Genomic DNA, 55,958 nt, shown 5'->3' on the forward strand with positions numbered 1-55,958 from the left:
GCTTCGGCTTCGGCTTCGGCTTCGGCTTCGGCTTCGGCTTCGGCTTCGGCTTCGGCTTCGGCTTCGGCTTCGGCTTCGGCTTCGGCTTCGGCTTCGGAAAAGCCCTCTTCTACCGGCTCGGCCGCGTCAACAGTAGCTTGTTCCTCAGCAATTGTGGATTCGACCGCTTCGTCCGACTTGGGGTCTTCCACTGGCTTTTGATCGGTTTTCTTCTTACGAGCCACCGCAACATTCCCCTTATCGAATCCAAAATCATATGAATAACAGGCCACTCTAAGTTAATCGGTGGTATCGCTACCCTCAACCCGCATCGCATGTTTCACAAGTTTTTTAACCGCTTTTCGCATTTTCTTGGGGGTTGGCGCTTTGGCGACCCTTAGATGCGCATAGTCCAAAAAATAAAGGGGTTCCGCAGTCGCTTCGCTGATTGCGGCCAGCCACAGGGGCGCTGAACCAGCCCAGATATCGGCAAATTGTCGCGCCGTCCGGGGCGAAAATAACGGTGCGATGACCGGCTCTTTGCCATCGGTGGCGGCTACGGCCTCGGGTGTCAGCGGTAACAGGCGCTGCTGATAGACGGCATGTTCGCGCACGGTCAGTCCCGACTCGGTCAGGCGGGTGGCGACATTGCCCCGGCTGTGTTCTCCACGCAAATGCAAAAGCGGGCTGTCGGGCCGATGTTTCAGCAGATAGGCCACCAGTTCTTCGGCCGCTGCGCCAACCATCTGCGCGTTCCAACCAGCACTTTGGGCCGTGCTGGTGGTGGCAGGGCCGACGCAAAAGGCGGGCATGTTCCGAGACAAGCCCAAGGATACGGCAGCATTCACCCCATTGGCCGAGGTGAAAATCAGTCCCCGCACACCACTGGTGTCGACATTGATCGGCAAGGGGTTGATTTCGAGTAGCGGGGAATAGATGACCTTGACCCGGGATCTGGTGCGGGTCGGCAGCTGCGCGACAAACCGTTCTGAGGCGGCGCGCGGGCGGGTCATCAACAAATACAACGGTCGGCGCCTTCCGCCTTGGGATTGTTTGCATCCGCGCAGGGTGATACCCCGCTTGGCAGTCATGGTGTAACGGATCAGGCCAATGGTGCAAACACTTACCATCCTCGGGTTGGAAAGCAGCTGTGATGACACGGCCGCCGCCGTCGTGCGCCAAACCGATGGTGCAGAGGCCGAGGTTCTGTCTTCTATCGTGCATGGCCAGACCGAGTTGCACAGCGCTTTTGGCGGCGTAGTGCCCGAAATTGCCGCCCGCGCGCATGCCGAAAAACTGGATGTCTGCGTGGTGCAGGCGTTACAGTCCGCAGGGCTGACCCTGGCCGATATGGACGCCATCGCGGTCACCGCCGGGCCGGGTCTGATCGGCGGCGTCATGTCGGGCGTCATGTGTGCCAAGGGGCTGAGTGCAGCATCTGGCCTGCCATTGGTCGGGGTGAACCATCTGGCCGGGCATGCCCTGACACCGCGTCTGACGGATGGGATCGCTTTTCCTTATCTGATGCTGCTGGTCTCGGGGGGGCATTGTCAGTACCTGATTGCCCACGGACCGGAAAAATTCACCCGTCTGGGCGGCACCATCGACGATGCCCCCGGCGAAGCGTTCGACAAAACCGCCCGACTGCTGGGCTTGCCGCAACCCGGCGGCCCCTCGGTCGAGGTCGAAGCCCGGTCGGGCGATCCCAAGCGATTCCGCTTTCCACGCCCACTGTTGGACCGGCCAGGATGTGATCTATCGTTCTCGGGGCTCAAGACCGCGCTGATGCGGATGCGAGACCAGATCGTTGCCGAAAAGGGTGGGTTGACCCGACAGGACCGCGCAGATCTCTGCGCTGGGTTTCAGCAGGCCATTGTCGACACATTGGCCGAAAAAACGCGCCGGGCGATGGATCTGTATTTGGAGGAAAACCCTGCAGAGCCGGTGATCGCGGTTGCAGGTGGCGTAGCAGCAAATTCGGCCATTCGTGCCGCATTAGAGACTGTTTGCACAGAAAAAGACACGCAATTCACGGCCCCGCCGCTGAACCTATGCACCGATAACGCCGCCATGATTGCCTATGCCGGGATGGAGCGGTTTCGTACCGGTGCCCGGGATGGATTGGACCTGACCGCCCGGCCCCGCTGGCCGTTGGATCAGACCAGTCCCGCCATGCTGGGCAGCGGCAAGAAAGGAGCCAAGGCATGAGCGTCGCTGTCCTTGGATCTGGGGCATTTGGCACCGCTTTGGCGATTTCGCTGGCCGGGAATGGGTCGGTGACGCTGTGGTCGCGCAACACCGAGCAAGCCAACCAAATGCAAGACAGCCGCCAAAACGCAGCGCGCCTGCCAAAAGTGGCCCTGCCGAACGAAGTGTTGGTGACAGCCGACATGCAGGACGCCGTGACCGCTGATGTCTTGCTGCTGGCGGTGCCTATGCAGAAATTGCGTGCAGCTCTGACGGAACATGCCCCGGTTTTGGCCGGTAAGACGCTGGTTGCCTGCTGTAAGGGGATCGAACTGTCCTCGGGCCTTGGTCCAATCTCGGTGATCCGCCAGACCATCCCGGATGCGCGCCCGGCCCTGCTGACCGGGCCCAGCTTTGCCGATGACATCGCGCGTGGGCTGCCCACGGCGCTGACGCTGGCCTGCGCGGATGGTGATCTGAGTGAAACGCTGCAGACCGAACTGACCACTGCGAACCTGCGCCTTTATCGCACCACCGACGTGATCGGCGCGGAATTGGGCGGAGCCTTGAAAAACGTCATGGCCATCGGCTGCGGCGCTGCCATTGGGGCCGGGCTGGGCGACAGTGCCCGCGCTGCCCTGATGACCCGTGGCTTTGCCGAGATGCAGCGGTTCGCTTTGATGCGCGGCGCGCGTCCCGATACCTTGATGGGCCTGTCCGGATTGGGCGATCTGGTGCTGACCTGCTCATCCGAATTGTCCCGAAATTATCGTTTTGGCCTGTGTTTGGGTCAAAATCGCCCTTTCGACAGCCAAACAACGGTCGAAGGCGTCGCAACCGCGCGCGCCATGGCGGACATTGCCACGGCTGAGGGGCTGGACATGCCCATCAGCGCCACGGTGGCCGACCTGAGCCACGGCACCTATAGTGTGCCCCAAGCCATTCAAACTCTGCTTAACCGACCCCTCAAGGAGGAATAATATGCTCATTGCCCTGATCGCCAAGGACAAGGACGGCGCCCTGCAAACCCGGCTGGACAATCGCGCCAACCACCTGGCCTATATCGAGGAAACTGGCGTTGTTGCACAGGCAGGCCCCCTGCTGGACGGCGACGCGATGATCGGCTCGTTGATCATTCTTGAGGTCGAGGACATGGCTGCTGCGCAAACATGGGCAGACAACGATCCCTATGCCAAAGCAGGGCTGTTTCAATCCGTTGATCTGATCGTATGGAAGAAGGTCGTCGGCTGATGGCATATTGGCTGTTCAAATCCGAACCCTCAACCTGGAGCTGGGATCAGCAGGTTGCCAAAGGGGATGCGGGCGAAGAGTGGGACGGCGTGCGCAATTATCAGGCGCGCAATTTCATGCGTCAGATGGCAATCGGTGACCGCGGGTTTTTCTACCACTCGCAAAAGGACAAGGCGATTGTCGGCATTGTCGAGGTCTGCGCCGAGGCCCACCCCGACAGCACTACAGATGATGAACGCTGGGAATGTGTGGATATCAAGGCTGTACGCCCGTTCACCACAGCTGTCACTTTAGAGCAGATCAAGGCAGATGAACGTTTGGACGAGATGGTGCTGGTGAAAAACTCGCGCCTGTCCGTTCAACCTGTGACTGATGAGGAATGGGCAACCATCTGTGCGCTGGGGGCCACCCAACCGGATTGACGGAATCAACGTCTAAGGGTGCAAACCTTCTCAAACCACCAATAAAATGGTATATTTTTAGGGCTGCACCATGTGGGGGCAATGGCGGCCGCAGTTTCAGTGGTCGTCTGTCTTTTGGTGTTGCTCGATCTTTGGTTGATCAATTCGAAAGCAAGAACCCATGTCTGACGTTGAAGGCAGCGGTGGGAAGAACGAAGACATTGCTGCTGAGCTGAGTTCAAAATGCTGGGAAGCGCGCCTTGAGATTGCGCGAAAGCAGCGCGCCGCTGCGCTGGCCGATGTGCAGCAATCAAGTCACCTGGAAATGTCACCGGAAATCGATATTGAAGCGCCGCAGGAAGACAGCCCCGCAGAACCCGGTGAATTCAAACTTGAGCAGGTTGTGTTCAAAAGTTCTCAGTCGAAACACCCAATACAACCGCCCCGAAAACAGCGCGTCAATCGCATGTATCCGATCGTTTTTGGTGCAATGTTCTGTGGCGCTACCCTGCATTGGGCCGCAACAAGCGTTTTCGCAGGATGGCGAAACCCCGACGCAGTGGTTCAAACCAGCTTATCTATTGATACAACAGCAGAAATCGACACAAACGCAAATCCGGCGGCAGGCGATCCAAATGACGGTGATACGACCCTGTCCAGCTTGGGATCAGACACCGCAAAACCGGTTTCGCGGTTTGCCAAAGTGACGCACAAGACCTCCACTGCAACTACGGAGCCAGGTTCAGTAGGGGGCAACTCACATTTTCCAATGGACTATGCGCCTGCCTGGGGTGAGACTCTATTGCCACCAGTGATACAAGGCTCTTACGAACCGGTGGCTCCGCTAACAACCGTACCTGACCTCGTGATCGCCCGAGCCACCGCACCGAGATCGGTTCTCGTGATCCCCGAAAAGCATGACAGCCTGCCTAATCATGACCAGCCGGCTGAAACAGGGGTATCTCTTTTTGTACCCGTTGGCGTGTCGAACGAAACCAGCATCGCCGTGCTTGAGATTTTGACCTCGGACCAGACTGACGTGATTGCAACGGCGCGGGTAAATTATGCCGTGAAGGCGACTCAGGTCCGATTCTATCACCCCAAGGACGCGCAAATTGCGGAACTGACAGCAAGTTTGCTTGGCGGTATCTCTCGGGACTTTACGAAGTCCGGTCCAAAAACGCGACCGGGTCATATCGAGGTTTATCTGGCCGGTAAGGGGGGTGGAAGAAAACGCCAACCAAATCGAGGGCCAGATTCAGTGGAACGGTTTGTTGCCCGAATTATTGAAGAGTTCCAATAAAAATGCGGGAAGGTTCCGACGATGCAGAACCTTCCCTACCCCCGCGTGCTCCCTACTCACCACACGCGTCTGGAAATCTTTGGCTCTGACCGTACTGGTCACTCTTAGATATTAGTCGAGTTCTGGTGGTCAGCACAAACACCAAGTGCTTAAAATTGAAAACGCCCGCCAGTGGCCTGACGGGCATCAAGGGATCAGCCGTAGACCGACTCTTTGCCGAAATGCTTGGTCAGCATGTAATAGACAACGGCGCGGTATTTGTTACGCTCAGACATGCCATAGGTTTCAAGCGCAGTGTTGATTGCGCCCGTCAACTCTGGCCCGTCTGACAGGCCCAGCTTCTTGATCAGAAAGTTGTTCTTGACCGTGTCGATCTCACCTTCCTGCGTGGCAGCCACGGTCGCCGCGTCGGCGTCATAGATCGCCGGACCACATCCGATTGTGACCTTGGTCAGCAGGTCCATGTCAGGGTCCATTCCGCATTTGTTTTTCAGATCATCTGCGTATTTTGCGATCAGCTCGTCGCGTTTTCCCATGTCCCAATCTCCCTAAGTTACAATGAAACGGCACCCTTACCGTCTTCGTTAAGGTTAGCCGCGACGGATATTTTTCCGAAAGGAAAAAATTTGGGGATTTCTCCCCCTATTGCCGATTAAGGCGCAAATCGGCCCGGCTGGCCTAGCGGCAAAAGCCCCAACCCGGACCCTGCAGGTGGAAATGGTCGGCGTGCAAGCGATTGTAATCTGGCCCTAAAACAACCCGGAACCAGTCACAAGCACCACGTCCAATCCGATGCAAAAAAGCGGCCTCGGGTCCGGGCGTGTCCCAATCTGTCAGCAGGATCAGGGATCGGCCATCCCCAAGTTGCAGGCCGATTATATCAATCGCGTCCGCGGTGGCGTGGCTGCTCCAGCCGCAGTCCTGCCCCTGCGCAGTGCGCATCCGGCGGCAATTGTAGCTGCCCACGTGGCGTAAGGCGCGCACGTCGGTGCCCAGGATCTCGCGCGCGGCGGGCTGCACCACGTGATGTTCCCATAAGGCCAGCCGCAATGTTGTGGTGCAGTTGGTTTCGACCGCCTCGATCCGTGCGGTGGTCAAACCAGACAATAGGCCCCGACCGGCAATGCCACAGTTCCGATCCACCACCAGCTCGTCCATCGGCTCAAAAACCACTCCGGCTGCGGACAGGGCGGCCCGGCACTGTGCCTCATCCCCCAAGGCGCGGCGCAGCTGATACGCAGTGACCGGCGTAACCGGTGCTGTCACAGTCAAGTCCCGCAGCGGGTTCCAATGTGGCGGCACCGGAGTTTGCGGATGCGACAACACCCACCACCCACCGCCGCCCACGACGATCAGCAAGGCAACGAGTGTAAAAAACAAAGACGCCGCCAGATACAAAATCCGGCGGCGTCCTGTGCGTTTGGTCATACCCGTTCCGCAATCAATAGCGGTAATGCTCGGGCTTATAGGGGCCTTCGGGCTTCACGCCGATATAGGCCGCCTGTTCGTTGTCCATCTTGGTCAGTTTCACACCGATACGGTCCAGATGCAGACGGGCGACTTTCTCATCCAGATGTTTGGGCAGGATGTATACGTCGTTTTCATACTGATCACCCTTGGTGAACAGCTCGATCTGCGCCAGAACCTGGTTGGTGAACGAGGCCGACATCACGAATGAAGGATGCCCGGTGGCGTTGCCGAGGTTCAGCAGACGACCTTCGGACAGCAAAATGATGCGGTTGCCCGAGGGCAGCTCGATCATATCCACCTGTTCCTTGATGTTGGTCCATTTGTGGTTCTTCAGGCTGGCCACCTGAATTTCATTGTCGAAATGACCGATGTTGCCAACGATGGCCATGTCCTTCATCTCGCGCATATGCTCGATGCGGATCACGTCCTTGTTGCCGGTGGTGGTGATGAAGATATCAGCGCTGGCGACTTCGTCTTCCAGCAGGGTGACCTCGAACCCGTCCATTGCGGCCTGCAGGGCGCAGATCGGGTCAACCTCGGTCACTTTTACACGGGCACCCGCACCGCGCAGCGACGCGGCCGAGCCTTTGCCCACGTCACCATAACCACAAACGACAGCAACTTTACCGGCCATCATCGTGTCGGTGGCACGACGGATGCCGTCGACCAGCGATTCCTTACAACCGTATTTGTTGTCGAATTTCGACTTGGTGACACTGTCGTTCACGTTGATCGCCGGGAACGGCAGGTGGCCGTCCTTCACCAGCTGATACAGGCGGTTCACACCGGTGGTGGTTTCCTCGGACACGCCCTGGATCTGATCACGCATCTTGGTGAACCAGCCAGGGCTTGCCGCCATTCGCTTGGCGATCTGCGCCTTAATGACTTCTTCCTCTTCCGAGCCCGGAACGGGGATGATGTCTTCGCCGGCTTCGGCACGTGCGCCCAGCAGGATATACAGCGTTGCGTCGCCGCCATCATCCAGAATCATGTTCGGGCCGTCTTCGAACAGGAAGGATTTGTCCAGATAATCCCAATGCTCTTCCAACGTCTGGCCTTTGATCGCAAAGACCGGAATACCAGCCTCGGCAATGGCTGCCGCCGCGTGATCCTGGGTTGAGAAGATGTTGCACGACGCCCAGCGCACATCCGCGCCCAACGCCACCAATGTTTCGATCAGAACAGCCGTCTGGATGGTCATGTGCAGCGAGCCGACGATCCGCGCACCTTTAAGGGGCTTTGCGTCACCGTATTCCGCGCGCAGGGCCATCAGGCCCGGCATCTCGGTTTCGGCGATGTCCAGCTCTTTGCGGCCAAACCCGGCCAGCGCAATGTCTTTGACGATATAGTCCCCGGCCATCATATACTCCATTCCGGTAAGCAGGTCCGGGCTGCCCCCTAGCATCCCTTGGGGCAGGTAGCAACGCAGATGGCCGAAAACAGATTATTTGGCAGCAAAAATCAGCTGGGCTCACCCTTTAGTGTAATCTTCGGGATCGCTTCAAAAAAATCGGTGCCAACGGCGACAATACAACTAATGCCGTTCGCTTGGGTCACCAGAACCGTGTAGCTTCCGGTTTCCTTCGAGGTCCAAACCTCCATAACCGCCTGCGCACCACGCGTTTTCTGCAATCCACCAAAGACCAGCTCTTCTGAATAGCTGTCTTGCAGCTTGGCGATCACATGCTCGCGTTGCGCACAACCTTGGGCAAATGCAGGGGGGGCAGTGGCGGCCATTCCAAAGGCCAGGGTAATTCCAAACAGTCGCTTAAACATAGTAGCTCCCTTCGATACGAGTTACGTTCCGAGAGGGGCACACCAGGAGGAGCATGCACCCCCCTCAGCACAGATGTCGGTATCACCACGCGCCAATTCAAAGCACGTCTGGTCAAGAAAAAGTTGGCAGCTGGTGATCTCGACAGGTACATCATAACACAAAAACCCAAAACTTACGTGAGCGACTTCACAGGGCATGGCATAATGGCAACACAAGCACGAGCGTGGCAAAGAATGCTGTCGGGGCGCAGGCTGGATCTGCTGGATCCGACCCCCGTGGACATCGAAATCGAAGATATCGCCCACGGATTGGCCTTTGTGGCCCGTTGGAACGGCCAAACGGCGGGTGATTTCGCCTATTCCGTGGCCGAGCATTCCCTGCTGGTCGAAGAGCTTTTTGGCCGGATTGCGCCCAAAGCACCGGTGAAATGGCGCCTCGCGGCTTTGTTACATGATGCGCCGGAATATGTGATCGGAGATATGATCTCGCCGGTCAAATCCGCCGTTGGCCCCGATTACGGCGCTTTGGATGATCGTCTGGCGGCCGCGATCCACATTCGGTTCGGGTTGCCTGCTGCAGTGCCGAAAACGGTGAAACGGCAGATCAAGAAAGCCGACAAGATCAGCGCCTGGATGGAGGCAACGCAAATCGCGGGGTTTTCCGAAGCCGAGGCGACGAAGTTCTTTGGTCGTCCGGATAAGTCGGTGATGGAAGGATTGACGATTACGTTACGCCCGCCGGTTGAGGCACGCGAGGCGTATATGGCGCGGCATGAGAATCTGATCCAGAAGATTTAACAAAGGATGGCGTGTTCTCGGATCAATTGGTCCAATCAATAGGAAATGTACAAAAATCCGATCACAGACAGACCGATCAGAGTCAACCAGCCGATAAGTTGATATAGAAACCTCAATTTCTCCGCATTCATCTCACCGGTATCAAAGGGCTCCAGAGATGAACGGGTTTGCTTGGCCCCAATAAGTTTGGGGAAAAGTGCCGACAAAGCATGGGCGATGCCGAAGAAGGTCAAAAGAGAACAAGTTGCTAGTCCAAAGACACTCGCCGTTAAGCCGGTCATAGTCCATGGTCCATTCCAAGTTTGAAAAACAATGGATCCCACAACGATCAGAGCTCCGAGGGAACAGACGCCAAAAACCAAAGCGCCTAGACGTTGCACCCAAGTTTCAGGCGCGGTTTTCGCCAATAGCTGCAACACCATTCGAACTGAGTCTGTAGCCTACCTCGGACTGCGCTTCGCCAAAATTCGCTGCAACGTTCGGCGGTGCATGTTCAGGCGACGGGCGGTCTCGGAGACATTCCGGTCGCACAGCTCATACACCCGCTGGATATGCTCCCAGCGCACGCGGTCCGCGCTCATGGGGTTTTCCGGCGGTGGCGGCAGTTCGTCACCTTTGGCCAGCAGCGCATTGGTGATGTCGGTGGCATCGGCGGGTTTTGACAGGTAGTCGGTCGCGCCGATCTTGACGGCGGCCACGGCGGTGGCAATCGCGCCATATCCGGTCAGAACCACAACCCGGCTGTCGGGGCGTTTTTCGCGCAAAACTTCGACCACATCCAGACCGTTGCCATCCTCAAGCCGCAGGTCGACAACGGCATATGCAGGGGGGCGGGCTGTAGAAATGGCGCGGCCTGCGGCGACGGAACCTGCGGTCTCAACTTCGAACCCGCGCTTCTCCATGGCTTTGGCCAGACGTCTCAGAAACGGCTCATCATCATCCACCAAAAGCAGGGATTTATCGGGGCCGATATCCAGGTCAGAGCTGTCCGCCATATTCTGTTCTTTCCGTAATTTTACGTCTTTGGCTTAAACATGAGTAATAGCAGCGCCATTTCAAAGGTCAAATCGACTGTGCGCCCTACATCTGATCCAGGAAGCACCCGACCTTGTCGGCCATCTGCTCCGCCGTGTCGTCGCGGTTGAAGAATTCCAGGAATCCATGCTCGGGCGTCATCAGGTAAGTAAAGGTGGAATGGTCGACCAGATAGAATTCGTCGCTTTTGTCATGAGCCTTGTAATAGGTCTTGTAGGTTTGGCTGGCGGCCTTGACCTGCTCGGGCGTGCCGGTCAGAGCGATGGTTTTGCCGCCCAGATTGAACGCATAATCAGCCATCACTTCGGGTGTGTCGCGATCCGGGTCGATCGAGATGAACAGCGGCGTCACAGACTGGCCACGCTCGGCCAGAATATCCACGGCCTCGGCATTGCGCGACATATCGAAAGGGCAGACATCGGGGCAGAAGGTATAGCCGAAATAAACCAGCGTCGGCTCGGTGATCACATCTTTGTCGGTAACGGTCTCACCCTTGCCGTTGATCAGCTCGAACGGGCCGCCAATCGCGGCTGAGCCACCGGCGATCTGGCCAGAACGGCATTGCGCGAACTGATCGTCCGACCGGCCCCCCAGCGTCAGCAGCCACATTGCGCCCAGGCCAACGGCCAGAACAACGGTTGCGAGGATGGCATAAAGGCGGGTCATGACATCAATCCTGAAATGAGAGGGGTTGTTGATCGTTTTCGCCGGGACACCTATCAAGATGAACAGCCGATGCAACAGGACATAATAGACCGATGGCAAATTCCAACATCACTTCGTGGACCGGTCAGGAAGGCAGCAACTGGATTCGGCTGCGCACGCTGATCCTATTGCGCTGGGTGGCCATCATTGGCCAGTTCACGGCCATCACTGTGGCACAGCGATATTATCACGTGCAGCTGGAACTGGCCCTGTGTTACCTGGCCATTGGTGTTTCGGTCATGGGCAACATGACGGCCATTCTTCTGTTCCCGCAAAACAAGCGCCTGACCGAGTTCGAAAACTTCCTGATGGTTCTGTTCGATCTGCTGCAACTGGCCATTCTGCTGTATCTGACCGGTGGTCTGAACAACCCGTTTGCGTTGCTTCTGCTGGGGCCGGTGACCATTTCGGCAAACGTAATGAGTACGCGTTCAACCCTGATCGTGGGGGGTGTTGCGATTGTTGTGGCATCCTTGCTTGCTGAGTTTCATCTGCCGCTGCGCACGGATCAGGGCGAGGCGTTGCTAATCCCCGACATGTTATTGTTCGGAAACTGGGCCGCGATCGTGATCGCAATTGTGTTCATTGGCGCCTACTCACACCGCGTCAGTTCCGAGGTCCGATCCATGTCCGAAGCGCTTGCAGCCACCCACATGGCCCTGGCGCGCGAACAGAAGCTGACCGATCTGGGCGGTGTGGTCGCCGCCGCCGCGCATGAGCTGGGAACGCCATTGGCCACGATCAAGCTGACCAGTTCCGAGCTGATCGAAGAGCTGGATGACCGCCCCGACCTGAAAGACGATGCCGCGCTGATCCGCGAACAGGCCAATCGCTGCCGCGATATCCTGCGCGATATGGGCCGTGCCGGCAAAGATGATCTGCATCTGCGGCAGGCTCCTCTGTCCACCGTGGTGCATGAAGCCGCCGAACCGCATATTCATCGCGGCAAGACGGTGCATTTTGACGAAGGGCCTGCCGGGGACGGTGATGTGCAGCAACCCTCGATCCTGCGCAAGCCCGAGATCATTCACGGATTGCGCAACCTGATCCAGAATGCGGTGGATTTCGCCCGCGCCAATGTCTGGGTCGAGGCCGAATGGACCACCGATCAGATCACCATCAATATCATGGATGACGGGCGCGGGTACCCTTCGCAGATGATTGGTCGTATCGGTGATCCCTTCATGCGCCGCCGCCGAGCCGAATCCGATCAGCGGACCCGCCCGGGGTATGAAGGCATGGGGCTGGGGTTGTTCATTGCCAAAACCCTGCTGGAACGCAGCGGGGCAGAGCTTCAATTCGCCAACGGGTCAGATCCCTATCAGAACCTGAGCGACAAAAAAGACCGGCGGGGCGCAATCGTACAGGTTTCCTGGCCGCGAAATCTGATCGACGCGCAAACCGGCGACACGCCTGTCCCGTCGGGTGCGAACCAGCGTATCCAGGTCTGAGTTAAGACCCCGTTAACCATTAACGCGCATAGTTCCTTCTCGTGATGTCAGTACCGAGGAGAGCATGGTCGACTGGATCATTCTGGCCGCTATCAGCCTGGTATCCGCCAGCCTGGCGGTGCAATGGCTTTTGCCCCGTCGTCGGCAGCGGGGCGATAGTTTCGGTCTGTCCTCACCCGCGTCGCTGTTCGATGCAGTGTTTCTGTTCGATGAGGACCGCCTTATCAGCCATTCCGATATTTCTCTGGAAGGGTTTCAGGCAGTCCGCGACTGGCCTGATCTGCGCCGCCTGCTGCAACGGGACTTTCCGACCTTTCCGGAAACACCAGACCGTATTCGACGCGAAGGTACCCTGGTCATTCCTGCCATCGACTGCACCATCGAACGCGATGTCCTGTGTGAATGGATCGACGGGATCGTGCGGGTGCAACTGCGCGACAGTACCGACCGCCCCGACCCGGTGCAGCGCGACCCCCAAGACCCGATCCGGCTGGCGATGGAACAGGCCCCCTATCCGGTTTGGCTGCTGGATCATCAAGGTAACGTGCGCTGGTGCAATGCCGCCTATGTCTTACTTGTGCGCAAGGTCCGCGGTCAGGATACTGATTTGACCGCACCGATGTTCCCCGGCACTGATGAAGACGCACGGTTGGGGGCAAAAAGCCGCATCTCAATTTCGTCCGAAGGCAGCGGCAACAAGCTGTGGTTCGATCTCACTCTGGTGGATCACCCCGAGGGGCACCTGTGCTATGCCGTCGATGTCAATGCCATCGTCGCCGCAGAGACCGCTCAGCGCAAGTTCGTCCAGACCATGACGAAAACCTTTGCTCAATTGTCTATCGGGCTGGCCATATTTGACCGCAACCGACAACTGGCCTTGTTCAACCCGGCGCTGATCGATTTGACCACCCTGCCCCCGGATTTCCTCAGTTGCCGCCCCAGTCTGTCCAGCTTTTTTGACCGACTGCGGGATCAACACATGATGCCGGAACCCAAGAATTATCGCGGGTGGCGCAACCAGATGAACGACCTGCTCGAAGCGGCCGAGGACGGGAATTACCAGGAAACCTGGTCGCTGCCCTCGGGGTCAGTATATTCGGTCAGCGGGCGGCCCCATCCCGACGGCGCCGTGGCTTTTCTGTTCGAAGATATCACGGCCGAGATTACCCTGACCCGGCGCTTCCGCTCGGAAATGGATCTGATGCAATCGGTTCTGGATAAGTTGGCCGATGCCATCGCGGTGTTTGGTGATGACGGAACACTGGCTTTTACCAACCGCGCCTATCAACAATTGTGGGGGGATTCTGGTGAGGCCGGGTTCGAACCGGATTCCGTGCTGGATGTGACGCGTGGCTGGCAGGAACAATGCGTTGCCTCACCGATCCTCGGCGAGATTCGCGATTTTGTGGAAATGCGCGACAACCGTGTTGAATGGTCCAACGACCTAAAGCTGCGGAACGGCACCCAACTGTCCTGTACGGTCAGTCCCATGCAGAACGGCGCAACGATTGTGCGGTTCTCGGTCGAGGATGCGCCGTCAACCCTGCCGATCCGTCAAATCAGCGCCTGAACCGGGTTGCAGCCGCCCGGGCGTAAGGTCATTGTGGCGCCATGACGTTGCACGCCCGTTCGATCACCCTGAATTCGCCCGAAGAAACCGCCGATCTGGCCGCACGGCTGGGTGCAAAATTGCGCCCTGGCGACATCTTGTTGCTTGAGGGTGAGATCGGCAGCGGTAAGACCCATTTTGCGCGCAGCCTGATCCAATCACTGATGTCTGTGCCCGAGGACGTGCCTTCGCCCACCTTCACGCTGGTACAAGCCTATGACACCCTACCTGGCGAGATCTGGCACTGCGATCTGTACCGGCTAAGCGCCTTGGAAGAGATCGAAGAACTGGGGCTGTCCGACGCTTTTGAAACTGCCATTTGCCTGATTGAATGGCCGGACAAGCTGGGTCCGCTGACCCCTGCCACCGCCCTGACCTTGCATTTGAAAACAGACCCTAACACGACGGGTTTGCGATATCTGACCCTTTCGTGGTCCGATCCGAAATGGCCCCAAATACTGGAGAGTGCCGCATGACGAACCGGGCTGTGCTGGCCGAGGCGCTGATTGCACAAACACCATGGTCCAACGCCACGCGCGCACCGCTGGCCGGGGATGCCTCGAACCGCCGGTACGAACGTTTGACCGATCCCGATACTGGCCGCACGGCTGTTTTCATGGACTCACCTCCGGGCAAGGCCGAACCGGTTGAGGCTTTTGTCCGCATGGCTAACTATCTGCGGGAAATCGGGCTTAGCGCACCCGAAATCTATGCCGAGGACACAGAATTCGGCTTTCTGTTGCTGGAGGATCTGGGCGATGATCTGTTCGCCCGCGTCCTCAGGCAAAACCCTCGGATGGAGCGCGAGCTGTATGAGGCTGCAACCGACGTTCTGATCGAGTTGCACAAGGCACCTACCCTGTCACTGCCGTCTTATGATCCGACGATGATGACCGAATTGGCTGCGTTGTCCTTCACCAAATACGCCCAAGCGGTATTGGGGGAACATGATGCAGACGCTCGAATACGGTTTGAAAACCGCTTTGCGGATATTTTGCACCAAGAAACCTCGGGCCGCAAAGTGGTGATCCAACGTGACTATCACGCGGAAAACATGATCTGGTTGCCGGACCGTGACGGGGTCAAGCGGGTGGGATTGCTGGATTTCCAGACCGCGATGCTGGGCCACCCGGCCTATGACCTCGTGTCGATGTTGCAAGATGTGCGCCGTGATGTGGCACCGGGGACCGAGATGCGGATGGTAAACCGATACATCGCCGCAACCGGCGAAAAGGATCATGACTTTCGCACTGCCTACGCCGTGTTAGGCGCGCAGCGAAACCTGCGCATTCTGGGCGTGTTCGCCCGATTAGCGGTGGACTATGGAAAACCGCAATACATCGATCTGATCCCGGCCACATGGGCGCATCTGATGCGCGATCTGGACCATCCTGCGCTGGTCTCTGTTGCTGATCTTCTGCGCGGCGCCCTGCCCGCCCCAACCCCGGAAAACCTGGACAGGCTCAGACAGACATGACCCGACACCCCGACGCCGTGATGTTGTTTGCCGCCGGGTTTGGCACCCGTATGGGCACTTTGACCAAAGACCGGCCCAAACCCCTGATCGAGGTCGCAGGCCGCCCGCTGATCGATCACGCGCTGGATTTGACGGACGATCTGCCCGCTGATCGAGTGGTTGCTAACCTGCATTATTTGCCCGACCAGCTTGCAGCGCATCTGACCCCCAAGGGCGTGCTGACCTCTTTGGAAGAGCCGGAAATTCTGGAAACAGGCGGTGGGCTGCGTGCTGCTCTGCCCCTACTGGGGCTGGATCCGGTATTTACCTTGAATACGGATGCAATCTGGTCTGGGCCGAACCCTCTGACCCTTTTGCGCAAAGCGTGGGACCCCAACCGAATGGATGCGCTGCTTATGTGTGTTCCCATCGCCCAGACCATCGGGCATGCCGGACCGGGCGATTTCACGGCAGATGCCGAGGGCCGGATCACCCGTGGCCCCGGATTAGTCTATGGCGGGGCGCAGATCATTAAGACCGAAGGGCTGGCAGCCATATCTGAACAAGCATTTTCGCTGAACTTGCTGTGGGATCAGATGCACAAACAGGGCCGTCTGTTCGCGGCCACCTACCACGGTCGCTGGTGCGACGTGGGCCGCCCCGAGGGGATCGCCCTGGCCGAGGGGCTAATTGCCGATGTTTGAACCCAGCGCTGCGCCCCGTGTCTTTGCCGTGCCTCCGGGCGCAGATTTTCCAAAGGCTCTGGTGGATGGCCTGCGTCAACGCGCCAGTAACCAACCGCCCGAGGCGCTGGCCCGGGTCCAATTGGTGGTCAACACGCGCCGTATGGCCCGGCGCGTACGCGATCTGTTCGATCAGGGCTCGGCCTGCCTATTGCCACGCCTATCGCTGGTGACCGATCTGGGCGAAAGCGTCGATCTGGCGCAAATCCCGCCCGCCATCCCCGCATTGCGACGCAAGTTGGAGCTGACGCAACTGATTGCCAAGCTCTTGGAACAACAGCCTGATCTCGCTGCGCGATCCTCATTGTTCGATCTGTCCGACAGTCTGGCGGCGCTGATTGACGAAATGCAGGGCGAAGGTGTTTCGCCAGACGCGATCCGGCAGCTGGATGTCAGCGACATGTCTGGCCACTGGGCGCGTGCGCAGGCCTTTATAGGGATTGCTGACCAATTTATTGACTCTGGCCCTGATGCTTTGGACGCGCAGGCGCGGCAACGACGTGTGGTGGAAAATCTGATTGATCGCTGGCAGGTGGCACCTCCGCAGCATCCGGTAATCCTTGCGGGCTCTACCGGCTCGCGTGGCACCACATTGATGCTGATGGAGGCCGTCGCTCGCCTGCCGCAAGGGGCGCTGATCCTGCCTGGTTACGATTTCGATCAGCCTGACCATGTCTGGCAGGGATTGGACGATGCGCTAGCCTCAGAAGATCACCCGCAATACCGGTTCCGAAAACTGATGACCCGGCTTGAGATACAGCCGAGGCAGATCGAACGTTGGACGAACAACCCTGCCCCGTCCCCTGCCCGTAATCGGCTGATTTCACTGGCATTACGCCCAGCGCCGATCACTGATGCCTGGATGTTCGAAGGCCCCCAGCTAACCGATCTGGATGGCGCCACCAAGGACCTCACCCTGGTTGAGGCGCAATCCCCCCGCGCCGAGGCATTGGCCATTGCCCTGCGTCTGCGTGAAGCGGCAGAAACCGGCCAGACCGCCGCGTTGATCACGCCTGATCGGATGCTGACTCGTCAGGTCAGCGCCGCATTGGATCGGTGGAACATACTGCCGGATGACAGTGCGGGTCTGCCATTGCAACTATCGCCTCCGGGCCGGTTTCTGCGCCATGTGGCTGGGCTGTTCGCCCGGAGGCTCGAGGGCGAGGCGCTGCTGACCCTGCTGAAACATCCGCTTTGCCACGATGGCGGCGATCGCGGTGCGCATCTGCTGCATACCCGTGATCTGGAACTGGATTTGCGGCAACACGGCCCTCCGTTCCCCGAAAGCGCCAGCCTGGTCGCTTTTGCCATCCGCAAAGAGGTGCCAGAGCAGTGGATGCAATGGCTGGTGGCGCAGTTCTGCGACCAGCACGTGACGGGTGAATTACCTCTATCCGAATGGGTGACCCGCCTGCGCAATCTGGCCGAGGCGATATCGGCCGGTAGTGAAGGCGACGCCGGAACGCTGTGGGACAAGAATGCGGGCCAAAAGGCGTTGTCGATTCTGACCGCGCTTGAGGACGAGGCCGAACATGGCGGCCCGATGACGGCCCATGATTTCGCCGACCTGCTGGGCGCGCTGCTGGCGGGGGAAGAGGTTCGCGACCGGGACGCGCCACATCCGCATATCATGATCTGGGGAACGCTTGAGGCCCGGGTTCAGGGCGCTGATTTGTTGATTCTGGGCGGACTAAATGAAGGCAGCTGGCCCGAAGCCGCAGCACCTGACCCTTGGCTGAACCGACAGATGCGCGACAAGGCGGGGCTGTTGCTGCCCGAACGCCGCATTGGCCTGTCAGCGCATGATTTCCAACAAGCCGTCGGAGCGCCCGAGGTCTGGTTGACCCGCGCAACCCGATCCGATGACGCCGAAACCGTGCCATCGCGTTGGCTGAACCGGATGACGAACCTGTTGCAGGGCTTGCCGGGGCAGGGTGGTCCCGAAGCGCTGGCTTCAATGCGCGCTCGTGGCCAGCAATGGCTGCGTTGGTCGGAACAGCTTGAGGTCGCGCCGAAGATCGAACCGGCCGCGCGTCCATCCCCACGCCCGCCGGCCGCCGCACGCCCACGCCGTCTGAGCGTGACCGAAATCAAACGCCTGATCCGCGATCCCTATGCGATCTACGCCAAACATGTGCTGCGCTTGCGGCCACTGGACCCCATGGTCCAGGCACCAGACGCTTTGCTGCGCGGGATCGTCATCCACGAAATCCTTGAACATTTCGTCAAGGACAGTGTTTTGGACAGCGCTTTGCTGACACGTGAGAATTTCCTGAAACGCGCTGAGACGCTGTTGGACCAGCATGTCGCGTGGCCGACCGCCCGCAAACTGTGGCTGGCACGGCTTGAGCGGATTGCCGATGACTTCCTCACCGCTGAAACCGCCCGACGTGGCGATGGCGGGCCAGTGGCGTTTGAGGCCGCGATGAAGCTGGTGCTATCGCCACTGGATTTCACCATCGCCGGACGAGCCGACCGAATCGATCACAACAGCCGTGGCGCGCTGCGGATCGTGGATTACAAGACCGGCACGCCTCCGACCGAAAGCCAGCAAGCCAAGTTCGACAAACAATTGCTGATCGAGGCCGCCATGGCCGAGCAAGGCGCCATCGAAGGCATCGATCCGTTACCGGTTGCCGAGGCTGTATTCATCGGCATGGGCGGTACTTACAAAGAGGTCGCGGCCCCATTGGCCAAGGAGCCGCCTGACAAGGTTCTGACCGAGCTGAAAGAGCTGGTATCTGCCTATTTAGAGCCTGATCAAGGCTTCACCGCGCGCCGGATGCTGCACAAGGACACGGATGTTGGCGACTATGACCACCTCGCCCGGTTCGGCGAATGGGACCGCACTGACAAAACCACACCCGAGGTGCTGAAATGAACGCCCGCAATGATGCAACCGAGCGGCAGGTGCAGGCGGCGCGCCCAGATGCCTCGACCTGGTTGGCGGCCAATGCGGGGTCGGGCAAGACGCGGGTTCTGACCGACCGGGTGGCACGGTTGCTGCTGGGTGGCGTGCAGCCGCAACATATCCTCTGCCTGACATACACCAAAGCCGCCGCCAGCGAGATGCAGAACCGGTTGTTCAAACGGTTGGGTGAATGGGCGATGCTGGAGGATGACAGCTTGCTGGCGCAGCTGACCGATCTAGGCGTGCCGGGCGTGATCGACCCTGACAGGCTGGCGCAGGCCCGCACCCTGTTTGCCCGCGCCATCGAAACGCCGGGTGGACTAAAAATCCAAACGATCCACTCATTCTGCGCTTCGCTATTGCGGCGATTTCCTTTGGAGGCCGGGGTTAGTCCTCAGTTTTCCGAGATGGAGGACCGGGCCGCAGCGCTATTGCGCGAAGAGATCGTCGAAGATTTTGCCGATGGTCCGCAGGCCGCACTGATTGAGGACGTCGCCCGTTTCGTCACAGATACCGGCTTTGACAATCTAACCGCCGCCGTCACGCATAAACGCAACCTCTTCTCTCAGCCAATAGAGTGGCCTGATCTGCTGCAACGTTTCGATCTGCCCGACGGGTTCGACGAAAACGCCCTGCTGGCCCGCGTGTTTCTGGGTGGTGAGGTCGACTTGATCCGCGCGATCCTGCCTGCACTGACCGAAAGTGGCGGCAACAATGCCAAGGCTGCGGCCAAACTGGCGGCGTTTACCGAGGCGCGCATCAACAGCTTGCCGCTGTTGGAGGGCGTGTTTCTGACGGGCAAATCGGCCAAAGAACCTTTTACCGCCAAGATCAACAGTTTCCCCACCAAAGCCCTGCGGGAAGGCGTGTTGGCTGGTCATATGCCTCAGCTGGAAGCCCTCATGCTTCGGATCGAGGCCGCACGCGAACACCGGCTGGCGCTGGTCGCGGCACGCAAAACACATGTTCTGCACCGTTTTGCTGCTGCCTTTTTGCCAGAATACGAACGCCGCAAGCTGTTGCGCGGCTGGCTGGATTTCGACGACCTAATCCTGCGCGCACGGCAGGTGCTTAACGATCCGGCCGTGGCGGAATGGGTGCTGTACCGCCTTGATGGCGGTATCGACCACATTCTGGTGGATGAGGCGCAGGATACCAGCCCAGATCAATGGGATGTTGTTGAAAAGCTGGCTCAGGAATTCACCAGCGGGGAAGGGGCCCGATCCGGGGTCGAGCGGACTATTTTCGTGGTCGGCGACAAGAAACAGTCGATCTATTCCTTTCAGGGCGCCGACCCGCAGGCCTTTGACCGGATGCAACAGGAATTTGGGCGCAGATTGGAAGAATCAGGCTCTAAATTGTGGGATTCGACACTAGAATACTCATTCCGATCCTCTAGTGCGATCCTGTCTCTGGTCGATATCCTGTTCGAAAACCGTGCCGAGGCTGGGTTTCACAAGGATAGCCTGCACCGCGCATTTAAGGCCGATTTGCCGGGCCGCGTTGATTTGTGGCCGGTGATTGAAAAGGTCGACGATGATGATGATGGCGACTGGACCGATCCGGTGGATCGACCCGGCGCGCGGCACCACACGGTCATTCTGGCCGAACAGGTAGCCCGCTCGATCAAGACCATGATCGACACCGGCGAGACGATCCCCGAGGATGGTGACCGGCCCGGCACTTTCGTTCGGCGCAAGGTGCAACCGGGGGATTTTCTGATCCTCGTCCAACGCCGTTCAGACCTGTTTGCCGAGATCATCCGCGCCTGCAAGGCCGAAGGCCTACCCATTGCCGGGGCCGACCGTTTGAAAGTGGGCGCGGAACTAGCGGTCAAGGATCTGGCGGCGCTGTTGAGCTTTCTGGCCACGCCCGAGGACAGCCTGTCACTGGCCACAGTGTTGAAATCGCCTTTGTTCGGGTGGGGTGAACAACAATTGTTCGACCTGGCGCATCGGCGGCAGGAACAGTTTCTGTGGGCCGCTTTGCGACAACGGGCCGAGGAGTTTCCCGAAACGCTAGGCATCCTCAACGATCTGCGCGGCCAGATCGACTTTCTGCGCCCTTATGACCTGATCGAACGCATTCTGACCCGGCATGACGGGCGGCGGAAACTATTGGGCCGATTGGGGGCCGAGGCCGAGGATGGTATCAACGCACTGCTGTCACAGGCACTGGCTTATGAGCGCACCGATATTCCCAGTTTGACCGGGTTTCTGGTCTGGATGCAGACCGACGATCTGGAAATCAAGCGGCAGATGAGCGGTGTCGGCAACATGATCCGCGTGATGACGGTGCATGGCTCCAAAGGGCTTGAGGCCCCGATCGTGATCCTGCCGGATACCGGCAAGCGACAAGCCCCGCGTGATGCCGAGATCATGGTGGGTGAGGGCACACCGCTGTGGAAAGTACCCGCGGATGCCTCGCCAGCCTTGATCGCCCAGGCACGAGCCGAGGCACGGACGCGGGAAGAAAATGAACGGCTTCGACTGCTATATGTGGCTCTAACGCGGGCTGAAAAGTGGCTAATCGTCGGCGCCGCCGGGGATGTCGGCAAAGACGGAACCAGTTGGTACCAGATGGTCGAGGCTGCGATGGCACGGGCAGGGGCCGCACAGGTCCCTGGCTCGGAAACCCTGCGTCTGTCACATGCAGATTGGGACGCGTTACCTCTTGTCGAACATGTGGAGCCTGAGATTGCCGCGACTCCGCTGCCCAACCAGTTCCTTTCCCCAGCGTCCGTGCCAGAACAGGCGCCCGAGACGCTCAGCCCGTCTGATTTAGGTGGGGCCAAAGCGTTACCCGGAGATACCGGCCACGATGAGGAGGCCGCCAAACTGCGTGGCACGCGCCTACACTTGTTGTTGGAACACTTACCATCCGTTGCGCCAGAGAATTGGCCGCAGCTTTGCGCCCGGGTTCTACCTGATATGCAACAACCTGACCGGCAGGAACTGTTGGATGAGGCGCAGGCCGTTCTGGCGGCTGACCATCTGAAATTCGTGTTCGCCAAAAACACACTGGCCGAGGTCCCGGTGACCGCCGATCTGAACGGGCGGCGCATGCATGGAGTGATCGACCGTCTGATCGTGACCGAGGCGGATGTGCAGGTGATTGATTTCAAATCAAATACCACGGTTCCTGAAAGCGCATCAGCTTGCCCCGAAAGTCTGTTGCGACAGATGGGGGCCTATGCCCAAGCGTTGGCGCAGATCTATCCGGGTCGACAAGTTCGCACGGCGATCCTGTGGACGCGTACAGCCGATCTGATGTGGTTGCCACACGATCTTGTGACGGATGCATTGACCCGCACCCAGATATCTTGACCTTGGGCGGTGCCGACCCTACGTTCTGTTCCCGAGTTTACCCCATTCAGGAGACAGAATATGTCGACCGTAGCCGTGACCGACGATACCTTTGACGCCGAGGTTAAGAATTCCGACATCCCCGTTGTTGTCGATTTCTGGGCCGAATGGTGTGGCCCTTGTAAGCAGATCGGCCCCGCCCTGGAAGAGCTGGCCGCTGAATACGGCGACAAGGTGAAAATCGCCAAGGTTGACGTAGACAGCAACCCGAACGCCGCCGCCGCCATGGGCGTGCGCGGTATTCCGGCCCTGTTCATCTTCAAGGACGGTCAGGTCGTCTCGAACCGCGCAGGCGCGGCGCCGAAGGCGGCACTGCAAAGCTGGATCGACGAATCCATCTGATCCAACGTGATCAGCAAGTCATCAAAGGCGCCTTGAACCGGGCGCCTTTTTTATTGCCGGGAGGATCAGATGGCAAAAACACGGGTACTTGTGGAGTTCGGCATGGGGACGTCTTTGCGCCGCGAGGATTATACCGAGGCCGCGCTGCGGGCGATCAAAGATGCACTATGGCACAATTCGGTCAACATGGCCGAGCTGTTCGATTTTCCGAAAGAGGCGATGATCATCGACGCCGAAATTGGGGTTCAGCAGCCCGAAAAGGTGGATCGAGGCGCATTGACTGCCATTTTCCCTTATGGACAGCCCAATATCACCATCACTCAAGGTGGGTTGGATATTGAAAAGCCGCATACCGAAGGTCGGACAGTCATTGCCAATGCGGCCATCATCGTTTCTTTCGATATGGAGCCCGTGACATGACCGAAAAACGTATCATTCTGGAAATGGGTACCGGCAACGACCTGTATGGGCAGGATTACACCAAGGCCGCACGCCGGGCGGTGCAGGATGCACTGCATCATTCGTCGATCACGCTGTTCTCAAAGCTGGGTGTGGATCATACCGACATGCGCGTTTGCGTCACGATTGGGGTACAGGACCCTGACCAGGTGAATTGCGATCTTGTTGCCGCCGATCTTCCCCGCGGACGGGCCGAGGTGCGGGCTGTCAAAGGTGGGTTGGATATCGACGATACTGAGGCCGGCACGAGACATGTGGTGGCAACCGCCGCGATCGAGGCTTTCCTGCCCGACCTATCCGGCCAATACAAACTGTCCTGACAAAGAAAAAGCCGCTCGGACGAGCGGCTTGCATTCTTTTTGCACTGGGCGCGGATCAGACGTTTCTGATGTCCGCGCGGCACAGGCCGATATCTTCCAGCTGTGCGTCGCTCAGCTCCGACAGGGCCTTGCGTGTCTTGCGGGATTCATTCCACGCGATTGCTTTGTCATAGGTTCCGTAGAACGCGTCCACTACGTGCAGAATGGTAGCTGCTCCGAGCGGCGCATGGGTTTTAGCGATGGTTGCCATTTGCGCAGTCCTTATATGTGAAACAGCCGACCCGTTGTCGGTTGTGAGGCTCATGTAGGACGTCAGGCTGAGACTCACAATTGCTAGTCCGGTAACCCCGCATTGCGATTCCTGCATATCTTTTAGGCAGTTCGTGACCTGTTGCGCTGCGGACAGGTCCGGCCCATATAGGACGGCAGTTGAAAACGGAGGCTTTTATGGCGGATAGCGATTTTCCCGGATGGCACGGCACAACCATCATTGGCGTCAAAAAGGGCGGTCAGGTGGTGATTGCCGGTGACGGACAGGTCAGCCTAGGCCAAACCGTGATCAAGGGAACAGCGCGCAAGGTGCGCCGCCTGTCGCCCGGCGGGTTTGAGGTTGTCGCCGGTTTCGCCGGTTCAACCGCCGATGCCTTCACCCTGCTGGAGCGTCTGGAAGCCAAGCTTGAGGCCACGCCCGGCCAGCTGGCGCGCGCCTCGGTCGAACTGGCCAAGGATTGGCGCACAGACAAGTATCTGCAAAAGCTTGAGGCGATGCTGATCGTCACCGACGGCAAGGACCTGCTGGTGATCACCGGGGCAGGGGATGTGCTGGAGCCCGAACACAACGTGGCCGCCATCGGCTCGGGTGGGAACTTTGCCCTCGCCGCAGCCCGCGCCATGATGGACAGCGACAAACCCGCCGAGGACGTGGCGCGCGAGGCAATGGCGATTGCTGCCGATATCTGCGTCTATACCAACGGCAACCTGACGGTCGAGACGATCTCAGGCTAACAGCGCCTTGATCTCTTTTCCTTTCCAGCGCAGGTGCATGCCGACCAGCCCCATCAGGGCCGTTGCGATGACGATGTAATAGGGCAGGCGGATATCAAAGCTCATCAATCCGCCGCCGATCAGAGACATGACACCGCCCGCCAGACAGAAGACAGCGGTGGTCACACCCATGACCCAACCCTGATCGGTCTCGGCAACGGCCGAAGAAAACAGCCCCAACAGGGTTGGGTATGAGACGCCGAAAAAGAAATAGAAGAAGAAGACCGGCACGTAACTCAGGACACCGCTGGGGCTGAAGGCAAAACCGAACCCGCAAATCACCATCACCACCAGCGAAGTGTAGATGATCTGGTGCTTGCTGAACCTCTCTTGCGCAGGCTTCACCAGGAAGGTGCTTGAGAACGCCAGCGCAAAACCGATCACCACCATCGCCATGCTACCGCCAATGACTCCGTATCCCCAGGCGCTGGTCAGGAAATTATCAACGAAGACATAGAAGGTGACATTGGCGATCATGAACAGCGCATAGACTGGCAGGATTTTCAGAACCATCGGGTGTTCTCGCACAGCGATCAGGCTGTCGGTCACGTCCCGCGGGCGGAACACAAAAGCCGTACGCTCGGTCCGGGTGTCCTTGAAAAAGGTCAGCACAAGGAAGATGGCGATCAACACCAGAATAAATGCGCCATAGAACGGGGTTTTCAGCGTGGCAAAGCTGCCCAGCAGGTTGGCATCGGACAGAACCGCGCCAATGATTGGGCCGCCGACAAGGCCAAAGCTGACGCCGGTTATGATGTAACCCATGTTGCGGTCGCGATCCGCCGCGTCGGTACTGCCGTCAATCATCGCCGCCTGCGCGATGGGCTGGTTCCCTGCGGTGAACCCGGTGATCGAACGGCCTATGATCAGCAACAGCAAGCTGTTCATATACAGCGCCGCAATGGTCAACGCATACCCTACCAGTGCCCCGCTCAGACAGACCAGCAGCGCATTCTTACGCCCGATGGAATCCGAGACCTTGGACACATAGACCACACCCAGAAACCACGACAAAAAGAAACAACCAATTACCAGCCCGTAATACAGATGGCGGCGACCATCGGGCGTACTCTCGGGCAGGAACCCCGATTTCGTCTCCATGATCAGCGAGTTGATGATGGGAAACACCAGCCCTTGCCCGATCAGGTCCACAAACACCACGAACAGCAAGGTGATCTTGGCAATTTTCGTCACTTTCACACTCCTGACCGTCAACACCTTGAAATCACTGTAACAGAGGGCGCGCGTTTCACCTATGGAAAGCGTTTGCAAACCGGATGGGCCATTGCTAACCAACGCTGCCAATGAAAAGGGCTTGGTTGTTTTCGCGATTGCGGTGATTACCTAAGCCCAAGACTAGCCATGCCGACCGAAAGGACCGCCCCTGTGACCGACCTGACCCCGCGCGAGATCGTCTCGGAACTGGACCGCTTTATCATCGGGCAGAAAGACGCCAAGCGCGCCGTGGCCGTGGCGCTGCGCAACCGCTGGCGGCGCAAGCAACTAACCGATGACATTCGGGATGAAGTCTATCCCAAGAACATCCTGATGATTGGGCCCACCGGTGTCGGCAAGACCGAGATCAGCCGCCGTCTGGCCAAACTAGCCCGCGCGCCTTTTATCAAGGTCGAGGCCACCAAGTTTACCGAGGTTGGCTATGTCGGGCGCGACGTGGAACAGATCGTGCGCGATCTGGCGGATGCCGCCATCATCCAGACCCGCGAATACATGCGCGAAGACGTCAAGGCCAAGGCTCATCAGGCCGCCGAAGACCGCGTAATCGAAGCCATCGCCGGCACCGATGCCCGCGAAGGCACGCGCGAGATGTTCCGCAAGAAACTGAAAGCCGGCGAACTGGACGATACGGTGATCGAGCTGGAACTGTCCGACACCTCGAACCCAATGCCGATGTTTGACATTCCCGGCCAGCCTGGCGGCCAGATGGGGATGATGAATCTGGGTGATATCTTCGGCAAAGCGTTTGGCGGGCGGACCGTCAAGAAACGTCTGACCGTTGCCGAAAGCTATGATGCGCTGATCGGGGAAGAGGCCGACAAGCTACTGGATGATGAAACCGTCAACCGGGTGGCGCTGGAATCGGTGGAACAGAACGGCATCGTGTTCCTGGATGAGATCGACAAGGTCTGTGCGCGGTCCGACGCCCGCGGTGGCGATGTCAGCCGCGAAGGGGTGCAGCGCGACCTGCTGCCTTTGATTGAGGGCACCACCGTGTCAACCAAGCATGGTGCGGTGAAAACCGACCATATCCTGTTCATCGCCTCGGGTGCGTTCCACATTGCCAAACCGTCGGACTTGCTGCCCGAATTGCAGGGCCGACTGCCGATCCGCGTAGAATTGCGCGCCCTCACCGAAGAGGATTTCGTTCGCATCCTGACCGAGACCGACAACGCCCTGACCCGCCAATACACCGCATTGATGGGCACTGAAGAGGTCACTGTCAGTTTTACCGAGGACGGCATCGCCGCCCTGGCCAAGATCGCAGCGGATGTGAACCAAAGCGTCGAAAATATCGGCGCGCGGCGGCTGTACACAGTGATGGAGCGGGTGTTCGAGGAGCTTTCGTTCACCGCACCTGACAAGGCCGGGTCCGAGATCACCGTCAACGCCGATTTTGTCAGCGAAAATTTGGGCGAATTGACCAAGTCGACGGATCTGAGCCGTTACGTTCTGTAACGTCTTCAGCCGGAAATTGCCGCTGATCCTGCCCTATGTCGCTGGACGTGGGGCAAGAATTCGATAGCTTAGCGCAAAAGGCCGTTAGGACCCCGTTTGATGCGCTACCTGATTTTTCTATTTATGTCTTTATCTCTGAGCGCCTGTGTTGACAGGACGGTCTCTGAAATTGTGCCGTCGGCTGCGTCCATAGGAACGACGAAAACCGTATTTGCCAGCACGACCAGGGCCCGCGAAGCAGACGGATCATTTGGTTTCAGGCGCAGTGAAAAACTGCAGTTTCTGGAAACCACCGTGTCCATACCGCCAACACACACGCCGGGAACCCTGAAGTTCTCTTATGCAAATCCCAACCCGCAAAAAGAGTTCGTGCTGGCTGATGTGACCGAATTGAACGGGCCTCAGGGACTGCGGCACCATCTGCGTGGGCAGGACGAAGTGACGATCTTTGTGCATGGCTATAACTCGACCCAAACCGAAACCATTTTTCGCGCGGCGCAGCTGTCGCATGACATTGGTCTGCCCGGATCGATCCTGGTGTATTCCTGGCCCAGCCGTGCGACGGGATATGGGTACGCTTACGATCTGGACAGCATGCTTTTTGCCCGCGACGGTTTGGAACAGACCATTCGTGAATTGAAATCGATGGGCGTAAACCGGGTTCTGCTTGTGGCGCATTCCATGGGCAGTGCCCTGACGATGGAGATGATGCGACAAACCGAATTGCAGGAACCGGGTTGGGCCAAAAGAAATATCGAAGGTGTGGTTCTGATCTCTCCTGATCTGGACGTGGATTTGTTCCGTTCGCAGATGGACAGGATCGACAATCCACCCGACCCGTTCATTGTCATGGTCTCGCAAAAGGACAAAATCCTGAACATTTCAGCCCGTCTGCGAGGCACGGATGAGGGCGAACGGCTGGGCAATATCAGTTCGATCAAAACGCTTGAGGACTTTCCTATCAACGTGATCGACACGACCGCATTCAACAGCGATGCCGAATCTTCGCATTTCGTTGCTGCTACATCTCCGGCTTTGCTGGCGATCCTCAACTCGATCCGGCGGGTCAACAATACATTTGGCCCTGACGAGCGTCCGGCTATCGACATTCTGGTCCCCCCCAGCGAACGCAACCCCACAGGCGCGACCGGGATCGTGTTGACGGAAACTGGCCAGGCGCAGGTGTCCAACCCGTGACACGGGTTAAATTGCGTCATTTTCTTTTTCAAAATGCCTCTTGGTTGAGCGCCGGGGTTCTGCTGACGTTTTTGTCCAGCTTTGGGCAGACCTTTTTCATCTCGGTCTTTGCCGGTGAAATCCGTGCAGCGTATGGGCTGAGTCACGGGGCCTGGGGAGGGCTTTATTCTCTGGGTACCACCGTTGCGGCTGTCGTGATGATCTGGGCCGGCGGGTTGACCGATATCTTTCGTGTTCGGGTTCTGGGGCCGTTGGTGCTGGCTGGTTTGACGCTTGCGGCGCTGTCGATGGCGTTGAACAATAGACTGTTCCTTTTGCCTATCGTGATCTTTCTGTTGCGCCTTTTCGGGCAGGGGATGAGTACCCATCTGGCGCAAGTGGCCATGGCGCGCTGGTTCACCGCGACACGTGGCAAGGCGCTGTCGATCGCCTCGCTGGGATACGCGGTCGGAGAGGCGCTGTTGCCGGTGATTTTTGTCGCCGCGATGGTGTTTCTCGACTGGCGATTGTTGTGGGTGGTGGCCGCAGGTGTGACGGTATTGGGTATCCCGGTTCTGATGCGTCTGCTGCGTCTGGAGCGCACGCCGCAAAGCCTGTCAGGGGATCACATTGCCACTGGCATGCAGGATCATCACTGGACCCGGAGCGAGGCGCTGCGCAATTCGCTGTTTTGGTTCATGGTTCCCGCGATCCTTGCACCATCTGCCTTCATCACCGCGTTTTTCTTTCATCAGGTCCATCTGGCGCAGGTCAGGGACTGGCCGCATATTCAACTGGTGGCGCTGTTCCCTGTATTCACCGGCGTTTCGATCCTGTCGATGTTTGCCGCTGGTTGGGCGCTGGATAAATGGGGCACCGCGCGGATCATGCCGTATTATCAACTGCCGATCGGTGTGGGCTTTGCTATTCTCTCGGTCACCAACACCATAACCGGCGCCCTGATCGGCCTGATCTTTCTGGCTCTGACGGTCGGTGCGAACAACACATTGCCTAGCGCCTTTTGGGCTGAGTTTTACGGCACTCGCCATATCGGCGCGATCAAGGCACTGGCGACCGCGGTCATGGTGCTGGGTTCGGCCATTGGTCCAGCTCTAACCGGGGCGCTGATCGACTACAACGTCACGCTTGGTACTCAGTTTATGTGGATCGCTGCGTTCTTTGTTGTAGTCAGCAGTTTGGTCTGGACCGGCATTCACCGCGCGAAAACCGCGTTTTAACGACCCCGGCGCAGATACACGTAATAGGCCCCGTCGCCGCCGTGGCTGATATGGGCGGGTGTTACCTGTAACACAGCCTGCGCCAGCGGTGGGATCGACAGCCAGTGTGGCACCTGATTACGCAGTACGCCGCGTGGGGTCGGAATGGGGCCGGGTTCGTCACGGTCCTTACCCTTGCCCGTAATCACCAGCACCAGCCGCTTGCCCTGTGCCTGCGCCGTCAACACAAACCGCACTAGCGCCGGATGCGCCGTGTCGATCCGCATACCGTGCAGATCAATCCGACCTTCGGGTTTCAGCTTGCCGCGCTTCATCCGTCCAAAAGCCTTGGTGTCCATCTGCACCGGGCTGGCGCGCAGGCTGTCAGTGACCGAGGGCTTCAATGCATGACGCGCCACTTTGGCGGGCGCGGTCTGGCCGATCTCGAACCCGTCCAGCCGCATCTTTGGTGTTTTGGTTGGTTTCGGTTTGGGCAGGGTGGTGGGATGAACCGATTGCGGCAGCTCAGGATGCAGACGTTCAGCCTGTTTGGTGACTTTGCGCCACAGCTCGATCTCTTCTTCGGTCAGTTTGCGCCGGGTCATCAGAACTCATCCGGGATCAGGGCATAGGCGCGTTGGATCGGCAACAGGATCACCATGCGGCCCGGATCTTTCAGACGCCCTGCTGCCTGCCCAGCGGCATCACCGGTGCCAAAGAAGATATCCGCCCGCTGAGCACCCTTGATGGCAGCACCCGTATCTTGCGCGATCATCAATCGGCGCATCGGGTCCTTGCCGTCTTTTTCCACCCAGACCGGAGACCCCAGCGGCGTATATTCAGGATCCGCGGCAATGCTGCGCATAGTGGTGACAGATCGGTTCATCGCTCCCAGCGGGCCAAGTTCGGGCGCAACGCGGGTGACTTCACGAAAGAACACGTAGGAAGGGTTGTGAAGTAACAGTTCAGACCCGGCCTCGGGGTTTTTGCGCACCCAGGCGCGGATCATCTGCGCGCTCACCTCATGCGCGCCTAACGCACCGCGGCGGATCAATTCGGCCCCGATCGACCGATACGGATGCCCGTTCGCGCCGCCATAGCCCACGCGTAAGCCACCACCATCGGGCAGACGAATACGGCCCGAGCCTTGGATCTGCAAAAAGAACAGCTCGACCGGGTCATCAACCCAGGCGATCTCAAGCCCCCGGCCAGTCATAGCATCCCCGGTAAGGATGTCCCGGCGGCTCAGCCAAGGCCCTTCGGCGCGTGCTTCGGGTGGCATTTTGTAGATAGGGTATTTGAACCGGTCGGTCCGGCTGCGCGATCCATCCAGTTCGGGCTCAAAATAGCCGGTGAACAGCGCATCTTTACCGTCTTCAACCAAAACCGGTCGGAAGAACAGCTCGAAAAACGCCTGCGCTGCATCCCCTTCATAGGTTCGGGCCACAGCGCAAAGGGCACGCCAATCCGGATCATTCAGATCGCCGCACGTATTCAGAAATACCGAAAGGGCCGCCCCGTGATCGTCAGCGGCCCAGCCCTCAAGGTCATCAAACGACAGGATCGAGCGCGTCGCCTCAGCTCCGGCGGCGCTAGCGGTGGTCATCGCACCCACCAGAAAAAGCGACCGGAGTGCGGCAATCATGCGTCCGTGGCGACAAGCAGCCAGTTCGGATCGTCCGCGCCCATGACACGGGCAAAGGTCCAGCTGTCCTTTTGGCGTTTGACGGTGTTCGGGTTACCTTCGATGATATCGCCGCCGCGATCACGCACAACCGAGGTCAGCTCACCCACGAATTTCATGGTGATCTCGGCCTGATTGGTATCTTTGTCGAATTTCACGTCGGCCAATGTGGTTTCACGCACGCCGATAAACTCGGCCTCGATGGTCAGGCCCTGATCTTCACGCGCGGCCACAACGGACACGAACGTGTCGAACACCTCTTCGGACAGGAAGGGTTGGATTTCGTCCAGATTACCCTTTTCGAAACCCATGACGATCATCTCATAGGCACCGCGCGCGCCCTGCACGAATTCGGTGACGGAAAAGCTGGGCTCGATCCGCTTCATCGCGGCAAGCGTCTGTGCCTGTTCGCTGTCTTCGGCAACATGGTCTGTGATGTCGTAATCAGGACCACCTTCAATCACCTCAAACCCGCGGCGGGCACTGTGCCCGTCGGGTTGTTCCTGAACAGGAGGTTTCTCAAAACCTTCACGCGTACCCAGCACGCTTTTCAGGCGCAGGATCAGGAAAACGGCTATTCCGGCCAGGACCAGCAACTGGATCATCGGTTCGTTCATTTCATCCTCTTTTCAGACCGCGACTTTGTATACGCGGCCTCATGCCACTATGTAGGTGACAGTTCGTGGCAAGTCCACTGCCCGACCACTGGTAAAGGATAACGCATATGTACCTGTTCTTGGCATTTTTATTGGTTCCGATCATCGAGATTGCCCTGTTCATTCAGGTGGGTGGTCTGATCGGCCTTTGGCCAACCCTTGCAATAGTGGTGCTGACCGCTGTTCTGGGCACTGCGTTGGTCAGGACACAAGGTCGCATGGCGCTGGCGAACCTGCAGCGATCCTTTGCCGAGTTGGACGATCCGACAGAACCCCTGGCCCATGGGGCGATGATCCTGTTGTCCGGCGTTCTGTTGCTGACGCCTGGTTTTTTCACCGATGCGGTCGGTTTTGCCCTGCTTGTTCCGGGCATTCGCGTGGCCGTGTTCCGATACCTGAAATCGAAGGTGACGATCACCCAGTTCCAGATGGGCAATGGGGCACAGTTCCGGTCTGGTCCTGCACCATTCGAGCAAGATGACGTGATTGACGGCGAATTCACCGAAGTTCGGCCCCGTCAGGACCCTTCGAAACCATCGAAATGGGTTGAAGGACCGTGACCTGCATTGAGGTGCCGCGCCCAACTTGCTAAGCAGTGTCGAATTTCATTTTTGGAGTAGATCCATGGCCGAAGAAAACGCTGCAGAAAACACGGCAGCCCAAGCCGCCCCCCAGGTACAAATGCGAGTGCTGGGGCAATTCATCCGCGATTTGTCCTTTGAAAACGTGATGGCACAAAAAGGTGTGTCCGGTGACGTTCAGCCCGAAATCGCCGTTCAGGTGAATCTGGATGCAAAAAAGCGCGCGACGGAACATCAGTACGAAGTTGCAGTCAAACTGAACCTCAAGTCGAAAGCCAAAGGACTGGAAGACGTTCTGTTCCTGTGCGAAATCGACTATTGCGGCCTGTTCCACATCGAAGGCGTGGCCGAGGACCAGTTGCATCCGTTCCTGATGATCGAATGCCCGCGCATGTTGTTCCCGTTCCTGCGCCGCATCGTCAGCGATATCACCCGTGACGGTGGCTATCCGCCGGTCAATCTGGACAATATCGATTTTGTCGCGCTGTACCGCAACGAACTATTGCGTCGTCAAGCAGAAGCGCAGAAGGCGAACGCCTAATCGATTTGACCCGCGCCGTGTTTCACCTCAGGCGCGGGTCCACAAGGCGTTTTTGCCCAATTTCTCTACAAATGCTTTATGCGCCGCGCGTTCTTCGTCGGTGATCTTTGATGCCAATGGTGTCGGACGCGCCGCTGGGCGCCAATCGTCCTGACCGCCTGCGGCCGAGGAAGCAGTCGCGGTCAAGCCGAAGTCCGGCTGCCGCCCCCCGATCAGTTCCAGATAGACCTCGGCCAGAATTTCCGAGTCGAGCAACGCCCCGTGTAGCACCCGGTTCGTGTTGTCGATATTGAACCGACGGCACAGCGCATCCAGTGACGCAGGTGAGCCCGGAAACCGTTTGCGCGCAATTGCCAATGTATCCAGCGCCTGATCCATCGGAATCGACGGCAAACCCATCCATTTTAGCTCCGCATTCAGGAATTTCATATCGAAGGATGCGTTGTGGATCACCAGTTTCGAATCCTGGATGAAATCAACAAACCCCTGACCAACCTTGGCAAAGACCGGCTTATCCTTCAGCGTCACCTCACCCTTTTCCGGCGGGCGCGGATTTTCCAGCAGGTCGGGGCCAATCCCATGCACGCCAAACGCCTCTTCCGGCATGGATCGTTCAGGATTGATATAGACGTGATAGGTCTCGCCCGTGGCGACGTGATTCCACAACTCAACCGCGCCGATCTCAACAATCCGGTCGCCGCTTTCGGGATCAAACCCCGTGGTTTCGGTATCGAGTACAATCTCACGCATCTGCTATCCCCGCCCGTATTTGCCTGACCACATCCTGCACCTGCGCGCGGGCGTGGTCCAGAGTATCGGTCACGATCACATAATTTGACCGCGCGCATTTTTCGTCATTCGGCATTTGCTTGGCGCGGATCTGTTCAAACTGTGCATCAGTCATCGTACCGCGCGCCATCACGCGACGCTTTTGTTCGTCCGCCGGGATCGAGACACAGGCCACCGCATCCATCGCTGCATCACCACCGGTTTCAAACAACAGGGGGATGTCGAACACCAGAATATCCGCGGTCGCGTATTCCCGAAAAATAGCGCGATCTGCGGCAACAAGCGGATGTACGATGGCCTCAATCTGTTTCAGCGCGGCTGGGTGCTGCGCGATGACTTGTTTCAGGGCGTCACGACTGACAGACCCATCGATGATGGCATCTGGAAAAGCAGCGCGCATCGGCGCGACGGCCGCTCCTTCCCTTGAATAGAGTCTATGTACGGCTGCATCCGCATCCCACAGCGCACAGCCTTCTTCGACGAACATCTGCGCCGTGGTGCTTTTGCCCATCCCGATCGAACCGGTTAAACCAAGCGCGAAACTCATCCCAAAACCGCCGCGCGCAGGTCATCGGTCACCTCGGGGCGGGTGCCGAACCAGCGTTCAAAACCGGGCACCGCCTGATGCAGCAACATGCCCAGACCATCGACCGTGGTACAGCCTGCTTCCTCAGCCGATTTCAGAAGATGCGTTTGCAAAGGTGCATAGACCAAATCAGTCACAACCGCACCCGCTTGCAACCCATCCAAGGGCACCCTCAGTTCCGGTTGTCCCTGCATGCCCAATGAGGTCGTGTTGACCACCAGTTCAGCTTCTTCAATGACATTGCCGGCCTGTAACCAATCCACAACGGTGATGCGGTCGCCAAATTCATCTTTCAACTGATCCGCCCGGACGCGCGTGCGGTTGGTCAGCATGATCTGGGGCACGCCCGCGTCCAACAAACCCTGCAACACCGCCCGTGCTGCGCCACCCGCACCAAACACCACCGCCGGGCCATCCGACGGAACCCAATCCGGCGCGCCGCTGCGCAGGCTCTGCATAAACCCATAGCCATCGGTGTTGTCCGCGTGGATTGTGCCATCATCTTGAAACACCAAGGTATTTGCCGCCCCGATGACCGATGCGCGTTCCGATACGTGATCGGCGATACGCAACGCCGCTTCTTTGTGGGGCACGGTCACATTCGCCCCGACAAACCCCGCCTTCGGCAGGGTGCGCAAAACCGTCTCAAGATCCTCGGGCGCTACGTCTACGGGGATGTAATGCCCGGCCAGCCCATATTTCTTTAACCAATGGCCATGCAGTTGGGGCGACTTGGAATGCGCAATCGGGTGTCCGATTACTCCGGCCAGCGGTATTCGGTTATGTGTCATTGGTCGATCACCCCTTTGACGGCCAGAAAATTGAGCAGTTCCAACAGGGGCATACCCAAGACATTAAAATAGTCGCCGTCAATGGTGGCGAACAGGCGCACGCCTTCTTCTTCCAGCTTATAAGCCCCCACCGCGTGCCGGATACTGTCCCAATTGCGGTCGATATAGTCGCGCAGGTACGCGTCCGAACTCATCCGCATGCGCAAACGCACCTGCCCGACATGGCGCCAGATCGGCTCGCCATCCAGATAGATCACCGCCGCCGACAACAGCATGTGCCGCTTGCCCCGCATCGCCTTGAGCTGCGCCAGCGCCTCCTGGGGCGTTTCCGGTTTCGACAACAGCTTCCCGTCGAAATCCAACACCTGATCGCACCCCAGAACCATCGCACCTGGTTTTTTGTCGCTGACCTTGCGCGCCTTCATCTCAGCCAGTGCATCGGCGATGTCCCGAGGGGATGCTTCCTCAGCCAGCAACGCGCGTTTCATGGTATCCTCATCCACGCGCGCGACCTGAACGGAAAACGGCACGCCTGCGTTTTCCAGTAGCTGCGCACGTATGGATGAGCCTGAGGCCAGGATGATGGGGACAGACATGTGGACAACCCCGTGTGCAAATCGTTGAGCGTTCTTGAATGGTTTGTATGGTTTTCCGATTGACACGCAACCCCGGGATATTCGCGCAGATCTTCCCTGAGTCGCTCGAACGCTGTCCATCCGGGACAAGGATAAGTCGGAATGACGGGATAAGCGGGAACTCCACATATACTCAGAAACTTATCCCCAGAGCATCTTTTGCAGATACAACTTAACTCATTGAGTTAATTATATTATTTTCACTATTAACAGAATCATCGCTTTGACGCGTAAAAATGTCCACCTGGGGAAAACACATGTGTAAAATAGTAATCCACGAATTTTGTTCACCCTACAAAACCATCTTCCTTTTTCTTTTCTTATTTTTTTATTAGGGAGAGTTCCGAGCAACGCCCGGAGCCAGGATGACCGATCTTCTTTTCACGATTTACCCGTGGGTGAAGTCTTTACATATCATGGCCGTGATCTCGTGGATGGCCGGTTTATTCTATTTGCCCAGACTGTTCGTCTATCACGTAGAAAAGGCGCAAGCCGTCGATGGTGCTGAAACCATTTTCTTTGAAATGGAAGAAAAGCTGCTGCGCGTGATTATGCGCCCGGCAATGATTGTGGCGTGGGTGTGTGGCCTGATCATGGTGTTCACACCAGGCATTGTCGGTTGGGATTTTGCATGGCCCTGGATTAAAGGTTCTGCCGTGATCGGCATGACCTGGTTCCATCACTGGCTGATGGCGCGGCGCAAAGACTTCTTAGAGGGCCGAAATACGCTCACTGGGCGCCAGTACCGCATGATGAATGAGGTTCCCACCATTTTGATGGTTGCCATCGTTCTGGCGGTCATTTTGAAATTCTGAGGGCCTGTTTGACTCCGCAGTCAGCCGCGCTTATGTAGAGATTAACACGCCCGTCCGGGCGGCGTATCTTCCGTACTGAAATTCCACTTCGTGCCGCGATGCCTGCGGCGAAGGTATATATCATGACAACTGACACCCTGAATCTGGCTGACCTTAAGGCCAAAAGCCCCAAAGACCTTCTGGCGATGGCCGAAGAGCTGGAAATCGAAAACGCCTCGACCATGCGCAAGGGCGAGATGATGTTCCAGATTCTGCGTGAACGCGCTGATGAAGGCTGGACCGTTGGCGGTGATGGCGTGCTTGAAGTGCTGCAGGACGGCTTTGGTTTTCTACGTTCACCCGAAGCGAACTATCTGCCGGGCCCAGATGACATCTACGTTTCACCGGATATGATCCGTCAGCATTCGCTGCGCACCGGGGATACGGTCGAAGGTGATATCAAGGCACCGGATGAGAACGAGCGGTACTTCGCGCTGATCAAAGTCACCAAGATCAACTTTGAAGAGCCTGAAAAAGCCAAACACAAGATCCTGTTCGACAACTTGACGCCTTTGTATCCCGATGAACGTCTGAAGATGGAGATCGAAGATCCCACCATCAAAGATAAGTCGGCCCGGGTGATTGATCTGGTCTCACCTATCGGTAAAGGACAGCGGTCTTTGATCGTGGCGCCGCCGCGGACTGGTAAGACGGTGATCTTGCAAAACATCGCGCATTCGATCGAACAGAACCACCCGGAGTGCTATTTGATCGTTCTGCTGATCGATGAACGCCCCGAAGAGGTGACCGACATGCAGCGCTCGGTAAAGGGTGAGGTTGTGTCCTCGACCTTTGATGAACCTGCAACACGCCACGTCGCCGTATCCGAGATGGTGATCGAAAAAGCCAAGCGTTTGGTCGAGCATAAACGAGATGTTGTTATTCTTCTAGATTCGATCACAAGACTTGGTAGAGCGTTTAACACTGTGGTCCCCTCATCCGGTAAAGTTCTGACCGGTGGTGTGGATGCAAATGCTCTGCAACGGCCCAAGCGCTTCTTTGGTGCTGCGCGGAATATCGAAGAGGGCGGATCGCTGACCATCATCGCCACCGCGCTGATCGATACCGGCAGCCGGATGGACGAAGTGATCTTTGAAGAATTCAAAGGCACGGGTAACTCGGAAATCGTTCTGGATCGTAAGATCGCAGACAAGCGCGTGTTCCCGGCGATCGACATCCTCAAATCCGGCACCCGGAAAGAGGACCTGCTGGTCGACAAAGGTGATCTGGCCAAGACCTTTGTTCTGCGCCGTATCTTGAACCCGATGGGCACCACTGATGCGATCGAGTTCCTGTTGTCTAAGTTGAAGCAGACCAAGACCAACGGTGAGTTCTTCGACTCGATGAATACCTGATACAGGTCTTAACCGACGCGAGGCCTTCGAATGGATACGATATTCGCCTTGGCCAGCGCCCAGGGTAAAGCAGGGGTGGCGGTCATCCGCCTCTCGGGCCCTTTGGCGCATTCAGCCGCAGCCGACCTGACCGGCAGCCCGCTACCGTCCCGCGGTATGCGGGTTCGGTCTTTGTGTGCAGCTGATGGGTCACGCTTGGATGATGGGTTAGTTCTGACCTTCCAGGCCCCGGCCAGCTTTACCGGTGAAGACGTCGCAGAGTTGCAGATACACGGCAGCACGGCTTCGGTTAATGCGGTAATGCAAAATTTGTCCGATACGGTTGGGTTGCGGCTTGCAGAACCCGGGGAATTTACGCGCCGTGCATTGGAAAACGGCAAGATGGACCTGACGCAGGTCGAAGGTCTGGCCGATCTGATCGATGCCGAAACCGAGGCGCAGCGTAAACAGGCCCAGACCATTTTAGCGGGAGAGCTGGGTGGCTTGGCCGAACGCTGGCGCCGTGACCTGATCCGGGCGGCGTCTCTGCTGGAAGCCGTGCTAGATTTCGCCGATGAAGAGGTTCCAACCGACGTGACACCTGAGGTCTGCACATTGGTGACCGGCGTCATGCAAGACCTGCAACGCGAAGCGGACGGTGTAAAAATTGCCGAACGTATCCGGACCGGGTTCGAAGTTGCCATTGTTGGCCTTCCAAATGCAGGCAAGTCCACCTTGCTGAATGCGTTGGCGGGTCGAGAGGCCGCGATCACGTCGGAATATGCGGGCACAACTCGTGACGTTATTGAAGTTCGCATGGATCTCGGTGGTTTGCCTGTGACTTTGCTGGACACCGCAGGGTTGCGCGAAACCGAAGATCACGTTGAAAACCTTGGAATTAATCTGGCCCGTAAACGTGCGGACGCGGCTGATTTGCGGGTATTTCTGACCGAAGACCCGTCAGACCTTGGTGTTCCCATGGTCGAAGGTGACATTCAGCTTTTTCCGAAATCTGACCTGCGCGGGGATGATAAGGGCGGGATTTCCGGGAAAACCGGTCATGGAATTGATCAGTTAATTTCCCATATATCGTGTGTATTGGGTGAGAGATCCACAAGCCATGGTATTGCAACCCGTGAACGCCACCGAGTCGCACTGAATGAATCCAAGGCAGCTTTGGTCGCGGCGATGACAGTTCTGGAATCAGGCCCGGACCTGTATGATATCGCGGCAGAAGAGTTGCGGACGGCTATCCGCGCCCTTGAAACATTGGTCGGCAGAATAGGGGTCGAAGACCTTTTGGATGAGATATTCTCCAGTTTCTGCCTGGGTAAGTAAGGAGTGTTTCACGTGAAACATTCAAAGTTCGATGTTGTTGTGATTGGCGCCGGACATGCCGGAACCGAGGCCGCCCATGCCGCTGCACGCGTGGGGGTTGAGACGGCATTGGTGACGCTGTCTGCGTCCGATATTGGAGTGATGTCCTGCAATCCTGCCATTGGGGGTTTGGGGAAAGGCCACCTGGTTCGCGAAATCGACGCGATGGATGGTGTCATGGGCCGCGTTGCGGACCAGGCCGGTATTCAATTTAGATTGCTGAATCGCCGCAAAGGCCCAGCTGTGCAGGGCCCAAGGACTCAGGCAGACCGGGCACTGTATCGTGATGCCATGCAGAAAGTGACACAGGCGCAAGAGCATTTATCCGTGGTGGTCGGGGAGGTCACAGATTTTCTGACAGTTGGACCTCGTATCGTCGGAATACAATTGGCAGATGGGTCCGAGATTCATGCCTCGGCCGTGATACTTACATCCGGGACCTTTCTGCGTGGTGTGATTCATATCGGAGACGTTTCCCGACCCGGCGGGCGAATGGGGGACCGACCTTCTGTCAAACTGGCAGAGCGATTGGACAGCTTAAACCTTCCAATGGGGCGATTGAAAACAGGTACACCACCCCGGTTGGACGGTCGAACCATTGATTGGTCAGATCTAGAGCGGCAGGATGGAGACGAAGATCCGACGCTATTCTCGTTTTTATCTGAGTCAGCTGTCGCACCCCAAATCTCGTGCGGAATAACGCATACGAATGCGCGCACACATGAGATAATTGAAAAAAATCTGTCACGGTCGGCAATGTATGGCGGTCTTATTGATGGGGTCGGGCCCAGATATTGCCCTTCGATTGAGGATAAGATTGTTCGGTTTGCCGAGAAAGAATCCCATCAGATTTTCCTTGAGCCTGAAGGGATCCATGATCACACGATCTATCCAAACGGGATCTCAACTTCGCTTCCGCAGGACGTCCAGCATGATTATGTGCGGTCGATCAAAGGTCTGGAAAAGGCGGAGATCCTGCAACCGGGCTATGCAATTGAATATGACTATATTGATCCCCGTGTTCTGACGTCGTCCTTGTCCTTGCCTGATGCCCCGGGGCTATATCTTGCCGGACAAATTAACGGGACTACAGGATATGAAGAAGCAGCCGCACAAGGGCTTGTCGCTGGTCTGAATGCAGCACTCGCTGTCCTGGATCGGGAACCCGTTCATTTCACGCGTGCTGACAGCTATATAGGCGTTATGATCGATGACTTGACTACGCGAGGGGTTGCAGAACCTTATCGGATGTTCACCTCTCGGGCAGAGTTCAGGTTGTCTCTTCGGGCTGATAACGCTGATCAGCGATTAACACCTCTTGGAATTGACCTTGGATGTGTTGGTGATACGCGGGCTGAAAGATTTCATGAAAAGATAGAGAAACTTACAGCTGCTAAGTCAATTCTGACAGACCGGACTTATACACCAAAGGAGGTCCGTGCAGTTGGAATCAATGTCAATCAGGACGGAAATCGCCGAGATGGCATGGCTTTGCTGGCTTTTCCTGATGTTACGTTCAATGATCTGATTCCGCTTGAGGCGGGTTTGCAAGATATTGAGGAAGATATCCGAAGCCAGGTCGAACGGGATGCGCTTTATGCAAATTATATTGCGCGCCAGAAAAAAGACGTTGAAGCCATGAAACGCGATGAATCCTATGAAATACCACGCGATTTCGATTATTCGGCGTTGGAAGGCCTGTCCTCTGAGATGAAACAAAAACTGTCTGAGGCAAAGCCTATCAATATTGCTCAGGCCGGGCGGGTAGAGGGCGTGACGCCCGCCGCTTTGACCTTACTGCTGGCCAAGTTGAGGCGAGAGCAAAAGGTCCGAAAGGCATGAGCTATGAGGTATTTAAAGGTTTAGATGTTTCACGTGAAACATTTAGCCGTCTTGAAACCTATGTAGAACTGGTTCGGCGCTGGAATCCCAAGATAAATCTGGTGTCGCGCAACAGCCTGAATGACATCTGGTCACGGCATATTCTGGATTCAGTGCAGGTATACCGGTGTTCGGATGTGTTCCATAATTGGGTAGATTTGGGCAGCGGCGGTGGTTTCCCTGGCATGGTTTGCGCGATCATGGCTATAGAGGAAGCGCCAGAGGCGCGATTTACATTTGTAGAAAGCGATCAGCGTAAATCTGCCTTTCTGCGTAGCGTTGCACGGGAATGCGGGGCAAACTGTTCTATTGTTTCAAAAAGGATCGAATCCGTAGACTCTCTGAATGCGGATATTTTGTCTGCCCGTGCCCTTGCGGATTTGTCCACGTTATTGTCCTTTTGTGACAGGCATTTAAAAGAGTCCGGTACGGCGCTGTTGCCGAAAGGCGCAAGCTGGAAAAAAGAGTTGAATGACGCGCGCAAGGAATGGAATTTCGACTGTGAGCCGATTACAAGTTTAACTGAGCCCCAAGCTGTTATTCTAAGGATCAAAGGAGTATCGCGTGGTTGATCTGTCTCGTCCCTCAGGGCCCCGGATAATTGCGGTCGCCAATCAAAAGGGTGGGGTGGGAAAAACAACAACTGCGATCAACCTTGCGGCCGGTTTGGCAGAAGCAGGAAGCAGGGTTCTTGTGGTGGATCTGGATCCACAGGGGAACGCGTCAACCGGTTTGGGTGTTGAGGACAGGGATTGGACCACATACGATTTGATCCTGGACGATGCACCGCTTGAAGCTGTGGTACAAGAGACAGAAATTGGCGGGTTGCTGGTAATACCGGCAACCGTTGATCTAAGCTCGGCGGATATCGAACTGATTTCCAATGAAAAACGCAGCTATTTGTTGCATGACGCCCTGCGTCAGACCTCGATCGACCAGTTTGAGCTTGATTTTGTGCTGATCGACTGCCCGCCATCTCTGAACTTGCTTACCGTGAATGCGATGGTAGCCGCCCATTCCGTTCTGGTTCCCCTGCAAAGTGAATTCTTTGCGCTGGAAGGGCTATCGCAGTTGATGTTGACGATCCGAGAGGTTCGGCAAACTGCGAATCCGGACCTGAGAATCGAAGGTGTTGTGTTGACCATGTATGACAACCGCAACAACTTGTCCCGTCAGGTTGAAAAGGATGCACGTGACAATCTGGGTGAGATGGTATTTAAAACCAAGATACCCAGAAATGTGCGGGTCAGTGAGGCGCCGTCATACGCCTTGCCGGTGTTGCAGTATGACTCGGGATCGTTGGGTGCGATGGCGTATCGACATTTGGCGCGTGAAGTCATTCACAAGAACAAAAATGCCGCTGCCTGAGCGGCAGTGAGGAGGGCGCAGTGGCCGTCAAAAAATCAAAACCCAGAGGTTTGGGCCGGGGACTATCTGCCCTGATGGCAGATGTAACGCAGGAAGCCGAAGGTCTGGTGACTACAGAACCGCGTCGTCCGGACATGAAAGTTCCGATTGAAAAGCTGCAGGCCAATCCAAACCAGCCGCGCCGTACATTCTCAGCGGATCAATTGGATGAACTGGCAGCCTCGGTCAAAGAAAAGGGCATTATTCAACCGTTGATTGTGCGGGAAATCAGCAATGGCGGATATGAAATCGTAGCTGGGGAACGGCGTTGGCGCGCTGCTCAGATGGCGCAGTTGCATGATATTCCGGTTATTGTGCGTGAGTTTGACGACACAGAGGTGTTGGAAGTCGCCATTATAGAAAACATACAGCGGGCTGACCTGAATGCGGTCGAAGAAGCTGCTGGCTATAAGCAGTTGATGGACCGTTTCGGGCATACTCAAGAGAAGTTGGCCGAAGCCTTGGGGAAAAGCCGCAGTCATATTGCGAACCTATTGCGCTTACTGTCGTTGCCCTTGGACGTTCAGACGCTGGTCATCGAAGGTAAGCTGTCTGCTGGGCACGCACGAGCGTTGATAACGGCCGAAAACCCATCAGAACTGGCGAAAATCGTAGTACGGGATGGGCTTTCGGTTCGCGCAACCGAAGCGCTGGTGAAAAAACAACAGGCAGATCCGGCGAAAGCTGCCCCGCGTTCCCGAAACCTGGATGCGGGTAAAGACGCTGATACGCGAGCCTTGGAAAAAGATCTGTCGGCAATTCTGGCGATGAAAGTTGCGATCAATCACAAGGCTGGATCAGAAACCGGGCAAGTGGTGCTGACCTATGAAAACCTGGATCAGTTGGACGATCTGTGCGCCAAGCTTAGCCGTTAGGCCGGGTCCAGATAAATAACATCACCGCGCCCAAAACCACGGCCTGAATGATCAGGACATGAGACGGCAGGGACAACAGAACCGATAGCCCGAACACGGCGGCAACCGAAATGGTGGCCGCCTTTTTTGCCCCAGGTCGGATAGCGCCGGACGTTTGCCAGTCAAGGATCAACGGGCCGAAAGTGCGATGTGTAATCAACCAGTTGTGCAGGCGAGAAGACGACCGTGCAAAGAAAAACGCGGCCAGCAGCAAAAAAGGAACAGTAGGCAATAAGGGCAGAACGATGCCGACCACCGCGAAGCCAACGCAAATCAAACCCAGGGTGGCCCAAACATATTGCATCATCTATCCCAAAAGTTCCCGGATCACCGCATTTAAAACGGCGCGCCCATCTTTGGTGGCAATCAATCGGCCATTTGTCTGTTTGATCATCCCAAATTCCGTCAGATCGGCCAATTTGTCCTGCGGCAACGGGTGATCTGCCAGGGCATTATATCTATCAATATATAGACCCTCTACAACTCTTAACCCCATCATAAGGTATTCTTTGGCCTGCTCTTGCGCTGATAGGGGCGAGCGTTCTTTTTCTCCGTTGCCTTTTCCGACAGCAGTTAGCCAAGCGTTTGGGGACAGGTAGGTTTCTGTAGCCAGTTTTTGACCATTCAAGGTGACGCGCCCATGGGCACCAGGCCCGATGCCGACATAGTCGCCATAGCGCCAATAGATCAGGTTGTGCTGTGATTCAGCGCTGGGGCGTGCGTGGTTGGAAATCTCATAGGTCAGCAGGCCATGTGCCTCGCAGATGTCCTGTGTTTCCAAATACATGTCGGCAGCGCTGTCATCTTCGGGTAGGCCACGCAGTTTACCAACGGCATAGCGATCCCCAAAGGCGGTTCCGTTCTCGATGGTCAGCTGGTACAGCGACAGGTGGTCGACAGCCATCGAAAGGGCTTCGGTCAGTTCGGCTCGCCAGTCTTCGGGGGTTTGGTGTTGGCGGGCGTAGATCAGGTCAAAACTGACCCTATCAAAGCAATTTCTGGCAATATCAAAGGCAGAACGTGCCTCAGCCACAGTGTGAATGCGACCCAATCGACGCAAATCTTCGTCATTAAGCGCCTGAACCCCCATCGAGATGCGGTTCACCCCGGCGTCCCGATATGCGGCAAAACGGCCAGCCTCGACCGAGCCCGGATTGGCCTCAAGCGTGATTTCCATGTCATTGGCCGGATGCCAGAGGGCCCGGGCCTGATCGATCACAGCGGCGACAGTGTCTGGGTCCATTAACGACGGCGTGCCGCCGCCGAAAAAGATCGTGTTTAAAACCCGGCCTGGTGTTTCGGCAGCCGTGCGGCGCAGCTCATCCAAATATGCATTAAGCCATTGTTTTTGATCGATATTACGTGAAACATGGCTATTGAAGTCGCAATAAGGGCACTTGGCCTCGCAAAAAGGCCAATGCACGTACAGGCCGAAGCCCCCGTTGCGCCAATCATCCGCCAAAGCAGCCCTTCACGAACATTTCCACAGCGCGGCCGCGATGGCTGATCTTGTTCTTTTCCCAGCGATCCATCTCGGCAAAGGTAATGTCGTACCCGTCAGGGACAAACATTGGATCATAGCCGAACCCGTCCTTGCCACGGATGGGCCAGACCAGTTGACCAGGGGCGATGCCTTCGAATACCTCGTCATGCCCATCGGGCCAGGCCAGTACCAGAGTGCATCGGAACTGCGCCGTGCGGGGATGGGCGGCGCCTTTAGCCTCTAGCTTATCGTGGGCGCGGGTCATGGCCATCAGGAAATCGCGACCATCACCGGTTTCGGCCCAATCAGCGGTGTAAACACCCGGAGCGCCATCCAGCGCATCAATGGTAATCCCGGAATCGTCCGACAGGGCAGGCATGCCAGTGGCTTGGGCGGCAGCATGGGCCTTGATCCGGGCATTGCCGACGAACGTGTCCTCAGTTTCATCCGGTTCGGGCAGGTCCATCTCAGCCGCGCCAACAACGGTCACGCCGAAGGGTTCAAGGAGATGTTTCATCTCCTCAAGCTTTCCCTTGTTGTGCGTGGCCACCAGCAGCCTGTTGCTGTCGAACTTGCGGGTCATGCGGTTGCGGCTTTCTGGGCTGCGGCCAGCTCGGCCACACCTTTTTCGGCCAGATCCATCAGCTGATCCATCTGCGCGCGGCTAAAGACGGAACCCTCGGCGCTCATTTGCACTTCGATCAATTTGCCCGAACCGGTCATGATGAAATTGCCATCCACGCCTGCTTCGCTGTCCTCTGGGTAGTCCAGATCCAGTACGGGCTGGCCGGCATAAATACCGCAAGAAACCGCTGCAACAGGGTCTATCAACGGATCCGAGATTACGTCCCCGGCCTTCATCAGTTTGTTCACCGCCAGCCGCAGTGCAACCCAACCACCAGTGATCGAAGCACAACGAGTGCCCCCATCGGCTTGGATCACATCACAGTCCACAGTGATCTGACGCTCGCCCAGGGCTACCCGGTCCACACCGGCGCGCAGGGCACGACCGATCAGGCGCTGGATTTCAACGGTGCGCCCACCTTGCTTGCCCGACGCCGCCTCGCGCCGCATCCGAGTGTTAGTGGCGCGGGGCAGCATACCGTATTCAGCCGTAACCCAGCCCAGGCCCGAGCCTTTGATGAAGGGGGGTACGCGATCCTCGATCGTGGCGGTGCACAGTACATGGGTGTCACCCATTTTGATCAGGCAGGAACCTTCGGCATGTTTGGTGAACTCCGTTTCGATTGAAACGGCGCGCATTTCGCTTAAATCTCGTCCTGAGGGTCGCATGGAAAATCCTTTGTTTGCTGGGTTGGGGATAACGCCCTCATGGCTTACGATGCAACCCCGATTGACCTTTCATATGCCTGCGATTTAATGACGGCCCAGCAGGGGACCGCTGATGAGCGAAGCGAGCAAAATTCTGAACGAGATGAACGACCGGTCACGTGAGGTGTTCCGGCTGATCGTCGAAAGCTATTTGGACAGCGGTGAGCCTGTTGGCAGCCGCACTCTGACCCGCACATTGTCGGAAAAAGTCAGCGCCGCCACCGTGCGCAACGTCATGCAGGATCTGGAGTTTCTGGGCTTGCTCGACAGCCCCCATGTCAGTGCGGGGCGCATTCCGACGCAGCAAGGCTTGCGTATGTTTGTCGATGGTTTGCTTGAGGTTGGCGATCTGGGCGCCGCTGATCGGCAGAAGCTGGACGAAACATTAGGGTCTAACGCAGGCGATGTGGGCGGGATGCTGGATCGCGTGGGTTCGGCCTTGTCACACGTGACACATGGTGCCTCCTTAGTTTTGACTCCCAAGCAAGAATCCGAGATCAAGCATATCGAATTTGTTTCGTTAGCTCATGACCGTGCATTAGTGGTGTTGGTTTTTGCTGACGGGCACGTTGAAAACCGCCTGTTTACACCGCCACCGGGGCAGACACCCAGTTCGATGCGCGAAGCGGCGAATTTTCTAAACGCACTGATCGAAGGCCGCACGCTTGGCGAAGTGCGCCGTCAGATGCAGGCGCAGATTGACGCGCGTAAACAAGAGATTGACGTGCTGGCACGGGAAATGGTCGAAAGCGGCATGGCGGCTTGGGACGGGGATGGAGGCGACTCGGCCCGTCTGATTGTGCGCGGGCGGGCGAATCTGCTGGGTGAACCGGGTGAAGTTGAGGAGCTGGACCGAATCCGCTCCCTGTTTGATGATCTGGAACGCAAACGAGACATCGCGGAATTCCTTGAATTGACCGAAGAAGGCGAGGGTGTGCGCATTTTTATCGGCTCTGAGAACAAACTTTTCTCACTTTCGGGTTCCTCTTTGGTGGTGTCTCCATATATGAACGCTGATCGAAAGATAATCGGCGCGGTCGGGGTCATCGGGCCCACGCGTTTGAATTATGGACGGATCGTACCGATCGTGGATTATACGGCGCAACTGGTCGGCAAGCTGATATCCGACCGGAGCTAGAGGGTAAGAGATGGCAGAGCCCAAGGACGAAGATTTTCTGGACAATATCGCAATGGCTGAAGCTGAAGAGCTGGCCGAAGAAATCGCCGAGTTCAGCGACGAAGCGCTAGAGCTGGATGAGTTGCGCGCAGAGCGCGACGATTACAAAGATAAGTTCATGCGTGCGCTGGCAGATGCCGAAAACGCCCGTAAGCGTGGCGACAAAGCGCGGCGCGATGCCGAGCAATACGGTGGCTCGAAACTGGCGCGTGATATGCTGCCGGTCTACGACAACATGAAGCGCGCACTCGAAGCTGCGACCGATGAGCAAAAAGAAGTGGCCGCCGGTCTGCTGGAAGGGATCGAGCTGACCATGCGGGCGCTGAAGGATGTGTTCCAAAAGCACGGGATCGAAGTGATCACGCCCGAAGTTGGTGATCGATTTGATCCAAACGTACACGAGGCGATGTTTGAAGCACCGGTTCCCGGAACCAAGGCAGGTGATATCATTCAGGTCTCGGCCGAAGGCTTCATGCTGCATGATCGTCTGCTGCGACCGGCGCAGGTGGGTGTGTCGTCGACACCTGCAAGCTAAGCGGCTTTAAAACTAAATTTTTTTGAGGCGGTCAGGATCTGGCCGCCTCTTTCAGTTTATAAATCAGGTCCAGCGCCTCGCGCGGGGTCAGCTCATCAGGCAGCACGTCGTCCAGCATATCCGTGACCGGCGATGCCTTGGGTGCAGGTGGCGGGGGCGGCGGAGCGGCGGAAAACAGCGGCAGATCGTCGATCAGCGCCTTTTGTTTGCCGCCTTCGCGTTCGGTTTTTTCCAACTGGTCCAGTACGACGCGGGCTCGATCCACCACCGATGCGGGCAGACCGGCAAGCTGCGCGACTTGCACCCCATAAGAGCGGTCGGCGGCCCCCTTGTGGACTTCGTGCAGGAAAATAACCTCACCTTCCCATTCTTTGACTGCCACGGTGGCGTTGTCGACACCCTCCAACTTGCCGGCCAGGGCGGTGAGTTCGTGGTAGTGGGTGGCGAACAGCGCGCGGCATTGGTTGGCGGCGTGCAGATGTTCCAGCGTGGCCCAGGCGATGGACAGGCCGTCATAGGTGGCCGTGCCACGGCCAATTTCATCGAGAATCACCAGCGCGCGGTCGTCGGCCTGATTCAGGATGGCGGCAGTCTCGACCATTTCCACCATAAAGGTTGAACGGCCTCGGGCCAGATCGTCGGATGCGCCGACGCGGCTGAACAATTGGCTGACCACACCGATATGCGCCTGTTCAGCGGGAACATAACTGCCCATCTGGGCCAGCAGGGCAATCAAGGCGTTCTGACGCAGGAAAGTCGATTTACCCGCCATGTTGGGACCGGTCAGCAGCCAGATCGCCGCGCCCTGATCCGCGCTGAGATCGCAATCATTGGCAATGAAGGCATCGCCGCTTTGTTGGCGCAGCGCGTGTTCCACAACCGGATGACGTCCACCCTGCACGTGGAAGGCGCGCGATGTGTCGACCTGGGGACGGCACCAATTTTCTCCGCGCGCCAGATCGGCCAATGCGGTGGTCAAATCCAGCTCGGCGAGCCCTCGGGCGGCTTGGTTGAGACGCGCGGCGCGGTCCAGAATCTCGTCAGAAAGCCTTTGATAGAGCCTCTTTTCTATTTCCAATGCCAAATTACCGGCGTTCAGGATGCGGGTTTCGATCTCGGACAGTTCGACGGTCGTAAAGCGCACCTGATTGGCAGTGGTCTGGCGGTGGATATAGGTCTCAGAAAATGGCGGGTTCAGCATCTTCTCGGCATGGGTGGCCGTGGTTTCGATAAAATAACCCAGCACATTGTTATGCTTGATCTTTAGCGAGGCAATGCCGGTGTGTTCTGCGTATTTCTGTTGAAACCCCGCAATGACGGATCGGCCTTCGTCGCGCAGTTTGCGGGCTTCATCCAGTTCCGTGTCAAAACCCGGTGCGATGAAACCGCCGTCACGGGCCAGCAGGGGCGGTTCTGCCACAAGGGCCTCATCCAACAAGGTCAAAAGATCGTCAAACCCGATCAAGTTCTGCACTGCGGTGGCCAGCAGAACCGGCAAATCCTGTGTGTCACAGATACCTGCAATAGCAGCTGCCTGCGTCATTCCGTTGCGGATGGCGGCCAGATCACGAGGGCCACCCCGTTCCAGCGACAGGCGCGACAGGGCGCGGTCCAGATCGGGGGTTTTGCGCAGGGCATCGCGCAGGTCTGAAGCGGTCAAGCTGTCCTCAGCTGCAAAACTCACAGCATCCAGCCGGGCATGGATCACGTCCAGATTGCGCGATGGGCTGGACAGGCGCTGTTCCAGCAACCTTGCCCCGCCCGGAGTGACGGTGCGATCGACCACCGACAATAGGGATCCGGCGCGACCACCCGACAAGGAACGGGTCAGTTCAAGATTGCGGCGTGTGGCGGCGTCGATCTGGACAACGCGATCCTCTGATTCCTTCAAGGGGGTCTGCAGCAGGGGCAGTTTGCCCTTTTGCGTGATCTCAAGATAGTCGATCAAGGCACCCATTGCCGAAACCTCGGCCCGACCGAAATTTCCAAACGCATCCAAAGCGCCCACGCGGAACAATCCGCAAATACGTTTTTCGGCGGCCGTGCTGTCAAAACTGGCGCGGCCGATGGGGGTTAGCGAAATTCCCAAATCACGGACTGGTTCCTGCAAAGCCTGTTCCGATCCGTCGGCAACGATCAGTTCGGACGGGGCAAGCCGTGCCAGTTCGGGGCTCAGCCGCACGGTTGTCAAAGGCATTACGTGAAACGCCCCGGTAGAGATATCAGCCCAGGCCAAGGCGGCCTCATCCCGCACTTCGGCATAGGCGGCCAGAAAGTTGTGGCGGCGGGCTTCCAAAAGGGCATCTTCGGTCAATGTGCCGGGTGTCACCAGACGCACGACATCGCGTTTTACCACCGACTTAGAGCCTCTTTTCTTCGCCTCGGCCGGGCTTTCCATCTGCTCACAGACGGCCACGCGAAAGCCTTTGCGGATCAGGGTCAGCAAATAACCTTCGGCGGAATGAACAGGCACACCGCACATCGGGATGTCGGTGCCGTTATGCTTACCGCGTTTGGTCAGGGCGATATCCAACGCCTCGGCTGCGTTGACGGCATCCTCGAAGAACATCTCGTAGAAATCGCCCATACGGTAGAACAGCAGGGCATCGGCGTGGGCCTCTTTGATTTCGAGATATTGCGCCATCATCGGCGTGACTGTGGACAAGGCTGACCCCTTTTGGCGTGTTCCGGGCGCGACCTTACAAATCCCTCATCTTCTGTAAAAGCCGAAAACTCATTCTCGTTGAGGCGCGCGTTTTCCTGCGCTATGAGGCGACAGCCCAACAGATGTAAAGAAACGACATATCAGATGCCCAAAGCGAAAATTACCGACGAAGAAGCCCTGGCCTTTCACCTGGACCCTACCCCTGGCAAATGGGAGGTGCAGGCCACGGTTCCAATGACAACCCAGCGTGATCTGTCGCTGGCCTATAGTCCCGGTGTAGCTGTTCCATGTGAAGCAATCGCGGAAAACCCCGAAACGGCCTATGACTATACCAACAAGGGCAATCTGGTCGCGGTAATCTCGAACGGCACGGCGGTTCTGGGTCTTGGAAATCTGGGCGCGTTGGGCTCAAAACCGGTAATGGAGGGGAAGTCGGTCCTGTTCAAACGGTTTGCCGATGTGAACTCGATCGATATCGAGTTGGACACTGAAGACCCAGATGAATTCTGCCGCGCGGTGAAGCTGATGGGGCCGACCTTTGGCGGCATCAATCTGGAAGACATCAAGGCGCCCGAGTGTTTCATCATCGAACAGCGCCTGAAGGAAGAGATGGACATTCCCGTCTTTCACGATGATCAACACGGCACGGCGGTGATCTGCGCGGCAGGTCTGCTGAACGCGCTGCATATCTCGGGCAAAAAGATCGAGGATGTGAGGATTGTTCTGAACGGTGCGGGTGCGGCGGGTATCGCCTGTATCGAACTGCTCAAGGCGATGGGTGCGCGGCATGAAAACTGCATCGTCTGCGACACCAAAGGCGTGATCTACCAAGGCCGGACCGAGGGTATGAACCAGTGGAAATCGGCCCATGCGGTCACCACTGAACTGCGCTCGCTGGAAGACGCCATGAACGGCGCAGATGTGTTCCTGGGCGTTTCAGTCAAAGGCGCGGTTACGCAGGACATGGTCGCCAGCATGGCAGACAACCCGGTGATTTTCGCCATGGCCAATCCAGATCCTGAAATCACGCCAGAAGAGGCGCATGAGGTGCGTGTGGATGCCATCGTCGCCACCGGACGCAGCGATTATCCGAACCAGGTCAACAACGTGCTGGGTTTCCCCTATCTGTTCCGGGGTGCGCTGGACATTCATGCCCGTGCCATTAATGACGAGATGAAAATTGCCTGTGCCCATGCGCTGGCCCGTCTGGCGCGCGAGGATGTGCCGGATGAGGTTGCGATGGCTTATGGCAAATCGCTGACCTTCGGTCGCGATTATATCATCCCGACACCGTTTGATCCCCGACTGATCCATCGTATCCCACCTGCCGTGGCCAAGGCGGGCATGGATACCGGCGCAGCGCGGCGTCCGATCATCGACATGGACGCCTATGAGCTGAGCCTCAAATCCCGCATGGACCCGACCGCCAGCATCCTGCGCGGTCTGAACGCCCGTGCGCGCCAAGCACAAAGCCGTATGATCTTCGCCGAAGGTGACGATCCACGTGTACTGCGAGCTGCTGTGACCTATCAGCGGTCTGGTTTCGGCAAGGCCCTGGTTGTCGGTCGCCCCGATGACGTAAAACAAAAGCTGGAAGAGGCCGGGCTGGGCGATGCCGTGCGCGAGTTGGAGGTGGTGAATGCCGCCAACACCACGCATCTCGAGACCTATACCGATTTCCTGTACAAGCGCCTGCAGCGCAAAGGTTTTGATAGCAAGGATATTTACCGCCTGGCGGCACGTGACCGGCATGTGTTCTCATCCCTGATGCTGGCGCATGGGCACGGTGATGGCCTGGTAACCGGGGCCACGCGCAAATCGGCGCATGTGCTGGACCGGATCAATCACGTGTTCGACGCGGACAAAGCGCATGGTGCGGTAGGTGTGACCGCGCTGCTGCACAAGGGGCGGATCGTGCTGATCGGTGATACGCTGGTGCATGAATGGCCGGACGAGAATGACCTGGCCAATATCGCCGAACGCTCGGCCGCAGTGGCCCGTCATATGGGGCTTGAGCCGCGCGTGGCCTTCGTCAGTTTCTCGACCTTTGGGTATCCGGTGTCGGAACGGGCCGAAAAGATGCACCGCGCGCCTGTCGTGCTGGATAAGCGCAAAGTGGATTTCGAATACGAGGGCGAGATGACCGTGGACGTTGCCCTGAACGAGGATCAGCAGGCAGGCTATCCGTTCCAGCGCCTGACCGGCCCGGCGAATATCCTGATCGTTCCCGCTCGGCATTCGGCGTCGATCTCGACCAAGCTGATGCAGGAAATGGGCGGGTCCACGGTGATTGGCCCGATTCTGTCTGGTGTCGACAAGCCGATCCAGATCTGTTCGACCGGGTCGACGGCGAATGATATTCTGAACATGGCCATCCTGGCCTCGTGCGATATTGCTTAAGCCATGACGATCTGGAACCTCGGCTCGATCAACGCGGACATGATTTATGACGTGCCGCACCTGCCCGGACCGGGAGAGACGCTTTCAGCCAATCGGCTGGATCGGTATCTGGGTGGCAAAGGGGCAAATATGTCTGTGGCGGCCGCACGGGCCGGGGCGCAAGTGGCGCATATCGGGGCCGTGGGGCCGGATGGGCGCTGGGCGCTGGATCGTCTGACCGAATATGGCGTGGACACGCGCCATATCACTGGAGTCGAGGTTCCGACCGGTCATGCCATCATTGCGGTGGACGCACAGGGTGAGAACAACATCATTCTGTTCCCCGGTTCAAACCACGCGATCACTCAGGGTCAGTTGGGGCAAGCGCTGTCCTCGGCCCTGCAAGGTGATGTGCTGGTGATGCAGAACGAAACCAACCTACAGGTCGAAGCCGCAAAGATGGGGCGCGATCTGGGGCTGACTGTCTGCTATGCCGCCGCACCGTTCCAGGCTGACGCGGTTCAGGCCGTGTTGCCGTATCTGGATTTTCTGATCCTGAATGAGATCGAGGCTGAACAACTACAGCAGGCAACCGGGCAATCCGTTACCGACCTTGAGGTCGAGCATGTGATCGTCACTTTGGGGTCAAAAGGAGCGCGGTATTACCATCGCGGCGCCGCTACGGATTTTCCGGCGCACAAGGTAAAGGCCGTGGATACCACTGGCGCAGGGGATACTTTCACCGGCTATGTTCTGGCAGGAATGGATCGCGGGATGCCAATGGCACAGGTGATTTCACAAGCAAACCGTGCCGCGGCCTTGATGGTCACGCGGCACGGCACAGCTGATGTTATTCCCGATCTCAAAGAGGTGCGCGAAGCGCGGCTCGATTAAGACCCCGCGAACGGTGCGTCACTGCCCCAAAGCTGCTTGACCCGGTCATCACGGCCGCAGGCTTTGCGATAGGCTTTGTACGCGCTGTGCTGGCGTTTGGGGCCAAAGCGGGTCAGGACCAGCTTGTTCCCCTTATAGTAATCCTGATGATAGGCCTCAGCCGGGTAGAATGCCCCTTGCTGCAGGATTGGCGTCACGATCTGTTGCCCCAGAGCGTTCTGGGCACTTGTCTTGGCTTGCTGAGCTAGGGCTTTTTCCCCAGCGTTAGAGACGAAAATGGCCGTGCGGTAGCTGTCACCCCGGTCACAGAACTGACCGCCCGCATCCGTTGGGTCGACCGAACGGAAGAACATACTCAGCAGGGTTTCACGGGAAACGCGGGCCGGGTCAAAGGTGATCTGAACCGCCTCGTAATGGCCGGTTCCGCCTTTGGTGACCTGATCATAGGTTGGATTGGCGGTACTGCCACCGGTGAAACCCGACACGGCGCCAGTCACGCCCGGAACGGATTCGAAATCGGACTCGACGCACCAGAAACAACCCCCTGCAACCGTCAGGGTTTCGGACCCGGCGGCGGGTGCCGGGGCGGCACGCAGCAGGGCGACAAGAGCGATCAGCGTGAACTGAAGCGTAGGTTTGAAAAAACCGAGATAGGCGATGCGGGTCATGGCAGGTCTCCTTTTCGGGATAAGGCTGCCCTGACTTATGCGTTGGCGCAATCCGCTGACATGGTTTGTCACGGGGTGGTGAGACGAGTTTATCGTCTTAACCTAGCAGTTGTCCCAACTTCATCGCCACACCCATATTGCCCAAAATCTTGAGCTTGCCCAATGCTACGCCGGTCATCGGGTTCAGCTTGCCCGTCAGTAATTTGGTCAGGTTGTCCTGCGAAATGCGGATGGTGCAATCGGTGTCGCGATCCTGTGTGCTAGCCCGATTGTCGGCTAGAACGATGACACCATCCTCGCCACAATCGAATTTCAGCGAGCCCTCAAAGCTTTTGCCATTCAAGCCTTGCTGAATGCCGTTGGCGATGTCCTGCAGCATCTTTGTCCCCTTCACAATTTGCCTATGCGTAAAGAGAATGGGCGTTCTTGTGCAAGGGTGACCCAACTGGACCCTGCAGTCACGACATTTCCAGGATTTGCCGGGTCCGCTCACAGGGTTGCCCATCATAAAAGGCATCAAGCACAGTCTCGAACTCTGACGGAGCTCCGGGCACGGATGCAAACAACGTCATCGAGGACCGCAGTTTCTTTGCGTCAATCCCACCCAGAATGTCACTGGCATCGCGCCCCTTGTGCTGCAACATCAACCCAGCAACCTTGGTCAGGCGCTGGCGGAGGTCTGGATGAGCCAGATAGGCTGTGGCCTCTTCCAAATCCTCGATCCCGTACAGCTGCGCCATGTGAGACCGGCCAAGTTCGGCCAATTGCGGAAATACAAACCACATCCAGTGGCTGGTTTTCTGTCCTTGTTCCAATTCGCGCAGGACGTCGGACCAGACCGCGTCCTGCGCTTCGATGAACAGATCAAGTTCGTCGTTGATGTCGTCGTCGTCGATCACTTGGACAGGCGCTTATCCCGCGCCGCCAGCAATTTCAGGCGCAGCGCGTTCAACTGGATAAATCCGGCCGCGTCTTTTTGGTCATAGGCGCCGGCGTCATCTTCGAACGTCACATGCTCTTCGGAATACAACGAATGATCCGACCAGCGGCCTACGGTCGAAGCCAGACCTTTGTATAGTTTCACGCGGACAGTGCCGGTGACA

59 protein-coding genes and 1 pseudogene (1 of these 60 running past the window's edge) are annotated in these 55,958 nt (G+C 57.5%); 33 read left to right on the plus strand and 27 right to left on the minus strand.

Translation table 11 applies throughout. The features are described from left to right. A pseudogene (locus ACR0B0_RS09470) lies at positions 1-224 on the minus strand (hypothetical protein); the annotation flags it as partial. A gap of 54 nt (positions 225-278) precedes the next feature. Continuing rightward, positions 279-992, minus strand: coding sequence for a uroporphyrinogen-III synthase (locus ACR0B0_RS09475; protein ID WP_480647502.1), 714 nt, complete (start codon positions 990-992; stop codon positions 279-281). A gap of 97 nt (positions 993-1,089) precedes the next feature. Between ACR0B0_RS09475 and tsaD the strand changes: the two genes are divergently transcribed. From tsaD to ACR0B0_RS09500, 5 genes are all read left to right on the plus strand, one after another. After that, positions 1,090-2,187 carry a tRNA (adenosine(37)-N6)-threonylcarbamoyltransferase complex transferase subunit TsaD gene (gene tsaD / locus ACR0B0_RS09480; RefSeq protein ID WP_480647504.1) on the plus strand — a complete coding sequence of 366 codons (1,098 nt, stop codon included), beginning with the start codon at positions 1,090-1,092 and terminating at the stop codon, positions 2,185-2,187. Further along, positions 2,184-3,146 carry an NAD(P)H-dependent glycerol-3-phosphate dehydrogenase gene (locus tag ACR0B0_RS09485; protein ID WP_480647506.1) on the plus strand — a complete coding sequence of 321 codons (963 nt, stop codon included), beginning with the start codon at positions 2,184-2,186 and terminating at the stop codon, positions 3,144-3,146. Before tsaD ends, ACR0B0_RS09485 begins: the two co-directional genes overlap by 4 nt. Before the next feature lies 1 nt (position 3,147). Further along, on the plus strand, positions 3,148-3,417 hold the full coding sequence (locus tag ACR0B0_RS09490; protein WP_170349518.1) for a YciI family protein: 270 nt from the start codon (positions 3,148-3,150) through the stop codon (positions 3,415-3,417). Then, positions 3,417-3,839 carry an EVE domain-containing protein gene (locus ACR0B0_RS09495; protein WP_170349519.1) on the plus strand — a complete coding sequence of 141 codons (423 nt, stop codon included), beginning with the start codon at positions 3,417-3,419 and terminating at the stop codon, positions 3,837-3,839. Before ACR0B0_RS09490 ends, ACR0B0_RS09495 begins: the two co-directional genes overlap by 1 nt. Before the next feature lie 160 nt (positions 3,840-3,999). Then, entirely contained in the window at positions 4,000-5,121 is a 1,122-nt protein-coding gene (locus ACR0B0_RS09500) for a hypothetical protein (RefSeq protein WP_170376597.1), read from the plus strand. 194 nt (positions 5,122-5,315) lie between these two features. Here the strand turns inward: ACR0B0_RS09500 and ACR0B0_RS09505 are convergent, their stop codons facing one another. The 4 genes from ACR0B0_RS09505 to ACR0B0_RS09520 form a co-directional block, all read right to left on the minus strand. Continuing rightward, complete coding sequence (locus ACR0B0_RS09505; protein WP_480647508.1) at positions 5,316-5,657, minus strand: DUF2853 family protein; 342 nt, start codon at positions 5,655-5,657, stop codon at positions 5,316-5,318. Between the two features lie 142 nt (positions 5,658-5,799). Next, the gene (locus ACR0B0_RS09510; protein WP_480647510.1) at positions 5,800-6,549 is read right to left on the minus strand and encodes an extensin-like domain-containing protein; all 750 of its coding nucleotides are present in this window, start codon (positions 6,547-6,549) and stop codon (positions 5,800-5,802) included. Positions 6,550-6,562: 13 nt separating this feature from the next. Next, positions 6,563-7,951 carry an adenosylhomocysteinase gene (gene ahcY / locus ACR0B0_RS09515; protein ID WP_170396897.1) on the minus strand — a complete coding sequence of 463 codons (1,389 nt, stop codon included), beginning with the start codon at positions 7,949-7,951 and terminating at the stop codon, positions 6,563-6,565. A gap of 101 nt (positions 7,952-8,052) precedes the next feature. Beyond that, positions 8,053-8,367, minus strand: a complete 315-nt coding sequence (locus ACR0B0_RS09520) for a hypothetical protein (RefSeq protein ID WP_170349524.1) — start codon at positions 8,365-8,367, stop codon at positions 8,053-8,055. A gap of 204 nt (positions 8,368-8,571) precedes the next feature. Between ACR0B0_RS09520 and ACR0B0_RS09525 the strand changes: the two genes are divergently transcribed. Further along, on the plus strand, positions 8,572-9,165 hold the full coding sequence (locus ACR0B0_RS09525; RefSeq protein WP_170349525.1) for an HD domain-containing protein: 594 nt from the start codon (positions 8,572-8,574) through the stop codon (positions 9,163-9,165). A 35-nt stretch (positions 9,166-9,200) separates the two neighbouring features. Here ACR0B0_RS09525 and ACR0B0_RS09530 read toward each other — a convergent pair whose 3' ends face one another. The 3 genes from ACR0B0_RS09530 to ACR0B0_RS09540 all read right to left on the minus strand — a co-directional run bounded on the left by ACR0B0_RS09530 (position 9,201) and on the right by ACR0B0_RS09540 (position 10,866). Further along, entirely contained in the window at positions 9,201-9,587 is a 387-nt protein-coding gene (locus tag ACR0B0_RS09530) for a hypothetical protein (RefSeq protein ID WP_170349526.1), read from the minus strand. Positions 9,588-9,605: 18 nt separating this feature from the next. Then, positions 9,606-10,160, minus strand: a complete 555-nt coding sequence (locus tag ACR0B0_RS09535; protein ID WP_142637470.1) for an ActR/PrrA/RegA family redox response regulator transcription factor — start codon at positions 10,158-10,160, stop codon at positions 9,606-9,608. Positions 10,161-10,245: 85 nt separating this feature from the next. Further along, positions 10,246-10,866 (minus strand): SCO family protein, encoded by a 621-nt coding sequence (locus tag ACR0B0_RS09540; RefSeq protein ID WP_170376586.1) that lies wholly within the window; start codon positions 10,864-10,866, stop codon positions 10,246-10,248. Positions 10,867-10,958: 92 nt separating this feature from the next. On the opposite strand from ACR0B0_RS09540, the gene regB reads away from it, so the two are divergent. The 10 genes from regB (at position 10,959) to ACR0B0_RS09590 (ending at position 23,561) form a co-directional block, all read left to right on the plus strand. Next, positions 10,959-12,356, plus strand: a complete 1,398-nt coding sequence (gene regB, locus ACR0B0_RS09545; protein WP_170515345.1) for a sensor histidine kinase RegB — start codon at positions 10,959-10,961, stop codon at positions 12,354-12,356. 64 nt (positions 12,357-12,420) lie between these two features. Continuing rightward, positions 12,421-13,926, plus strand: a complete 1,506-nt coding sequence (locus tag ACR0B0_RS09550) for a PAS-domain containing protein (protein WP_480647512.1) — start codon at positions 12,421-12,423, stop codon at positions 13,924-13,926. A gap of 41 nt (positions 13,927-13,967) precedes the next feature. Next, a complete protein-coding gene (gene tsaE, locus ACR0B0_RS09555; protein WP_170349530.1) occupies positions 13,968-14,441 on the plus strand; it encodes a tRNA (adenosine(37)-N6)-threonylcarbamoyltransferase complex ATPase subunit type 1 TsaE in 474 nt (157 codons plus the stop codon). Next, the gene (locus tag ACR0B0_RS09560) at positions 14,438-15,442 is read left to right on the plus strand and encodes an aminoglycoside phosphotransferase family protein (protein WP_170349531.1); all 1,005 of its coding nucleotides are present in this window, start codon (positions 14,438-14,440) and stop codon (positions 15,440-15,442) included. Before tsaE ends, ACR0B0_RS09560 begins: the two co-directional genes overlap by 4 nt. Next, positions 15,439-16,125: a nucleotidyltransferase family protein gene (locus ACR0B0_RS09565; RefSeq protein WP_170361087.1), complete on the plus strand. Its 687-nt coding sequence runs from the start codon at positions 15,439-15,441 to the stop codon at positions 16,123-16,125. Before ACR0B0_RS09560 ends, ACR0B0_RS09565 begins: the two co-directional genes overlap by 4 nt. Further along, positions 16,118-19,045 carry a double-strand break repair protein AddB gene (gene addB, locus ACR0B0_RS09570; RefSeq protein ID WP_480647514.1) on the plus strand — a complete coding sequence of 976 codons (2,928 nt, stop codon included), beginning with the start codon at positions 16,118-16,120 and terminating at the stop codon, positions 19,043-19,045. Before ACR0B0_RS09565 ends, addB begins: the two co-directional genes overlap by 8 nt. Then, on the plus strand, positions 19,042-22,401 hold the full coding sequence (addA, locus tag ACR0B0_RS09575; protein WP_480647516.1) for a double-strand break repair helicase AddA: 3,360 nt from the start codon (positions 19,042-19,044) through the stop codon (positions 22,399-22,401). The genes addB and addA overlap by 4 nt, the downstream gene beginning before the upstream one ends. 9 nt (positions 22,402-22,410) lie before the next feature. Continuing rightward, positions 22,411-22,782, plus strand: a complete 372-nt coding sequence (gene trxA / locus ACR0B0_RS09580; protein WP_226689009.1) for a thioredoxin — start codon at positions 22,411-22,413, stop codon at positions 22,780-22,782. 69 nt (positions 22,783-22,851) lie between these two features. Further along, positions 22,852-23,202, plus strand: coding sequence for a Lin0512 family protein (locus tag ACR0B0_RS09585; protein WP_170349535.1), 351 nt, complete (start codon positions 22,852-22,854; stop codon positions 23,200-23,202). Beyond that, complete coding sequence (locus ACR0B0_RS09590; RefSeq protein WP_170515370.1) at positions 23,199-23,561, plus strand: Lin0512 family protein; 363 nt, start codon at positions 23,199-23,201, stop codon at positions 23,559-23,561. Before ACR0B0_RS09585 ends, ACR0B0_RS09590 begins: the two co-directional genes overlap by 4 nt. Positions 23,562-23,616: 55 nt before the next feature. Here the strand turns inward: ACR0B0_RS09590 and ACR0B0_RS09595 are convergent, their stop codons facing one another. Further along, positions 23,617-23,811: a DUF1127 domain-containing protein gene (locus ACR0B0_RS09595; RefSeq protein WP_170349537.1), complete on the minus strand. Its 195-nt coding sequence runs from the start codon at positions 23,809-23,811 to the stop codon at positions 23,617-23,619. Positions 23,812-24,008: 197 nt separating this feature from the next. Here ACR0B0_RS09595 and hslV point away from each other — a divergent pair, with 197 nt between their 5' ends. Further along, positions 24,009-24,566 (plus strand): ATP-dependent protease subunit HslV, encoded by a 558-nt coding sequence (gene hslV / locus ACR0B0_RS09600; RefSeq protein ID WP_058283350.1) that lies wholly within the window; start codon positions 24,009-24,011, stop codon positions 24,564-24,566. Here hslV and ACR0B0_RS09605 read toward each other — a convergent pair. Beyond that, positions 24,558-25,799 carry an MFS transporter gene (locus ACR0B0_RS09605; protein ID WP_170349538.1) on the minus strand — a complete coding sequence of 414 codons (1,242 nt, stop codon included), beginning with the start codon at positions 25,797-25,799 and terminating at the stop codon, positions 24,558-24,560. The two genes, hslV and ACR0B0_RS09605, sit on opposite strands and share 9 nt — an antisense overlap. A gap of 192 nt (positions 25,800-25,991) precedes the next feature. On the opposite strand from ACR0B0_RS09605, the gene hslU reads away from it, so the two are divergent. From hslU to ACR0B0_RS09620, 3 genes are all read left to right on the plus strand, one after another. Continuing rightward, on the plus strand, positions 25,992-27,299 hold the full coding sequence (gene hslU / locus ACR0B0_RS09610) for an ATP-dependent protease ATPase subunit HslU (protein WP_170349539.1): 1,308 nt from the start codon (positions 25,992-25,994) through the stop codon (positions 27,297-27,299). 294 nt (positions 27,300-27,593) lie between these two features. After that, a complete protein-coding gene (locus ACR0B0_RS09615; RefSeq protein ID WP_480567170.1) occupies positions 27,594-28,496 on the plus strand; it encodes an alpha/beta hydrolase in 903 nt (300 codons plus the stop codon). Continuing rightward, on the plus strand, positions 28,493-29,713 hold the full coding sequence (locus tag ACR0B0_RS09620; RefSeq protein ID WP_170349541.1) for an MFS transporter: 1,221 nt from the start codon (positions 28,493-28,495) through the stop codon (positions 29,711-29,713). Before ACR0B0_RS09615 ends, ACR0B0_RS09620 begins: the two co-directional genes overlap by 4 nt. On the opposite strand, the gene ACR0B0_RS09625 is transcribed toward ACR0B0_RS09620, so the two are convergent. From ACR0B0_RS09625 to ACR0B0_RS09635, 3 genes are read right to left on the minus strand one after another with little or no spacing between them, the layout of a single operon-like run. Then, a complete protein-coding gene (locus ACR0B0_RS09625) occupies positions 29,710-30,297 on the minus strand; it encodes a Smr/MutS family protein (protein ID WP_170349542.1) in 588 nt (195 codons plus the stop codon). The two genes, ACR0B0_RS09620 and ACR0B0_RS09625, sit on opposite strands and share 4 nt — an antisense overlap. After that, positions 30,297-31,337, minus strand: coding sequence for a murein transglycosylase A (gene mltA / locus ACR0B0_RS09630; protein ID WP_170349543.1), 1,041 nt, complete (start codon positions 31,335-31,337; stop codon positions 30,297-30,299). Before mltA ends, ACR0B0_RS09625 begins: the two co-directional genes overlap by 1 nt. Next, positions 31,334-31,993: a Tim44/TimA family putative adaptor protein gene (locus ACR0B0_RS09635; protein WP_170349544.1), complete on the minus strand. Its 660-nt coding sequence runs from the start codon at positions 31,991-31,993 to the stop codon at positions 31,334-31,336. The genes mltA and ACR0B0_RS09635 overlap by 4 nt, the downstream gene beginning before the upstream one ends. A 107-nt stretch (positions 31,994-32,100) precedes the next feature. Between ACR0B0_RS09635 and ACR0B0_RS09640 the strand changes: the two genes are divergently transcribed. Further along, a complete protein-coding gene (locus ACR0B0_RS09640) occupies positions 32,101-32,592 on the plus strand; it encodes an FxsA family protein (RefSeq protein WP_170349545.1) in 492 nt (163 codons plus the stop codon). Between the two features lie 64 nt (positions 32,593-32,656). Further along, positions 32,657-33,154 carry a protein-export chaperone SecB gene (gene secB, locus ACR0B0_RS09645; RefSeq protein ID WP_170349546.1) on the plus strand — a complete coding sequence of 166 codons (498 nt, stop codon included), beginning with the start codon at positions 32,657-32,659 and terminating at the stop codon, positions 33,152-33,154. Positions 33,155-33,181: 27 nt separating this feature from the next. On the opposite strand, the gene dnaQ is transcribed toward secB, so the two are convergent. The 4 genes from dnaQ to ACR0B0_RS09665 are packed head-to-tail and all read right to left on the minus strand — an operon-like array spanning position 33,182 to position 35,916. Then, complete coding sequence (gene dnaQ / locus ACR0B0_RS09650; protein ID WP_480647519.1) at positions 33,182-33,904, minus strand: DNA polymerase III subunit epsilon; 723 nt, start codon at positions 33,902-33,904, stop codon at positions 33,182-33,184. Then, a complete protein-coding gene (coaE, locus tag ACR0B0_RS09655; RefSeq protein ID WP_480647521.1) occupies positions 33,897-34,490 on the minus strand; it encodes a dephospho-CoA kinase in 594 nt (197 codons plus the stop codon). Before coaE ends, dnaQ begins: the two co-directional genes overlap by 8 nt. Beyond that, entirely contained in the window at positions 34,487-35,320 is an 834-nt protein-coding gene (locus ACR0B0_RS09660; protein WP_480647522.1) for a shikimate dehydrogenase, read from the minus strand. The genes coaE and ACR0B0_RS09660 overlap by 4 nt, the downstream gene beginning before the upstream one ends. After that, positions 35,317-35,916, minus strand: coding sequence for a Maf family protein (locus ACR0B0_RS09665; RefSeq protein WP_480647524.1), 600 nt, complete (start codon positions 35,914-35,916; stop codon positions 35,317-35,319). Before ACR0B0_RS09665 ends, ACR0B0_RS09660 begins: the two co-directional genes overlap by 4 nt. A gap of 404 nt (positions 35,917-36,320) precedes the next feature. On the opposite strand from ACR0B0_RS09665, the gene ACR0B0_RS09670 reads away from it, so the two are divergent. The 7 genes from ACR0B0_RS09670 (at position 36,321) to ACR0B0_RS09700 (ending at position 43,683) form a co-directional block, all read left to right on the plus strand. Beyond that, positions 36,321-36,770 (plus strand): CopD family protein, encoded by a 450-nt coding sequence (locus tag ACR0B0_RS09670; RefSeq protein WP_170361059.1) that lies wholly within the window; start codon positions 36,321-36,323, stop codon positions 36,768-36,770. Between the two features lie 122 nt (positions 36,771-36,892). Continuing rightward, complete coding sequence (gene rho / locus ACR0B0_RS09675; protein ID WP_170349552.1) at positions 36,893-38,164, plus strand: transcription termination factor Rho; 1,272 nt, start codon at positions 36,893-36,895, stop codon at positions 38,162-38,164. Between the two features lie 30 nt (positions 38,165-38,194). Then, positions 38,195-39,481 (plus strand): tRNA uridine-5-carboxymethylaminomethyl(34) synthesis GTPase MnmE, encoded by a 1,287-nt coding sequence (gene mnmE / locus ACR0B0_RS09680; RefSeq protein WP_480647527.1) that lies wholly within the window; start codon positions 38,195-38,197, stop codon positions 39,479-39,481. A gap of 12 nt (positions 39,482-39,493) precedes the next feature. Next, positions 39,494-41,362, plus strand: a complete 1,869-nt coding sequence (gene mnmG, locus ACR0B0_RS09685) for a tRNA uridine-5-carboxymethylaminomethyl(34) synthesis enzyme MnmG (protein WP_480647529.1) — start codon at positions 39,494-39,496, stop codon at positions 41,360-41,362. After that, entirely contained in the window at positions 41,359-41,973 is a 615-nt protein-coding gene (gene rsmG / locus ACR0B0_RS09690; protein ID WP_170349555.1) for a 16S rRNA (guanine(527)-N(7))-methyltransferase RsmG, read from the plus strand. The genes mnmG and rsmG overlap by 4 nt, the downstream gene beginning before the upstream one ends. After that, complete coding sequence (locus ACR0B0_RS09695; RefSeq protein ID WP_170349556.1) at positions 41,966-42,769, plus strand: ParA family protein; 804 nt, start codon at positions 41,966-41,968, stop codon at positions 42,767-42,769. The genes rsmG and ACR0B0_RS09695 overlap by 8 nt, the downstream gene beginning before the upstream one ends. 20 nt (positions 42,770-42,789) lie before the next feature. Continuing rightward, positions 42,790-43,683 carry a ParB/RepB/Spo0J family partition protein gene (locus tag ACR0B0_RS09700; RefSeq protein WP_170411121.1) on the plus strand — a complete coding sequence of 298 codons (894 nt, stop codon included), beginning with the start codon at positions 42,790-42,792 and terminating at the stop codon, positions 43,681-43,683. On the opposite strand, the gene ACR0B0_RS09705 is transcribed toward ACR0B0_RS09700, so the two are convergent. The 4 genes from ACR0B0_RS09705 to rph are packed head-to-tail and all read right to left on the minus strand — an operon-like array spanning position 43,673 to position 46,498. Then, positions 43,673-44,026 carry a YbaN family protein gene (locus ACR0B0_RS09705; protein ID WP_170411117.1) on the minus strand — a complete coding sequence of 118 codons (354 nt, stop codon included), beginning with the start codon at positions 44,024-44,026 and terminating at the stop codon, positions 43,673-43,675. The genes ACR0B0_RS09700 and ACR0B0_RS09705 overlap by 11 nt on opposite strands. Before the next feature lie 3 nt (positions 44,027-44,029). Beyond that, entirely contained in the window at positions 44,030-45,184 is a 1,155-nt protein-coding gene (gene hemW, locus ACR0B0_RS09710) for a radical SAM family heme chaperone HemW (RefSeq protein WP_170411114.1), read from the minus strand. Further along, positions 45,174-45,788, minus strand: a complete 615-nt coding sequence (rdgB, locus tag ACR0B0_RS09715; RefSeq protein ID WP_480647532.1) for an RdgB/HAM1 family non-canonical purine NTP pyrophosphatase — start codon at positions 45,786-45,788, stop codon at positions 45,174-45,176. The genes hemW and rdgB overlap by 11 nt, the downstream gene beginning before the upstream one ends. Further along, positions 45,785-46,498 carry a ribonuclease PH gene (gene rph / locus ACR0B0_RS09720; RefSeq protein WP_170349560.1) on the minus strand — a complete coding sequence of 238 codons (714 nt, stop codon included), beginning with the start codon at positions 46,496-46,498 and terminating at the stop codon, positions 45,785-45,787. The genes rdgB and rph overlap by 4 nt, the downstream gene beginning before the upstream one ends. A 112-nt stretch (positions 46,499-46,610) precedes the next feature. Here rph and hrcA point away from each other — a divergent pair, with 112 nt between their 5' ends. Continuing rightward, positions 46,611-47,675, plus strand: a complete 1,065-nt coding sequence (hrcA, locus tag ACR0B0_RS09725) for a heat-inducible transcriptional repressor HrcA (protein ID WP_170361045.1) — start codon at positions 46,611-46,613, stop codon at positions 47,673-47,675. Between the two features lie 10 nt (positions 47,676-47,685). Then, complete coding sequence (locus tag ACR0B0_RS09730) at positions 47,686-48,249, plus strand: nucleotide exchange factor GrpE (RefSeq protein ID WP_058283329.1); 564 nt, start codon at positions 47,686-47,688, stop codon at positions 48,247-48,249. Positions 48,250-48,280: 31 nt separating this feature from the next. On the opposite strand, the gene mutS is transcribed toward ACR0B0_RS09730, so the two are convergent. Next, entirely contained in the window at positions 48,281-50,896 is a 2,616-nt protein-coding gene (mutS, locus tag ACR0B0_RS09735; RefSeq protein ID WP_480647794.1) for a DNA mismatch repair protein MutS, read from the minus strand. 162 nt (positions 50,897-51,058) lie between these two features. Between mutS and ACR0B0_RS09740 the strand changes: the two genes are divergently transcribed. Further along, the gene (locus tag ACR0B0_RS09740) at positions 51,059-53,314 is read left to right on the plus strand and encodes an NADP-dependent malic enzyme (protein ID WP_170349563.1); all 2,256 of its coding nucleotides are present in this window, start codon (positions 51,059-51,061) and stop codon (positions 53,312-53,314) included. A 3-nt stretch (positions 53,315-53,317) separates the two neighbouring features. Continuing rightward, positions 53,318-54,187 carry a ribokinase gene (locus tag ACR0B0_RS09745; RefSeq protein WP_170506400.1) on the plus strand — a complete coding sequence of 290 codons (870 nt, stop codon included), beginning with the start codon at positions 53,318-53,320 and terminating at the stop codon, positions 54,185-54,187. Here ACR0B0_RS09745 and msrA read toward each other — a convergent pair. The 4 genes from msrA to ACR0B0_RS09765 form a co-directional block, all read right to left on the minus strand. Continuing rightward, positions 54,184-54,855, minus strand: coding sequence for a peptide-methionine (S)-S-oxide reductase MsrA (gene msrA, locus ACR0B0_RS09750; RefSeq protein WP_480647534.1), 672 nt, complete (start codon positions 54,853-54,855; stop codon positions 54,184-54,186). The two genes, ACR0B0_RS09745 and msrA, sit on opposite strands and share 4 nt — an antisense overlap. A gap of 97 nt (positions 54,856-54,952) precedes the next feature. Further along, positions 54,953-55,234: an SCP2 sterol-binding domain-containing protein gene (locus ACR0B0_RS09755; protein ID WP_480647536.1), complete on the minus strand. Its 282-nt coding sequence runs from the start codon at positions 55,232-55,234 to the stop codon at positions 54,953-54,955. A gap of 79 nt (positions 55,235-55,313) precedes the next feature. After that, positions 55,314-55,754 (minus strand): DUF1810 domain-containing protein, encoded by a 441-nt coding sequence (locus ACR0B0_RS09760; protein WP_480647538.1) that lies wholly within the window; start codon positions 55,752-55,754, stop codon positions 55,314-55,316. Continuing rightward, positions 55,751-55,958, minus strand: partial view of an argininosuccinate synthase gene (locus ACR0B0_RS09765; RefSeq protein ID WP_170361039.1) — the 3' portion only. The gene runs 1,019 nt beyond the window's last position; 208 of the gene's 1,227 nt are visible here — the last part of the coding sequence; its start codon lies beyond the right edge, outside the window; its stop codon occupies positions 55,751-55,753. Before ACR0B0_RS09765 ends, ACR0B0_RS09760 begins: the two co-directional genes overlap by 4 nt.

The sequence above is a fragment of the Ruegeria sp. BA12 genome (genome assembly GCF_056539625.1).

Excerpts from the sequence above, each read along its gene's own strand:
- ACR0B0_RS09510 (WP_480647510.1), bottom strand. The coding sequence starts at position 6,549 with ATGACCAAACGCACAGGACGCCGCCGGATTTTGTATCTGGCGGCGTCT.
- ACR0B0_RS09740 (WP_170349563.1), top strand. The coding sequence starts at position 51,059 with ATGCCCAAAGCGAAAATTACCGACGAAGAAGCCCTGGCCTTTCACCTG.
- regB (WP_170515345.1), top strand. The coding sequence starts at position 10,959 with ATGGCAAATTCCAACATCACTTCGTGGACCGGTCAGGAAGGCAGCAAC.
- ACR0B0_RS09550 (WP_480647512.1), top strand. The coding sequence starts at position 12,421 with ATGGTCGACTGGATCATTCTGGCCGCTATCAGCCTGGTATCCGCCAGC.
- ACR0B0_RS09730 (WP_058283329.1), top strand. The coding sequence starts at position 47,686 with ATGGCAGAGCCCAAGGACGAAGATTTTCTGGACAATATCGCAATGGCT.
- ACR0B0_RS09505 (WP_480647508.1), bottom strand. The coding sequence starts at position 5,657 with ATGGGAAAACGCGACGAGCTGATCGCAAAATACGCAGATGATCTGAAA.
- ACR0B0_RS09595 (WP_170349537.1), bottom strand. The coding sequence starts at position 23,811 with ATGGCAACCATCGCTAAAACCCATGCGCCGCTCGGAGCAGCTACCATT.
- mutS (WP_480647794.1), bottom strand. The coding sequence starts at position 50,896 with ATGATGGCGCAATATCTCGAAATCAAAGAGGCCCACGCCGATGCCCTG.
- rsmG (WP_170349555.1), top strand. The coding sequence starts at position 41,359 with ATGAGCTATGAGGTATTTAAAGGTTTAGATGTTTCACGTGAAACATTT.
- ACR0B0_RS09625 (WP_170349542.1), bottom strand. The coding sequence starts at position 30,297 with ATGACCCGGCGCAAACTGACCGAAGAAGAGATCGAGCTGTGGCGCAAA.
- ACR0B0_RS09660 (WP_480647522.1), bottom strand. The coding sequence starts at position 35,320 with ATGACACATAACCGAATACCGCTGGCCGGAGTAATCGGACACCCGATT.
- secB (WP_170349546.1), top strand. The coding sequence starts at position 32,657 with ATGGCCGAAGAAAACGCTGCAGAAAACACGGCAGCCCAAGCCGCCCCC.
- ACR0B0_RS09485 (WP_480647506.1), top strand. The coding sequence starts at position 2,184 with ATGAGCGTCGCTGTCCTTGGATCTGGGGCATTTGGCACCGCTTTGGCG.
- dnaQ (WP_480647519.1), bottom strand. The coding sequence starts at position 33,904 with ATGCGTGAGATTGTACTCGATACCGAAACCACGGGGTTTGATCCCGAA.
- hslV (WP_058283350.1), top strand. The coding sequence starts at position 24,009 with ATGGCGGATAGCGATTTTCCCGGATGGCACGGCACAACCATCATTGGC.
- ACR0B0_RS09490 (WP_170349518.1), top strand. The coding sequence starts at position 3,148 with ATGCTCATTGCCCTGATCGCCAAGGACAAGGACGGCGCCCTGCAAACC.
- ACR0B0_RS09500 (WP_170376597.1), top strand. The coding sequence starts at position 4,000 with ATGTCTGACGTTGAAGGCAGCGGTGGGAAGAACGAAGACATTGCTGCT.
- ACR0B0_RS09640 (WP_170349545.1), top strand. The coding sequence starts at position 32,101 with ATGTACCTGTTCTTGGCATTTTTATTGGTTCCGATCATCGAGATTGCC.
- rho (WP_170349552.1), top strand. The coding sequence starts at position 36,893 with ATGACAACTGACACCCTGAATCTGGCTGACCTTAAGGCCAAAAGCCCC.
- ACR0B0_RS09665 (WP_480647524.1), bottom strand. The coding sequence starts at position 35,916 with ATGTCTGTCCCCATCATCCTGGCCTCAGGCTCATCCATACGTGCGCAG.
- ACR0B0_RS09495 (WP_170349519.1), top strand. The coding sequence starts at position 3,417 with ATGGCATATTGGCTGTTCAAATCCGAACCCTCAACCTGGAGCTGGGAT.
- ACR0B0_RS09525 (WP_170349525.1), top strand. The coding sequence starts at position 8,572 with ATGGCAACACAAGCACGAGCGTGGCAAAGAATGCTGTCGGGGCGCAGG.
- ACR0B0_RS09755 (WP_480647536.1), bottom strand. The coding sequence starts at position 55,234 with ATGCTGCAGGACATCGCCAACGGCATTCAGCAAGGCTTGAATGGCAAA.
- tsaD (WP_480647504.1), top strand. The coding sequence starts at position 1,090 with ATGGTGCAAACACTTACCATCCTCGGGTTGGAAAGCAGCTGTGATGAC.
- mnmE (WP_480647527.1), top strand. The coding sequence starts at position 38,195 with ATGGATACGATATTCGCCTTGGCCAGCGCCCAGGGTAAAGCAGGGGTG.
- rph (WP_170349560.1), bottom strand. The coding sequence starts at position 46,498 with ATGCGACCCTCAGGACGAGATTTAAGCGAAATGCGCGCCGTTTCAATC.
- ACR0B0_RS09520 (WP_170349524.1), bottom strand. The coding sequence starts at position 8,367 with ATGTTTAAGCGACTGTTTGGAATTACCCTGGCCTTTGGAATGGCCGCC.
- ahcY (WP_170396897.1), bottom strand. The coding sequence starts at position 7,951 with ATGGCCGGGGACTATATCGTCAAAGACATTGCGCTGGCCGGGTTTGGC.
- ACR0B0_RS09535 (WP_142637470.1), bottom strand. The coding sequence starts at position 10,160 with ATGGCGGACAGCTCTGACCTGGATATCGGCCCCGATAAATCCCTGCTT.
- ACR0B0_RS09565 (WP_170361087.1), top strand. The coding sequence starts at position 15,439 with ATGACCCGACACCCCGACGCCGTGATGTTGTTTGCCGCCGGGTTTGGC.
- ACR0B0_RS09475 (WP_480647502.1), bottom strand. The coding sequence starts at position 992 with ATGACCCGCCCGCGCGCCGCCTCAGAACGGTTTGTCGCGCAGCTGCCG.
- msrA (WP_480647534.1), bottom strand. The coding sequence starts at position 54,855 with ATGACCCGCATCGCCTATCTCGGTTTTTTCAAACCTACGCTTCAGTTC.
- ACR0B0_RS09585 (WP_170349535.1), top strand. The coding sequence starts at position 22,852 with ATGGCAAAAACACGGGTACTTGTGGAGTTCGGCATGGGGACGTCTTTG.
- ACR0B0_RS09540 (WP_170376586.1), bottom strand. The coding sequence starts at position 10,866 with ATGACCCGCCTTTATGCCATCCTCGCAACCGTTGTTCTGGCCGTTGGC.
- ACR0B0_RS09635 (WP_170349544.1), bottom strand. The coding sequence starts at position 31,993 with ATGAACGAACCGATGATCCAGTTGCTGGTCCTGGCCGGAATAGCCGTT.
- mltA (WP_170349543.1), bottom strand. The coding sequence starts at position 31,337 with ATGATTGCCGCACTCCGGTCGCTTTTTCTGGTGGGTGCGATGACCACC.
- ACR0B0_RS09590 (WP_170515370.1), top strand. The coding sequence starts at position 23,199 with ATGACCGAAAAACGTATCATTCTGGAAATGGGTACCGGCAACGACCTG.
- hrcA (WP_170361045.1), top strand. The coding sequence starts at position 46,611 with ATGAGCGAAGCGAGCAAAATTCTGAACGAGATGAACGACCGGTCACGT.
- rdgB (WP_480647532.1), bottom strand. The coding sequence starts at position 45,788 with ATGACCCGCAAGTTCGACAGCAACAGGCTGCTGGTGGCCACGCACAAC.
- ACR0B0_RS09560 (WP_170349531.1), top strand. The coding sequence starts at position 14,438 with ATGACGAACCGGGCTGTGCTGGCCGAGGCGCTGATTGCACAAACACCA.
- coaE (WP_480647521.1), bottom strand. The coding sequence starts at position 34,490 with ATGAGTTTCGCGCTTGGTTTAACCGGTTCGATCGGGATGGGCAAAAGC.
- ACR0B0_RS09670 (WP_170361059.1), top strand. The coding sequence starts at position 36,321 with ATGACCGATCTTCTTTTCACGATTTACCCGTGGGTGAAGTCTTTACAT.
- tsaE (WP_170349530.1), top strand. The coding sequence starts at position 13,968 with ATGACGTTGCACGCCCGTTCGATCACCCTGAATTCGCCCGAAGAAACC.
- ACR0B0_RS09705 (WP_170411117.1), bottom strand. The coding sequence starts at position 44,026 with ATGCAATATGTTTGGGCCACCCTGGGTTTGATTTGCGTTGGCTTCGCG.
- ACR0B0_RS09530 (WP_170349526.1), bottom strand. The coding sequence starts at position 9,587 with ATGGTGTTGCAGCTATTGGCGAAAACCGCGCCTGAAACTTGGGTGCAA.
- addB (WP_480647514.1), top strand. The coding sequence starts at position 16,118 with ATGTTTGAACCCAGCGCTGCGCCCCGTGTCTTTGCCGTGCCTCCGGGC.
- addA (WP_480647516.1), top strand. The coding sequence starts at position 19,042 with ATGAACGCCCGCAATGATGCAACCGAGCGGCAGGTGCAGGCGGCGCGC.
- ACR0B0_RS09745 (WP_170506400.1), top strand. The coding sequence starts at position 53,318 with ATGACGATCTGGAACCTCGGCTCGATCAACGCGGACATGATTTATGAC.